General features: G+C 38.5%; 50 protein-coding genes (1 of these 50 only partly in view). 11 read left to right on the top strand and 39 right to left on the bottom strand.

Translation table 11 applies throughout. The annotated features are described in order from the left end of the window. Positions 1–148 precede the first annotated feature (148 nt). From F935_RS14890 to F935_RS14920, 8 genes are all read right to left on the bottom strand, one after another. Positions 149–724, bottom strand: coding sequence for a DUF4126 domain-containing protein (locus tag F935_RS14890; protein ID WP_016139640.1), 576 nt, complete (start codon positions 722–724; stop codon positions 149–151). A gap of 122 nt (positions 725–846) precedes the next feature. Beyond that, on the bottom strand, positions 847–981 hold the full coding sequence (locus F935_RS18925; protein WP_004640417.1) for a zinc ribbon-containing protein: 135 nt from the start codon (positions 979–981) through the stop codon (positions 847–849). 331 nt (positions 982–1,312) lie between these two features. Continuing rightward, positions 1,313–1,579: a hypothetical protein gene (locus tag F935_RS14895; RefSeq protein ID WP_016139641.1), complete on the bottom strand. Its 267-nt coding sequence runs from the start codon at positions 1,577–1,579 to the stop codon at positions 1,313–1,315. Between the two features lie 416 nt (positions 1,580–1,995). Beyond that, positions 1,996–2,715 carry an Abi-alpha family protein gene (locus tag F935_RS14900; RefSeq protein ID WP_016139642.1) on the bottom strand — a complete coding sequence of 240 codons (720 nt, stop codon included), beginning with the start codon at positions 2,713–2,715 and terminating at the stop codon, positions 1,996–1,998. Between the two features lie 125 nt (positions 2,716–2,840). After that, a complete protein-coding gene (gene acnD, locus F935_RS14905) occupies positions 2,841–5,447 on the bottom strand; it encodes a Fe/S-dependent 2-methylisocitrate dehydratase AcnD (protein ID WP_016139643.1) in 2,607 nt (868 codons plus the stop codon). Next, complete coding sequence (prpC, locus tag F935_RS14910) at positions 5,447–6,604, bottom strand: bifunctional 2-methylcitrate synthase/citrate synthase (RefSeq protein ID WP_016139644.1); 1,158 nt, start codon at positions 6,602–6,604, stop codon at positions 5,447–5,449. Before prpC ends, acnD begins: the two co-directional genes overlap by 1 nt. Positions 6,605–6,862: 258 nt before the next feature. Further along, complete coding sequence (prpB, locus tag F935_RS14915; protein WP_003655707.1) at positions 6,863–7,747, bottom strand: methylisocitrate lyase; 885 nt, start codon at positions 7,745–7,747, stop codon at positions 6,863–6,865. After that, positions 7,740–8,450, bottom strand: coding sequence for a GntR family transcriptional regulator (locus F935_RS14920; RefSeq protein WP_016139645.1), 711 nt, complete (start codon positions 8,448–8,450; stop codon positions 7,740–7,742). The genes prpB and F935_RS14920 overlap by 8 nt, the downstream gene beginning before the upstream one ends. A gap of 515 nt (positions 8,451–8,965) precedes the next feature. On the opposite strand from F935_RS14920, the gene F935_RS14925 reads away from it, so the two are divergent. Continuing rightward, positions 8,966–10,180 (top strand): amino acid aminotransferase, encoded by a 1,215-nt coding sequence (locus tag F935_RS14925; RefSeq protein ID WP_016139646.1) that lies wholly within the window; start codon positions 8,966–8,968, stop codon positions 10,178–10,180. Between the two features lie 48 nt (positions 10,181–10,228). Here F935_RS14925 and dld read toward each other — a convergent pair whose 3' ends face one another. From dld to lldP, 4 genes are all read right to left on the bottom strand, one after another. After that, entirely contained in the window at positions 10,229–11,935 is a 1,707-nt protein-coding gene (gene dld, locus F935_RS14930) for a D-lactate dehydrogenase (RefSeq protein ID WP_016139647.1), read from the bottom strand. A gap of 390 nt (positions 11,936–12,325) precedes the next feature. Further along, the gene (gene lldD, locus F935_RS14935) at positions 12,326–13,477 is read right to left on the bottom strand and encodes an FMN-dependent L-lactate dehydrogenase LldD (protein ID WP_016139648.1); all 1,152 of its coding nucleotides are present in this window, start codon (positions 13,475–13,477) and stop codon (positions 12,326–12,328) included. Next, a complete protein-coding gene (lldR, locus tag F935_RS14940; protein WP_016139649.1) occupies positions 13,474–14,226 on the bottom strand; it encodes a transcriptional regulator LldR in 753 nt (250 codons plus the stop codon). Before lldR ends, lldD begins: the two co-directional genes overlap by 4 nt. 19 nt (positions 14,227–14,245) lie before the next feature. Beyond that, the gene (gene lldP / locus F935_RS14945; RefSeq protein WP_171068116.1) at positions 14,246–15,913 is read right to left on the bottom strand and encodes an L-lactate permease; all 1,668 of its coding nucleotides are present in this window, start codon (positions 15,911–15,913) and stop codon (positions 14,246–14,248) included. A 375-nt stretch (positions 15,914–16,288) separates the two neighbouring features. Between lldP and F935_RS14950 the strand changes: the two genes are divergently transcribed. Continuing rightward, positions 16,289–17,659 (top strand): phosphohexomutase domain-containing protein, encoded by a 1,371-nt coding sequence (locus F935_RS14950; protein WP_016139651.1) that lies wholly within the window; start codon positions 16,289–16,291, stop codon positions 17,657–17,659. A gap of 43 nt (positions 17,660–17,702) precedes the next feature. Here the strand turns inward: F935_RS14950 and galE are convergent, their stop codons facing one another. The 18 genes from galE to tviB form a co-directional block, all read right to left on the bottom strand. After that, entirely contained in the window at positions 17,703–18,719 is a 1,017-nt protein-coding gene (gene galE / locus F935_RS14955) for a UDP-glucose 4-epimerase GalE (RefSeq protein ID WP_016139652.1), read from the bottom strand. Then, positions 18,712–20,382: a glucose-6-phosphate isomerase gene (gene pgi, locus F935_RS14960; protein ID WP_016139653.1), complete on the bottom strand. Its 1,671-nt coding sequence runs from the start codon at positions 20,380–20,382 to the stop codon at positions 18,712–18,714. The genes galE and pgi overlap by 8 nt, the downstream gene beginning before the upstream one ends. Beyond that, a complete protein-coding gene (locus tag F935_RS14965; protein WP_016139654.1) occupies positions 20,379–21,641 on the bottom strand; it encodes a nucleotide sugar dehydrogenase in 1,263 nt (420 codons plus the stop codon). The genes pgi and F935_RS14965 overlap by 4 nt, the downstream gene beginning before the upstream one ends. A 116-nt stretch (positions 21,642–21,757) precedes the next feature. Continuing rightward, positions 21,758–22,633, bottom strand: a complete 876-nt coding sequence (galU, locus tag F935_RS14970; RefSeq protein WP_016139655.1) for a UTP--glucose-1-phosphate uridylyltransferase GalU — start codon at positions 22,631–22,633, stop codon at positions 21,758–21,760. A 521-nt stretch (positions 22,634–23,154) separates the two neighbouring features. After that, the gene (locus tag F935_RS14975) at positions 23,155–24,663 is read right to left on the bottom strand and encodes a hypothetical protein (RefSeq protein ID WP_016139656.1); all 1,509 of its coding nucleotides are present in this window, start codon (positions 24,661–24,663) and stop codon (positions 23,155–23,157) included. Positions 24,664–24,900: 237 nt separating this feature from the next. Further along, complete coding sequence (locus F935_RS14980; protein WP_016139657.1) at positions 24,901–26,775, bottom strand: polysaccharide biosynthesis protein; 1,875 nt, start codon at positions 26,773–26,775, stop codon at positions 24,901–24,903. A 140-nt stretch (positions 26,776–26,915) separates the two neighbouring features. Next, a complete protein-coding gene (locus tag F935_RS14985; protein WP_016139658.1) occupies positions 26,916–28,091 on the bottom strand; it encodes a DegT/DnrJ/EryC1/StrS family aminotransferase in 1,176 nt (391 codons plus the stop codon). A 26-nt stretch (positions 28,092–28,117) separates the two neighbouring features. Next, a complete protein-coding gene (locus tag F935_RS14990; protein ID WP_016139659.1) occupies positions 28,118–28,777 on the bottom strand; it encodes a NeuD/PglB/VioB family sugar acetyltransferase in 660 nt (219 codons plus the stop codon). Beyond that, positions 28,774–29,379 (bottom strand): sugar transferase, encoded by a 606-nt coding sequence (locus F935_RS14995; protein WP_016139660.1) that lies wholly within the window; start codon positions 29,377–29,379, stop codon positions 28,774–28,776. The genes F935_RS14990 and F935_RS14995 overlap by 4 nt, the downstream gene beginning before the upstream one ends. After that, positions 29,376–30,617 carry a glycosyltransferase family 4 protein gene (locus F935_RS15000; RefSeq protein ID WP_016139661.1) on the bottom strand — a complete coding sequence of 414 codons (1,242 nt, stop codon included), beginning with the start codon at positions 30,615–30,617 and terminating at the stop codon, positions 29,376–29,378. The genes F935_RS14995 and F935_RS15000 overlap by 4 nt, the downstream gene beginning before the upstream one ends. A gap of 1 nt (position 30,618) precedes the next feature. Next, positions 30,619–31,722 carry a glycosyltransferase family 4 protein gene (locus tag F935_RS15005; RefSeq protein ID WP_016139662.1) on the bottom strand — a complete coding sequence of 368 codons (1,104 nt, stop codon included), beginning with the start codon at positions 31,720–31,722 and terminating at the stop codon, positions 30,619–30,621. 5 nt (positions 31,723–31,727) lie between these two features. Continuing rightward, positions 31,728–33,134 carry an O-antigen polymerase gene (locus F935_RS15010; RefSeq protein WP_016139663.1) on the bottom strand — a complete coding sequence of 469 codons (1,407 nt, stop codon included), beginning with the start codon at positions 33,132–33,134 and terminating at the stop codon, positions 31,728–31,730. Further along, positions 33,131–34,549, bottom strand: coding sequence for an oligosaccharide flippase family protein (locus F935_RS15015; RefSeq protein WP_016139664.1), 1,419 nt, complete (start codon positions 34,547–34,549; stop codon positions 33,131–33,133). Before F935_RS15015 ends, F935_RS15010 begins: the two co-directional genes overlap by 4 nt. Then, complete coding sequence (locus F935_RS15020) at positions 34,546–35,631, bottom strand: glycosyltransferase (RefSeq protein ID WP_016139665.1); 1,086 nt, start codon at positions 35,629–35,631, stop codon at positions 34,546–34,548. Before F935_RS15020 ends, F935_RS15015 begins: the two co-directional genes overlap by 4 nt. A gap of 1 nt (position 35,632) precedes the next feature. After that, complete coding sequence (locus F935_RS15025) at positions 35,633–36,712, bottom strand: DegT/DnrJ/EryC1/StrS family aminotransferase (RefSeq protein ID WP_016139666.1); 1,080 nt, start codon at positions 36,710–36,712, stop codon at positions 35,633–35,635. A 1-nt stretch (position 36,713) separates the two neighbouring features. After that, positions 36,714–37,292, bottom strand: a complete 579-nt coding sequence (gene wbpD, locus F935_RS15030) for a UDP-2-acetamido-3-amino-2,3-dideoxy-D-glucuronate N-acetyltransferase (RefSeq protein WP_016139667.1) — start codon at positions 37,290–37,292, stop codon at positions 36,714–36,716. Beyond that, on the bottom strand, positions 37,289–38,239 hold the full coding sequence (locus tag F935_RS15035) for a Gfo/Idh/MocA family protein (protein WP_016139668.1): 951 nt from the start codon (positions 38,237–38,239) through the stop codon (positions 37,289–37,291). The genes wbpD and F935_RS15035 overlap by 4 nt, the downstream gene beginning before the upstream one ends. 32 nt (positions 38,240–38,271) lie before the next feature. Next, positions 38,272–39,567 carry a Vi polysaccharide biosynthesis UDP-N-acetylglucosamine C-6 dehydrogenase TviB gene (gene tviB, locus F935_RS15040; protein WP_016139669.1) on the bottom strand — a complete coding sequence of 432 codons (1,296 nt, stop codon included), beginning with the start codon at positions 39,565–39,567 and terminating at the stop codon, positions 38,272–38,274. Between the two features lie 376 nt (positions 39,568–39,943). Here tviB and F935_RS15045 point away from each other — a divergent pair, with 376 nt between their 5' ends. From F935_RS15045 to F935_RS15065, 5 genes are all read left to right on the top strand, one after another. Further along, positions 39,944–41,044, top strand: coding sequence for a polysaccharide biosynthesis/export family protein (locus tag F935_RS15045; RefSeq protein ID WP_016139670.1), 1,101 nt, complete (start codon positions 39,944–39,946; stop codon positions 41,042–41,044). 5 nt (positions 41,045–41,049) lie between these two features. Further along, positions 41,050–41,478: a low molecular weight protein-tyrosine-phosphatase gene (locus F935_RS15050; protein ID WP_016139671.1), complete on the top strand. Its 429-nt coding sequence runs from the start codon at positions 41,050–41,052 to the stop codon at positions 41,476–41,478. 18 nt (positions 41,479–41,496) lie between these two features. Beyond that, on the top strand, positions 41,497–43,680 hold the full coding sequence (locus F935_RS15055; protein ID WP_016139672.1) for a polysaccharide biosynthesis tyrosine autokinase: 2,184 nt from the start codon (positions 41,497–41,499) through the stop codon (positions 43,678–43,680). 191 nt (positions 43,681–43,871) lie between these two features. Then, positions 43,872–44,597 (top strand): BamJ family beta-barrel-assembly machinery protein, encoded by a 726-nt coding sequence (locus F935_RS15060; protein ID WP_016139673.1) that lies wholly within the window; start codon positions 43,872–43,874, stop codon positions 44,595–44,597. Between the two features lie 49 nt (positions 44,598–44,646). Then, positions 44,647–45,342: a BamJ family beta-barrel-assembly machinery protein gene (locus F935_RS15065; RefSeq protein WP_016139674.1), complete on the top strand. Its 696-nt coding sequence runs from the start codon at positions 44,647–44,649 to the stop codon at positions 45,340–45,342. A gap of 48 nt (positions 45,343–45,390) precedes the next feature. Here the strand turns inward: F935_RS15065 and murJ are convergent, their stop codons facing one another. Together murJ and ampD are read right to left on the bottom strand one after the other, a co-directional pair. Beyond that, a complete protein-coding gene (murJ, locus tag F935_RS15070; protein WP_171068117.1) occupies positions 45,391–46,941 on the bottom strand; it encodes a murein biosynthesis integral membrane protein MurJ in 1,551 nt (516 codons plus the stop codon). A 72-nt stretch (positions 46,942–47,013) separates the two neighbouring features. After that, on the bottom strand, positions 47,014–47,583 hold the full coding sequence (gene ampD, locus F935_RS15075) for a 1,6-anhydro-N-acetylmuramyl-L-alanine amidase AmpD (protein WP_035366550.1): 570 nt from the start codon (positions 47,581–47,583) through the stop codon (positions 47,014–47,016). Positions 47,584–47,754: 171 nt separating this feature from the next. On the opposite strand from ampD, the gene nadC reads away from it, so the two are divergent. Continuing rightward, the gene (nadC, locus tag F935_RS15080) at positions 47,755–48,600 is read left to right on the top strand and encodes a carboxylating nicotinate-nucleotide diphosphorylase (RefSeq protein WP_016139677.1); all 846 of its coding nucleotides are present in this window, start codon (positions 47,755–47,757) and stop codon (positions 48,598–48,600) included. Here nadC and F935_RS18610 read toward each other — a convergent pair. The 6 genes from F935_RS18610 to F935_RS15100 form a co-directional block, all read right to left on the bottom strand. Then, a complete protein-coding gene (locus F935_RS18610) occupies positions 48,597–48,764 on the bottom strand; it encodes an ABZJ_00068 family colistin stress protein (protein WP_000938939.1) in 168 nt (55 codons plus the stop codon). The genes nadC and F935_RS18610 overlap by 4 nt on opposite strands. A 477-nt stretch (positions 48,765–49,241) precedes the next feature. Beyond that, positions 49,242–51,410: a phosphocholine-specific phospholipase C gene (locus F935_RS15085; RefSeq protein ID WP_016139678.1), complete on the bottom strand. Its 2,169-nt coding sequence runs from the start codon at positions 51,408–51,410 to the stop codon at positions 49,242–49,244. 21 nt (positions 51,411–51,431) lie between these two features. Beyond that, positions 51,432–51,566 carry a hypothetical protein gene (locus F935_RS19150; protein ID WP_265596961.1) on the bottom strand — a complete coding sequence of 45 codons (135 nt, stop codon included), beginning with the start codon at positions 51,564–51,566 and terminating at the stop codon, positions 51,432–51,434. Between the two features lie 133 nt (positions 51,567–51,699). Continuing rightward, the gene (rph, locus tag F935_RS15090) at positions 51,700–52,416 is read right to left on the bottom strand and encodes a ribonuclease PH (RefSeq protein WP_016139679.1); all 717 of its coding nucleotides are present in this window, start codon (positions 52,414–52,416) and stop codon (positions 51,700–51,702) included. Between the two features lie 124 nt (positions 52,417–52,540). Beyond that, positions 52,541–53,704 carry a fatty acid desaturase family protein gene (locus tag F935_RS15095; protein ID WP_016139680.1) on the bottom strand — a complete coding sequence of 388 codons (1,164 nt, stop codon included), beginning with the start codon at positions 53,702–53,704 and terminating at the stop codon, positions 52,541–52,543. A gap of 33 nt (positions 53,705–53,737) precedes the next feature. Next, the gene (locus tag F935_RS15100; protein ID WP_016139681.1) at positions 53,738–54,763 is read right to left on the bottom strand and encodes a ferredoxin reductase; all 1,026 of its coding nucleotides are present in this window, start codon (positions 54,761–54,763) and stop codon (positions 53,738–53,740) included. Positions 54,764–54,936: 173 nt separating this feature from the next. Between F935_RS15100 and F935_RS15105 the strand changes: the two genes are divergently transcribed. Together F935_RS15105 and F935_RS15110 are read left to right on the top strand one after the other, a co-directional pair. After that, positions 54,937–55,575 carry a TetR family transcriptional regulator gene (locus F935_RS15105; protein WP_016139682.1) on the top strand — a complete coding sequence of 213 codons (639 nt, stop codon included), beginning with the start codon at positions 54,937–54,939 and terminating at the stop codon, positions 55,573–55,575. Between the two features lie 137 nt (positions 55,576–55,712). Then, positions 55,713–56,360 (top strand): TetR/AcrR family transcriptional regulator, encoded by a 648-nt coding sequence (locus tag F935_RS15110; RefSeq protein ID WP_016139683.1) that lies wholly within the window; start codon positions 55,713–55,715, stop codon positions 56,358–56,360. Between the two features lie 108 nt (positions 56,361–56,468). On the opposite strand, the gene F935_RS15115 is transcribed toward F935_RS15110, so the two are convergent. After that, entirely contained in the window at positions 56,469–57,086 is a 618-nt protein-coding gene (locus F935_RS15115; protein ID WP_016139684.1) for a thiol:disulfide interchange protein DsbA/DsbL, read from the bottom strand. A gap of 180 nt (positions 57,087–57,266) precedes the next feature. Here F935_RS15115 and ubiG point away from each other — a divergent pair, with 180 nt between their 5' ends. Further along, positions 57,267–57,671, top strand: partial view of a bifunctional 2-polyprenyl-6-hydroxyphenol methylase/3-demethylubiquinol 3-O-methyltransferase UbiG gene (ubiG, locus tag F935_RS15120; RefSeq protein WP_016139685.1) — the 5' portion only. 309 nt of this gene lie beyond the right edge of the window; 405 of the gene's 714 nt are visible here — the first part of the coding sequence; the start codon lies at positions 57,267–57,269; the stop codon falls past the right edge of the window.

Consider the following 57,671-nt stretch of genomic DNA (forward strand, 5'->3'; position numbering starts at 1 on the left):
ATGTTCCGGAACATAAAACAACAATAATAGGTTCATGCATCAGGAGCGTGAGATACGACAGGAGTCATATCTAGCAACCAAATACGAAAAAGCCCAACAGGATGTTGGGCTTTTTTTATGGTCATTTAAAAATGATGTTTGCGCTCACCTATAACGGACTGTGTGCTTGTTCTTGCTTTTTATGACGTATCCAACGTATGGCCCAAATAACAGCAATAACCACCACAATCGCAACCAGCGCAGGAACTAACAAAGCTAAAACCGAAAGTAAGATTGCTCCAATCCACTCCCCTGTAGCGACGACAAAATTTCCTAAGCCACCTGTGGTTGCAGTTGAAACACCGCGCGCAGCGACTGTACTCATTTGCACCACACCTGCCGTACCACCGCCCACAATAATCGCTGCCGCCCAACCTGCGAACTGTGACATTTCACCACTACTCACAGCCATAGTCGTTAACGTACCCGCAATCATGGCCGCAGGAGTCGCGACCGTGTCTAAAGCATTATCGACCCACGGAATATAATAAGCGGCAACTTCACAGACGGTTGCCACAGCTAAAGCCAAGCAAACCGATGGCATGGCCAACCACTCAAAACCTTTTGATGGCTCAAACCATCCCATCATTGTTGCAATACTCATAACCAACAATGGCACAAACACGCGAAAACCGCAGGCAGCGCTCAGCCCCACGCCAATACATAAACCTAAGATAGTTTCCATAACGGTTTCCTTTTCATGCCCATCACGGGTCTTGTTATGTAAGTCTTATTTTTAAATTAACAAAAAGCCCCATCGGGTGACAGGGCTTTTTGTTAAATGCGAACGCAAATATTATTTTATTCTTAACGTTTAAACTCAGTGCAATAGCATTTAGTGCATGGTGGTAAACGATCTGTATTAATTTCTAAAAACACTCTCTGGCCACATTGAGCACAGAAATAGAAACCAGTTCCGGGTTTTTCGCCAGCTGTTACCATGATTGCATTCCTATAATCGTATAGATATTAAACAGGAATATAACCCAGTTAGAGTGATTGTCAATTGTCCATTTCGCCCAATGATGATGGCATAAATGCAAAAAATGTTATTTGTACGATTTATCTTACAAGCTTTTAGGGATTTTGCGGATTGGCGACATCCCTCTTTTTTCCTATGATGAGTTCATACAGGAACAGGATGTTCCGGAACACAAAACAACAATAATAGGTTCATGCACTAGGAGCGTGAGATACGACAGGAGTCATATCTAGCAACCAAATACGAAAAAGCCCGACAGGATGTCGGGCTTTTTTTATACAACAAACTACATTAAACGAAAAATATTCGAATCAAATATACCGAAATAATCATGAGAATAACGGCTGTTAAACCAGTCAGCAAATTGAGTAGTATTTTAGCGACATTTGATAAATTTGATTTATAAATCTTAATATTTATACTATAAGCACTTGCACCAAGAACTCCGCCAATAGCACCTCCAACCAACATAAGTAGGAGTGGCCAAGCACTTAATATATGCGCTTTAACTGGTACCTTCTTCTCAGATTGATTATCTAATTTATTTATTGTTTCCAATTTTCCATCCTTTTTTATATGGACATTTTTAATAAAAACCTATTTTAGATACAACTCTTTAGCAGGCCATCAACTTTCTTTACACAGCACACATAGTAAAACCCCACTTTCAAAATAGTTTACTTTATAATAATTTTCAATCAGTTATAGACTAAATATTAAGCCACTTAGCCTTCTAAAAAGTATTCCTCAATTTCATTTTGTACGATTTATCTTACAAACTTTTAAGGATTTTGCGGATTGGCGACTTACCGCTTTTTTCCTATGATGAGTTCATAGAGGAACAGGATGTTCCGGAACACAAAACAACAATAATAGGTTCATGCATCAGGATCATGAGATACGACAGGAGTCATATCTAGCAACCAAATACGAAAAAGCCCGACAGGATGTCGGGCTTTTTTTTATGTAATAACTTATGTATTCGCTGAATCTATAAGACCAATTCTTTTTAGCATTAACTTTCCAAGGGAAGTAATAAATCTGTGAGAAATCTGCGGCATCCCCTGTTGATCAAATTGAGGCAATCCTGTTTTTTTATCAATTCGATATTTCGATTTAATCAATCCTAGCCTTTCTAAATGCGATTTATAGCTTTCCTGAATATCTCTCTTCTCTAAAATATTATCATCAACACCAATATATGTTCTAACTGGCTCAATAACGTTTTGATGCTTTTGTCGAAATTCTTTATCGCCATTAATTGTCGGCTCTAAAAAGAAACGCAACCAAATCACTTCTTGATCATTAAGCTCACCTAATAATCTTAAAACATACTTACTATCTACATAATTTTTTTCTTCATCTGATATGCCATTTGCTACAACGTTTGCAATATATTCTCTTCTCTCGTTAGAGAGTGATCTGGATGCCTGAACAAATCCCTCTTCAATTAGGTCCACGATTAATTCATTCTGTTTAGCATTTTCTAATAAATTACTATCAATTTTTTGAACTTTTTCATCCAATAATTTTATATATTGTACTAATCTATCCATTCGCTGGTCAGGAATAATAGCTCCTACAACTTCTGAAAGGATAGAACCAAACCCAGGCACTAAACCTATGATAGCCTTATAAGTTGCAACCCTATGGTCTAAAAAATTTGCATCTAAGTTATTATCTTTTTCTATCATGTTATCACCTGAATATATCTATTTCTAATTACTTATGAATTCCAAGGCTTATTAATTCCCATAAAAAACCCCATCATTAAGATAGGGTTGTTTTTAATAAATTTCAATCAGTTATAGACTAAATATCAAGCCACTTGGCCTTCTAAAAAGTCTTGCGCAAAACGCTGTAATACACCGCCCGCTTCATATACAGAAACTTCTTCTTCTGTATCTAAACGGCAAGTCACAGGCACTTCAAGAATCTCTTCTTTACCATCCGCTGTGGCACGTTCAATCACTAAAGTTAAAGTCGAACGTGGCGCGATATTACCAATCACGCTATAAAGCTCAGTACCATCTAGTTTTAAAGTCTTGCGGTTCACACCCGGTTTAAACTCAAGTGGTAACACGCCCATACCCACCAAGTTAGTACGGTGAATACGTTCAAAACCTTCTGCCACAATCGCTTCAACACCTGCAAGGCGTACACCTTTAGCAGCCCAGTCACGGCTTGAACCCTGACCGTAGTCAGCACCCGCAACAATAATTAATGGCTGTTTACGGTTCATGTAGGTTTCAATTGCTTCCCACATACGCATCACTTCGCCTTCTGGCTCTACACGCGCTTTTGAACCTTGCTTAATGGTACCGTCTGAACGAACTACCATTTCGTTATAGAGTTTCGGGTTAGCAAATGTTGCACGTTGTGCAGTCAAATGGTCGCCACGGTGCGTTGCGTATGAGTTAAAGTCTTCTTCTGGTAAGCCCATTTTATGAAGATATTCACCCGCAGCCGAGTCCATCAAAATCGCATTTGAAGGCGACAAATGATCGGTGGTGATGTTGTCACCCAAAATTGCAAGCGGACGCATGTTCGCTAAAGTACGTGGTGCAGCCAACGCCCCTTCCCAATATGGTGGACGGCGGATGTAAGTACTTTGTGGACGCCAGTCATAAAGCGGACTTTCAGCTTCTACGGTTACGCCTAAGTCAAACATTGGAATGTAGACTTTACGGAACTGTTCAGGCTTCACAGCTTCTTTTACTAACGCATCAATTTCAGCATCCGATGGCCAGATGTCTTTGAGATAAATCGGGTTACCTTCTTTGTCATGACCCAAAGCATCTTTTTCGATGTCAAAACGAATCGTACCCGCAATTGCATATGCCACAACTAATGGTGGAGATGCCAAGAACGCCTGTTTTGCATATGGATGGATACGGCCATCGAAGTTACGGTTACCAGACAGTACTGCTGTTGCGTACAAGTCACGATCAATAATTTCTTGTTGAATGACTGGATCTAACGCGCCCGACATACCATTACACGTCGTACAAGCGTAAGCCACAATACCAAAACCAAGTTGCTCTAAGTCTTTTAGAACACCCGCTTCTTCAAGGTAAAGTGCAGCCGCTTTTGAACCTGGTGCAAATGATGATTTCACCCAAGGTTTACGAACTAAACCAAGTTCATTTGCTTTACGTGCCAACAAACCTGCCGCCACAGTGTTACGTGGGTTAGAAGTGTTAGTACATGAAGTAATTGCCGCAATAATGATTGCGCCATCTGGCATTAAGCCATCAGAACGGTTTTCAACAACACCAGCAATACCTTTTTCTTTTAGGTCCGCAGTTGAAACACGTGCATGTGGGTTTGATGGACCAGCAATGTTACGCGTTACTTTTGATAGATCAAAACGAAGTACGCGTGGGTACTCTGCTTTGGTCATGTCAGATGCCCAAAGGCCGATTTCTTTTGCGTACTGTTCAACCAATGCCACTTGAGCATCTTCACGACCTGTTAAGCGTAAGTAGTCGATTGTGTTTTGGTCGATGTAGAACATTGCAGCCGTAGCGCCATATTCTGGTGTCATGTTCGAAATGGTTGCACGGTCGCCCACAGACATGCTGTCAGCACCTTCACCAAAGAACTCAAGATATGCACCCACTACACGCTCTTTACGCAAGAACTCGGTTAAAGCAAGTACGATATCTGTTGCAGTAATGCCTGCTTGACGCTGACCTACAAACTCAACACCAATAATGTCTGGCAGACGCATCCAAGATGCACGGCCTAACATTACGTTTTCAGCTTCTAAGCCACCCACGCCCACAGAAATTACGCCCAGAGCGTCTGTATGTGGCGTGTGTGAGTCTGTACCAACGCAAGTGTCTGGGAATGCTACGCCATCACGTGCCTGAATCACCGGAGACATTTTCTCTAGGTTAATCTGGTGCATAATGCCGTTCCCCGCAGGGATCACATCGACATTTTTAAATGCGGTCTTAGTCCACTCAATAAAGTGGAAACGGTCTTCATTACGACGGTCTTCAACAGCACGGTTTTTTGCAAAAGCGTCTGGGTCAGCACCGCCATATTCCACCGCTAAAGAGTGGTCGACAATAAGCTGAGTCGGCACAACTGGATTGACTTTAGATGGGTCGCCACCTTTGTCTGCAATCGCATCACGTAAGCCTGCAAGGTCAACCAAAGCTGTTTGACCTAGAATGTCATGACACACCACGCGCGCTGGGTACCAAGGAAAGTCCAAGTCCTGACGGCTTTCAATTAACTGTTTTAAATAAGCAGTTAGATTCTCGGCATCGGCACGACGTACCAATTGCTCTGCAAGTATTTTAGAGGTGTAAGGCAGTTTTTCGTATGCGCCTGGCTGAATATCTTCAACGGCTTGACGCACGTCGTAATATTCAAGCTGGGTACCTGCCAGCGGTTTACGGTATTTTGTGTTCATTAACCACGCTCCGCCAATGGTTTAAATTTGAGGTTTTCAGGGCCTGTGTAGTTCGCGCTTGGACGAATGATTTTGCCGTCTTGGCGTTGTTCAATCACGTGCGCTGACCAACCTGCTGTACGTGCAATCACGAACAATGGAGTGAACATTGCAGTTGGAACACCCATTAAGTGATAGCTCACTGCACTGAACCAGTCGAGGTTCGGGAACATGTTTTTCGCATCTTTCATCACTGCTTCTAAGCGCTCAGCAATGAGGTACATTTTGGTGTTCTCTTGCGCTTGTGCCAAGTCGTGTGCAACTTTTTTGATGACTTCGTTACGTGGATCAGCGATTGTATAGACTGGGTGACCAAAACCGATCACAACTTCTTTCTTCTCAACACGGCTACGGATGTCTGCTTCTGCTTCGTCTGCATTGTCGTAACGTTGTTGAATGACGAATGCAACTTCGTTTGCGCCACCGTGCTTAGGTCCACGAAGTGCGCCAATACCGCCAGTAATTGCCGAGTACATGTCAGAGCCTGTACCTGCAACCACGCGTGAAGTAAATGTAGACGCGTTGAACTCATGCTCAGCATACAAAATGAGTGATGTATGCATTGCTTCAATCCACTCTTCAGATGGTTTTTCACCATGAAGTAAATGTAAGAAATGCGCTGCAATTGAGTCATCATCAGTTTCAACTTCAATACGACGACCATTGTTGCTGAAGTGGTACCAATAAAGCAGCATTGAGCCTAGGCTCGCCATTAATTTATCAGCAATATCTTTTGCGCCCGCTTCGTTGTGGTCTTCGTGTTCTGGAGTTAAACAACCAAGAACCGAAACACCTGTACGCATTACATCCATTGGGTGTGCAGACGGAGGAAGTTGTTCAAGTGCAGTTTTAAGTGCTGCTGGTAAGCCACGAAGTGCTTTTAATTTTGCTTTATAGGCTTTGAGTTCAGCTTTGTTTGGTAGTTTGCCATGTACGAGCAAGTGAGCAACTTCTTCAAACTGGCTGCCGACCGCAAGATCAAGAATGTCATAGCCACGATAGTGCAAGTCGTTACCGCTACGTCCTACGGTACACAGTGCTGTGTTTCCTGCAACTTGTCCGCTAAGTGCAACTGATTTTTTTGGTTTGAAGCCTGTTGTTGTTTCATTTGAGCTCATAGAATCATCCTTTATATCAACCAGAATTTGTTGTTTGTTCAATTTTTACTTGGGTAAAAACGCGACAGCGTCTTGCCGAGTTCTCATCCAATTTTTGGATTAACCTGCCGTTCGCCTTACTTTTCACGGATGAAAAGTAAGCAAAAATCCTTGTTGGGCTGACGATATATCCCTATATCGCAGTCCAACGTAGCGGCATCCATGCCGCTCTCACGATAGCCAAGACCATCGTTTCCTCTTCTTTTAAAAGAGGGTTAGTTATTTCTTTTTAGCAAATGCGTTGTCTAAGTAGTCTTCAAACGCATAGTAGTTAATGCGTTCATATAACTCTTTACGCGTTTGCATAATATCAACCACGTTCTTTTGTGTACCTTCTTTACGCAAGGTTTCATACACAGTTTCGGCTGCTTTGTTCATAGCACGGAAAGCAGAAAGCGGATAAAGCGCAAGGCTTACATCGGCAGATGCTAACTCTTCAGTGGTAAACAATGGTGTAGAACCAAACTCGGTAATGTTTGCCAAAATTGGTGCGCCAGTTGTCTGAGCAAATTGCTTGTACATATCAAGCTCAGTAATTGCTTCAGGGAACAACATGTCTGCGCCCGCTTCGATGTAGGCACCCGCACGGTCAATTGCAGCTTGTAAGCCATCTACGGCCAATGCATCGGTACGCGCCATAATCACGAAGCTGTCATCACCACGCGCATCAACCGCAGCTTTAATACGGTCAACCATTTCTTCTTGAGTCACAATGGCCTTGTTCGGACGGTGACCACAACGTTTTGCGCCCACTTGGTCTTCAATGTGCATTGCCGCAGCGCCAAACTTGATCAGTGCTTTTGTAGTACGAGCAATGTTAAATGCAGAAGCACCAAAACCAGTGTCAGCATCGACCAATAATGGAAGATCACATACATCGGTAATACGGCGTACGTCTGTCAATACATCATCAAGGTTACTAATTCCCAAATCAGGTAAGCCTAAAGAACCAGCGGCTACACCACCACCTGATAAGTAAATCGCTTTATAACCTGCACGTTTTGCCAAAAGTGCATGATTGGCGTTGATGGTTCCAACCACTTGTAATGGCTTTTCTTGGGCTACTGCATCGCGAAATAGCTGACCTGCGGATTGTTTAGCCATTGTTATGTTCTCCTTGTGCTTGTAGCAGTGTTTGCTCAATAATTTTGTAAGAAGCATTGATATGTCGATGCATGAGCAGCTCGGCAAGTTCACCATCGCCTTCTGCAATTGCATCTAAAATACGGATGTGTTCGTCCCAAGCTTTGCTCGGTCGATCGGGTGTGTTTGAAAACTGAATTCGGTACATGCGGATGAGATGATAGAGCTCATCGCATAGCATTTTTTCTAGGGTTTTATTGCCACTACTTTTGATAATGCAGTAGTGAAAATCATCCTGCCCTTCTTGCAAGTAATATCCTTTACCTGCTTTAAAGTTTTCATCTTCAGCATGCATACGCAAAACATCGCGTAGCGCCAAAATTTGCTTTTTATCAATATGCTGTGCAGCAAGATTGCAGGCCAAACCTTCTAAAGACGCACGAATTTGGTAAAGCTCTTTGAACTGTTGCAGTGAAAGCGAAACCACTCGTGCTCCCACATGAGCTGTGCGCTCAACCAAACGTTGCCCTTCAAGGCGATGAATCGCTTCACGCAAAGGCCCACGACTAATGCCATAAGTACGTGCCAGCTCAGGCTCAGAAATCTTGCTACCTGCCGGAATTTGACCCAAAACAATCGCCGTCTGTATTTGTTTAAATACATTCTCGGTCAGTGTTCTTCCCTGACTTTGTAATGGCTCTGGTGCGAAGGTCAAATCTTGCATATTGTCGACAATTTTTAATCAATTATGGCTTTTATAGCGGTATGAATGAAAAAAATCAAGGTGATTGTTGACACTTTACAGAACGCATCAGGTCAATTTTTATCGTTAGACCTGACATTTCACCTTATATTTAAAGCATTACATCACCTACACTTTAGTATTTATAAAACAAAGGTTTAATGTAAATTTATCTATCGTTTTATGGCTTTTCTGGTATTAGTTTTTGATAGCTAATTTTTTGTTTCAAACTTTAGTCTACAAGGCCTGTATTACAGCAAGATTGTAGACAATCTATTTAAATGAAATCAGGAGTTATAAATTAGTATCTATTTACCGTAATTTCTTTTACATCTTTTTTATCGTTTCTTCTTGGAAATATCGATATTAGTGAAATTATCAGGTGCTTCACGGTAGCTTTATTGATACATTATTGAACATCGACATAGTTGTGGCGTATTTTTCGAGACAGAAAAAACCGAACACTATGCATATTGTTGAATGAAAGGACTTTTTTGATGTTTCAACATATCCCCCCATACGCAGGCGACCCAATTTTATCTTTAATGGAACAGTTCAATGCTGATACTCGTTCTGAAAAAGTAAACTTGAGTATTGGTCTTTACTATAACGAAGACAGTATTGTTCCTCAGTTAGAGACTATTCTTGAGGCGCAAAAGCGTATTGAGCCTAAGAACGGTAAAACCAAACTTTATTTGCCAATGGAAGGCTTCAAACCTTACCGCGAAGCAATTCAAGCACTTTTATTTGGTGCAAACAGCCCAGCAGTTAAAGCTGGCCGTGCTGTGACGATCCAAACGCTTGGTGGTTCAGGTGCGTTGAAAGTTGGTGCCGACTTCTTAAAAAATTATTTCCCAAATTCAGACGTTTGGGTAAGCCAACCAACTTGGGATAACCACGTTGCGATTTTCAATGGCGCTGGCATCAAAACTCATTTTTACCCATATTTCGACAACGAAACGCGTGGTGTAGATTTTGACGGTATGCTTTCTACACTTAAAACTTTGCCTGAGCAAAGCATTGTGTTATTGCACCCATGCTGCCACAACCCAACGGGTGCTGACTTAAATCCAGCACAATGGGACCAAGTGATTGTAGTATTAAAAGATCGTAACCTTATTCCATTCCTAGACATCGCTTACCAAGGTTTCGGTGACGGTATGGAAGAAGATGCGTATGCAATCCGTGCTTTAGACCAAGCGGGTCTAAACTTCATTGTGAGCAACTCGTTCTCTAAAATCTTCTCTTTATATGGCGAGCGTGTTGGCGGTTTAACTTTCGTTTGTGACGATGCAGAAGCTGCTCAGTGCACATTCGGTCAGTTAAAAGCGACTGTACGTCGTATTTACTCTAGCCCTCCTACAACAGGCGCTTGGTTAGTTGATGAAGTGTTAAATGACGCTGAACTTAACCAACAATGGCAAGGTGAAGTAAAAGAGATGCGTGAGCGTATTATTAAAATGCGTAGCATCTTGAAAGACGAACTCACTAAAGCACTACCAGACCGTGACTTTAGCTACCTTGTAAACCAAAAAGGTATGTTCAGCTACACAGGTCTAACTGCGGAACAAGTTGATATCTTGCGTGAAGAATATGCAATCTACTTAGTACGCAGTGGTCGTATTTGTGTTGCTGGTTTAAACATGAACAATGTTTATACTGTTGCTAAAGCAGTTGCAGAAGTGCTTGCTAAATCAACAGAAGCGGCATAATACAGCTGTTTAAAAAGGCGCTTCGGCGCCTTTTTTTATGTCTCGATATTAAGATTTAGCTTTACCCCAATATTTCAGTTTTGAGGTATGCCCAATTCCCACATTAAAGCTGTTGGTTGGGTCGAGTTTTTGATAAAAGTTCGCTAAGGCAGGTTTGGCAATGTAGAGATGCCCAACATTATGCTCTGCCGGATATTCAGCACGGCGCGCATCGAGTAACTTCCACATTTGATGTTCCATTTCTAACGGGTCATGGCCCTTTTTAAGAATATAATCCTGATGAAAAACATGACAAAAGAAATGCCCATAATAGAGTTTATGGAGGATTTTATTTTCCATCTCGGCTGGCAGTTGCTCTACCCACTCGCGGTCATTACGACGTAACGCAATATCAAGCGCCACAATATCTTCAACTTCACTACGGTGGGTATCACGATAACGAATTGCCGCCCCTGCAATCGCAAAACGGTGTAAGAATGCCTTTCGACCTTCTTCTTCGCTACATATGAAATAGCTACCTGACTGATGCACTGCAAAATATTCTTTTAAAAACTGCTCGGTCTGAGCTTTTGAATTATTTTCGACACGTAGCACTAAATGGTGCTCATAACGATCTCGATATTCGGTCATACGTTTCGGCAAATGACTCGGTAAAAAGAACGTAATCGCCTGTAAAATCTGGTCTGTTAAGCCTTTAATTTTAAATCGCTCTAAGAAACCATCGACTTTATCTTTCATCGCAAAAGCTTTTGGAACATTGCCTGTGCCAAATTTCTCAATAAATAAGAACGTGTCTTTTCCATACTTCTCACCAATTAAATAAGCATCTCGGTGAATATATTCGCCCGCAATCGGCAAGCTTGGTAGTGAAGTCAGTAAATAACGACGAATGGCAGTTAAATCATCGGCATCATTACTACCAATATAAAAGACATTGCTCTCTACTTTTTCATAGGTATCAAGGCGTACCGCAAACACACAGACTTTACCTGCCGAACCCGAGGCTTCAAACAAACGCGAGGGATCCGCATTAAAACGAGCAGGTGTATCTTCATCAACTTGCGTCACATCGTGCGCATAACGATGGTCCGATGCCTGCTTTTCACCATCATCTAAAATATCTACGGCTTGGTATTTCTGCTTCTCTAAACGTGTCAAAATTTCTTCGGGAGTCGAGCCTAAATTCACCCCTAAATGGTTCACCAGCTCTAATTGACCAGCAGCATTCACCTGGGCATATAACGCCAGTTCAGTATACGCAGGACCACGGCGTACCAAAGCACCGCCAGAGTTATTACATACACCACCAAGTACTGATGCCCCAATACAAGATGAACCAATCACTGAATGCGGCTCACGGTCATAGCCTTTTAAAATTTGTTCTAAATTATCTAAAGTCGCACCCGGTAAACAAATCACTTGCTTACCATCATGAATGACTTGTATGCCTTTTAAACGACGCGTACTCATCACTAAAACAGGACGATCATAATCATCACCATACGGGGTTGAACCACCAGTGAGTCCTGTATTCGCCGCCTGCATAATCACAATACAGTCTGCATCAATTGCAGCTTGGAGTACCTGCCATTGCTCTAACAAGGTTCCTGGCACCACCACAGCAAGTACTTTCCCCTCACCAAAACGACGACCTTGACGATACTGACGCGTGCTTTGTTCATCGGTCAAAACATGCGAACGCCCTACAATATTCTGTAAACGTTCGATTACTACTTGAGGAGAAAATGTTTGCATGATGGTTTCCTTTTTGGTCATCCATATCACATTACTTTTTTAAATTTAGAGAAACACGACAGAGTCTTACTGTTTATAAGTAATTAGCTACTTACAGAACCTGTTCGTTGTATCCATTTTTCAAGTTATCTTGCAAAAAAAAGCCTTGTTCATACCACGCAGGCTGTAAGTGACGCTTAGCACCAGCAGCTAATTTCTTAACCCAATTGGCTACGCGTTGGCGGCAGGGATGCCGCCTGTTGAGCAACTGTACAAGGAAGTACGGTTTGCTCAACAAAAGGTTTTTGGTTACTTTTGACCTTTCAAAAGTGACAAATGCCTATACACAAAACATTAGCAAATCACCAAATTGTGAGGCTGTACTTATTGCTTCACTTAAAAAGTTATTTCTTAAAAACCTTGCTTCATCGCTTGTACTAAACAATCCGCATTAATATCCTTAATCGACTTAGCACCCGTGAGCGTCATCGCAACACGCATTTCTTTATCAATCAAATCAAGCAAGTTCGACACACCTTGCCCACCTGCTGCTGCCAAGGCATAAACAAATGCACGGCCAAGTAAAACCGTATCGGCACCAAGCGCCAACATCCGCACCACATCTAGACCATTACGAATGCCTGAGTCAGCCAAAATCGCCAAATCACCTTTCACCGCATCAGCAATTGCAGGCAATGCACGAGCAGACGACATTACGCCATCTAACTGACGACCACCATGGTTTGACACCACAATGCCATCTGCACCAAAACGCACAGCATCTTTGGCATCTTCAGGGTCTAAAATACCCTTAATCACCATTGGGCCATCCCAAAACTCACGAATCCACTCAAGGTCTTTCCATGAAATCGATGGGTCAAAGTTCGAGCCTAACCAGCCAATATAGTCTTCAAGCCCAGTCGGTTTACCTAAATATTTAGAGATATTTCCCAAGTCGTGCGGACGGCCCATTAGACCGACATTCCACGACCAATGTGGATGGAACATAGACTGCATATAACGACGCATTGCAGCATTTGGTCCACTCATTCCCGAATGAGCATCACGGTAACGTGCACCCGGCACAGGCATATCTACAGTAAACACAAGTGTTGAGCAGCCCGCCGCTTTTGCACGTTCCAAAGCATTACGCATAAACCCACGGTCACGTAATACATAAAGCTGGAACCACATAGGGCGATTAATTGCAGGTGCAACTTCTTCAATCGGACATACCGAAACCGTTGAAAGCGTAAATGGAATGCCCTTTTTGTCGGCTGCCATCGCGGCCTGCACTTCGCCACGGCGTGCATACATGCCTGTTAAACCTACAGGAGCTAATGCAACTGGCATCGACAATGTTTCATTAAACAGTTTTGTCTCAAGGCTTAAAGCTGACATGTCATTGAGTACACGTTGACGCAATTCAATTTCTGACAAATCTTGTACGTTACGCTTTAAGGTATGTTCCGAATATGCGCCACCATCAATGTAGTGAAATAAAAATGGAGGTAAGCGACGTTGTGCCGCAGCACGATAATCATTGCCAGAAGAAATAATCATTTTGAATCAACTCTATTTAAACGGTTCGCACGTTTCTGACGAGCTTCGTCTTCATTCAGAGAACGTACATGATTAATTACAAATTCAATATGACCGCAGACAGCTTGGCGCGCGGCCTCAGGATCTTTACGATCGATCGCATCCATGACCTGAAAATGCTGCTCACTCAGCAAGTCACTATTTATTGGATCGTTATAAACTTTTTTACGTCCCAACAAGACGTTGTATTGCAACAAATCAAACAAGCTACGCATCATCTGAATCAGTACAACATTATGAGATGCTTCTGCAATCGCTAAGTGAAACTCAGCATCTGCCACCGCAGCTTGTGCTGAGTCACCCGCATTTTGATGGCGACTAATTTCATTAAAATAATGACAGATTTTGGCGCGATCTTCAGGTGTTGAGCGCAATGCGGCATACCATGCCGTGCCACCTTCAAGTAATAACCGCGCCTCTTGCACATCAAAACGGTACAGCGGATCTTCTTCAATCAGGTTACTAATGGGGTTCACAATCAGTTGCTGTGGCCACTGTTCAGGTAACTGCTGAATATAAGTCCCATCGCCACGGCGGCTACTGAGTACACCTTGACTATTGAGCTGTTGAATCGCTTCACGTAAAGATGGACGAGAAACTCCTAAGCTTGTTGCAAGCTGGCGTTCGGCAGGCAAACGGTCACCTTTTTTCATGTGACGCTCTTCAATTAATGCCTGCAATTTCATGACCACTTGATCGGAGATTCTCATCGCGTTTCCTTCACTGGAGTTATGGAATCATCCACGGAACCAGATAAGCCTGAACCGTAATAATGATGCCAACAAAGATAGTGAATATGATGCTATGTTTTACCGTGAAACGGAACAAGTCAGACTCTTTTCCAACTAAGCCTACTGCGGCACAAGCAATCGCAATGGACTGTGGAGAAATCATCTTACCCGTCACACCGCCACTGGTATTCGCTGCTACAAGTAATACTTCCGGAATACCAATCTGCTGAGCTGTGGTCGCCTGTAATGCCGAGAACAAGGCATTTGAAGATGTATCTGAACCTGTAAGGAACACACCAAGCCAACCCAAAAACGGTGAGAAGAAAGTAAAAGCATGTCCCGTATGCGATAGAGCCAAAGCTAAAGTTGCAGATAAACCTGAATAGTTCGCAATAAAAGCAAATGCCAACACCATACCAATTGAGTAAATCGGTGTTTTTAACTCATTAAGTGTTTCACCAAAGGTTGTTACGGCCTCACTTGCTTTCATTTTTAAGAAAATAGCAGTGATGATTGCAGCAATAAAAATTGCAGTACCTGTAGCAGAGAACCAGTCAAACTTATAAATCGCTTCGTATGGTTTCATCTCTGACACAATTGGCGGCATTTTCTCGACCAATTTATGCAAGTAAGGCACTTCAATTTTGAAAATTAAATGTTCCAGAGCCCCATCTTTTGCAAACAATGCTTTAAACGGCTTAACACTCCAGATGGTTACCATCACCGTTAAGATTGCAAATGGAGACCACGCCTTAGCAATTTTTCCAATACTATAACGTTGAACCGTTGTAGGCTGCTGAACCAAAGTTTGACCAGCTTCAGGTTCAAAACGGAAAATATGTTTTGGTTTCCAAAACCGGAACAACACAGTCAGGCTGACCAATGAAGCAATTGCTGCGGTAATATCCGGTAATTCAGGACCAATAAAGTTAGATGTAAGATATTGGGCAATCGCAAAAGCGCCACCACCCACCAATACAGCAGGCCAAGTTTCCTTAACACCACGCCAGCCGTCCATAATCGCCATAATCCAGAACAACACAATCAGCGTTAAGAATGGCAACTGACGCCCCACCATCTGGCTAATTTCCATGGTATCTACACCAGAAACCTGCCCCGCCACAATAATTGGAATACCCATTGCACCAAAAGCAACTGGCGCTGTATTTACAATCAAACATAAACCAGCTGCGTAAAGTGGCTTAAACCCTAAACCAACAAGGAGTGCAGCGGTAATTGCCACAGGAGCACCAAAACCCGCTGCTCCTTCAAGGAAAGTACCAAAGGCAAAACCAACCAATAACATTTGTAGGCGCTGGTCTTCGGTAATTGATAAAATACTTGAGCGAATAACCTCAAACTGGCCTGTTTTTACCGAAATTTTATATAGAAAAACTGCCCCAATAATAATCCATGAAATTGGCCATAGACCGTAGAAAAAACCATAAATGATAGAAGCAAAGGCCATTTGACCCGGCATTTGATAGAAAAATAATGCTATCAACAGCGCAATAATGACTGTGCCTGTACCCGCAATACTGCCTTTTAAACGAAAAACAGCCAATGCCAAAAAGAAGAAAATAATCGGGATTAATGCAACTGCACTGGACAGCCAAATATTATTTAAAGGGTCATAAAGTTGTTGCCACATATTGAGCATTGTCATCTCCTTGAAATGCCGGGGCGAATTTTTGTACCTTAAATTCTTAAACATTTAACACAATTGGTATGACCAATTAAAAATTAAGTGCAAATGTTATTCCTTAAACCACAGACCGCATCATAAACACACATATTAGCAAGATCAATCACTAAATAATCACCATAATTGGTATTACCAATAGTGTTAAGTAAAATCAAGCTCTTTCTAATTTAGAAATTTTCTTATTAGACTAAAGTCGTAAAAAAACGTTCTTATAAATTTAAATATCATCGACAGAAATGAAGCGTAAAACTTGAATATAAAAACTATAAACATAACCATTTATTGAGAAATGTATAATAATGCTCAAAACTCAAATCATTTGTATTGAACTGAATAATGACTACTTTAACGTGTTTTAAAGCCTATGATATCCGGGGCAAACTCGGCACCGAATTGAATGAAGAAATCGCCTATAAAATTGGCCGTGCTTACGGACAGATCTATAAACCAAAAACTGTGGTAGTCGGTTGTGATATTCGTCTAAGCAGTGAAGCTCTAAAACAAGCGACCATTCGCGGGTTAAATGAAGCGGGTGTGAATGTTCTTGATTTGGGCATGACGGGTACCGAAGAAGTTTACTTCGCCGCTTTCCATTTAGATGTACAAGGTGGTATCGAAGTTACCGCTAGTCATAACCCAATGGACTATAACGGCATGAAATTAGTTCGAGAAAATGCTCGTCCAATTAGTGCAGAGACGGGTTTAAAAGAGATTAAGGCTTTAGCAGAAACCAATCACTTTGAAGAAGTTAGCCAAAAAGGTACAACTCAAACCTATAACATTTTGCCCGAGTTCGTTGATCACTTAATTACCTATATTGAACCAGCAAAAATCCGTCCCCTTAAATTGGTGGTAAACGCAGGTAATGGGGCTGCGGGTCACGTGATTGATGCTATTGAAGAAAAATTTAAAGCGCTTAATGTACCAGTTGAGTTTATTAAAATTCACCATGAAGCAGATGGTACTTTCCCAAATGGCATCCCTAATCCAATTTTAATTGAAAACCGTGATAGTACCCGAAATGCTGTAATTGAGCATAAAGCAGATATGGGAATTGCATGGGATGGCGACTTTGACCGCTGTTTCTTATTTGATGAAAAGGGTCAATTCATTGAGGGCTACTATATTGTTGGCCTCTTAGCTCAAGCTTTCTTGATTAAACAACCTGGCGAAAAAATTGTTCATGATCCACGTTTAGTCTGGAACACATTTGATATCGTAGATGAATACAAAGGTGTTGCCGTCCAGTCAAAATCTGGTCATGCATTCATTAAAGACGTGATGCGTGAACACAATGCAGTATATGGTGGCGAAATGAGTGCTCATCATTATTTCCGTGATTTCGCTTATTGCGACAGCGGCATGATTCCTTGGTTACTTACCATTGCCCTACTTTCTGAAACTGGCCAATCTCTATCAATGCTCGTGGAAAATATGATTACCAAGTTTCCTTGTAGTGGTGAAATCAACTTTAAAGTGGCCAATACACAGACCACTATTCAAAAGATTTTTGATTTTTATGCCGAGCAAAATCCACAAATTGACCGTACCGATGGTGTAAGTCTAGACTTTGGTGCATGGCGTTTTAATGTACGCGCTTCAAACACAGAGCCTTTACTACGTCTCAACATTGAAAGCCGCGCAGATCGCCAAGCTCAGCCAATGCAACATTATGTAGATGAGTTGACTGGTTTAATTCAGAACTAATTCATAATAAAAAAGGAGCTATAAGCTCCTTTTTTATTGCTATTTAATTATATCCATTAGGATTCTGCTTCTGCCAATTCCAGCTATCAGCAAGCATATCTTCTAAGCCATATTGAGGCTGCCAACCTAACTCAGCAACTGCACGGCTATTGTCTGCAAAAGATGTTGCAACATCGCCAGCTCGACGTGCTACAAATTCAAAAGCTACAGGTATGCCATTAACTTGTTCAAATGTGTCTTTAACTTGCAAAACAGATGAACCATTGCCTGTACCGATATTCCATGCTCGGCAACCTTTCGACTGTAAACGGTTATTTAAAGCACACAAATGTGCATTCGCTAAGTCAACCACATGAATATAATCACGTACACCAGTACCATCCACCGTGTCATAGTCATGACCATAAATAGATAATTTCTCACGGCGACCAACAGCAACTTGAGTCACATACGGCATTAAATTATTTGGAATACCTTGCGGATCTTCACCAATACGCCCACTCTTATGTGCACCTACTGGATTAAAATAACGAAGCAATGCAATTGACCACTGTGGATTAGACGCCGACAACTTCTGCAATAATTGCTCAACAATCAACTTAGTATGACCATAGTTGTTACTTGGCATACCTGTTGGCATATCTTCGTTTAGTGGAGAAGTATTGGCTTCATCATATACAGCAGCAGACGAACTAAACACTAGTGTATAAACTTTAGCCTTTACCATCGATTTAACCAGTTGAATGCTACCTGCAATATTATTATCAAAATAAATGAGCGGTTTTTCTTGGCTTTCACCAACCGCTTTTAAACCTGCGAAGTGAATAACAGCATCAATTGAATGGGTCTGAAAAACACGATCAAGTTCATCTGCATTACGGATATCGCCCTGCACAAAAGCTAAACTTTTTTGGGTGATACCTTGAACTCTATTTAAAGACTCTTCTGAACTATTTGAAAGATTATCAAAAACAACGACCTCATGCCCTGCATCTAATAACTCGATACAAGTATGGGAACCTATATAACCTGCGCCACCAGTGACTAGAATCTTAGCCATCTACCTTTCCTAACAATATTTTAATTAATCCACACGTCGAGGCATCAAGTTTTGAAAAATCATTTTGAATACCATTTAAAATCGGAAGTAACTGATCAGCAATCTGTTTACCTTTCTCAACACCCCATTGATCAAACGGGTTAATATTCCAAATTACAGACTGAACAAATACTTTATGTTCATATAAAGCGATCAGCATTCCTAAATTATACGGGTTTAGCTCATTTAATAATAATGTAGAACTTGGTTGATTACCTTCATATTGCTTATAAATTGGTAAATTCTCTAATTCGGTCGGGTCTAAAGCGTCATTACCAAAGGCTAATAATCTTGATTGCGCTAAACAGTTTGAAAGTGCAAGATGATGTTGTTCAACGAGAGCTTCAGCATTTTCCACATAGGTAAAATGATCTGCATTATAACGTTGTATTGGCGCAATAAAATCGCAGCTTACTGCTTGAGAACCTTGATGTAACAACTGATAGAAAGCATGCTGTGCATTAGGTCCAACCTCGCCCCATATAATAGGGCAAGTATCAAGCTCAACTTTTAGGCCATTGCGCTGTACTGACTTCCCATTGGATTCCATTTCTAACTGTTGCAGATAAGCCGCAAAATATTTTAATCGCCCATCATAGGGTAATACTGCATGGGTCTGAATATTTAAAAAGTTATTATTCCAGATTCCTAATAATGCCATCAAAACCGGAATGTTTTGATCAAAACTCGTATTTTGAAAATGCTCATCGACGGCATGAGCTCCTGCTAAAAGTTGCTGGAAGCCTTCCACACCAATCGTCAAAGCAATAGGTAAACCGATACAAGACCACAGAGAATAACGCCCACCTACCCAGTCCCACAGTAATAACTGGTTTTCAGGCGCGATTCCCCATTCTGACATTTTGTCAGCTTTTGTAGATATACCAATAAAGTGACTTTTTAATACACGAGCATGTGTTCCTAACGCTTTTTCAAGCCACTGACGAACTGTTTGAGCATTTGATAAAGTATCAATCGTACCAAAAGATTTAGATGAAATAATAAATAAAGTTGTTTCAGGACGAAGTTGATGGAGCAACTCAGATAACTGACTACCATCCATAGTCGAAACAAAATGAATATTTAAGGGCTTAGCTGTTTTTACCTTAAAATCAGATAAAGCATGCGTGACCATTTGTGGTCCTAAATCAGAACCACCCACCCCAATATTAACAACGTCTTGAATCACTTCACCAGTTGAACCCCGATATTGCCCTGCATGGATTTTTTCCACTAAGGTATACATGCGTTGTAACTGGCTATGAACTAGTTCTGTTAAATCTGCAAACTTCGGATAGTCAACAGGTAAACGCAATGCCCAGTGCATTGCTTCACGTTGCTCAGTACAATTAATTTTATTCTGTGAAAAAAGGCGATTAATCCATTCGGTTAAGCTTTTAGTCTTCGCAAGAGCTACTAATTGTCCCAAGATATCTTTGGTTAAGCGGTGCTTACTATAATCAAAAAATAATTGATCAAATTTTACAGAATAATTTTGAAAACGATCTGGCTCTAAAGCAAACAACTCTTTTATATGTAATTTTGAGTTTTTTTCACTTAAATTTTCAAGATGACCTAAAGGTGAGACTAATTCCTTTGGAAATTGCTCAATTGATTTACTCATAAGCGACCAACTCCTTCATAAGCAAAACCTTTCGCCTTTACATACGCAGGATCATAAATATTACGTCCATCTAAAATTAAAGGATGCTTCATTAACTGTTGTAGTTGCTTAAAGTCAGGACTCCAATATTGCTTCCACGCCGTGACTAGACATAGCGCATGAGCATCTCGTACCGCCTCATATTGATCAGTACATAAAATTAAATCTTCACGATGCCCATAAGTTGCAGCTATTTCATCTAAGGCTTGAGGGTCATGCAGACGTACTATTACACCCTGTGCCCATAATGCGGCTAATAAAATATGAATCGGTGAATTATGTACATTCGAAGTATTTTCTTTAAAAGAAGCACCCCAAATCGCAACTGTTTTGCCATTTAGACTACAGTGATAATAATTCCATAACTTACGAAATAAAATTTCTTTCTGTTGTTCATTAATTGCCCAAACCTGTTCCAAAAGTCGACTTTTTGTTCCAGTTTCAGAGACAGTACTCGAAAGTGTTAAAATATCATGCGAAAAGTTCTCACCACCAAATCCTACACCCGGCGATAAATATGCAGCACCAATACGTGTGTCAGCAGCAATACCATGCTTTACATTCGCAATATCAATACCTAACTTTTCGGCGACCATAGCCAAATCATTCATATAACTAATGCGGGTAGCCAACATGCCTGAAATACTCAGTTTGGTGAACTCAGCATCTAAAATCGGCATAAATAAATATTGATAACTAAATTGGAAAAAAGGACGCAATAACTCTTGCATGGTTTCACTTGCATCTCTAGATTCCACACCAACAATGACATGTTTTACATTCAATACACTATTGATGGCATTACCTTCTTGAATCACATCAGGAAAATAAACCCACTCATCTTTTGGCAAATGCTGTTTTAATTTCTCTGTACCATGCAAACCAAAAGTAGAGCCATTAATCATTAATCGCGGATGAACAATAGGTCGTTCACTCAGTTTCTCTACTGTTTTTAATGCAAGTTCAATTTGTGTTGGGCTAAAACAAAATAAATAAACTTCAATATCTAAAGGAATCTCAGAAAAAGGGCTCTCTTTTAAGAAACCCGCTTTTCGCTGCTTATTTAAATAATTATTTACGTCTTGGTCTTGATACGAAAGTACAGAAATATTTTCTTCACAGGTGACACTTGTACACCAGTAAATTTGATTACCATATTCAGCTAATAACGCTGCCATCACGCCGGCATGTAACGTTGTTCCAAATACTGCGATTTTCATTGCACACCTGATTTTTCGTATTTTATAGATTTCTCTTCCCTTTACAGGAAGAGAATATACTGCTCAGCTACTATATTCAGTAGTTTTTACAAATGCTTAAGCAGAACTACAAAACTTTATAATTTAAGTTCTTGAATCAGCTGTTTAAATTCCAATCCTAACTTAGGGTGTGCAACACCATAGTGTAGTACAGCTTTCAAATAGCCAAGCTTGCTGCCACAGTCAAAAGTTTGGCCTTGCATACGATAGGCTTCAACGGTATCGGTTTCTTGAAGCATCGCAATAGCATCAGTTAACTGAATTTCATTGCCCGCGCCTTTCGGAGTATTTTCCAAAAGCTGCATAATCTTAGCGGGTAAAATATAACGCCCCACCACAGATAAATTAGACGGTGCAGAACCTATAGCAGGCTTTTCGATAATTCCCTGCATAGCAATACTTTCACCCTCATCCGGGTTCTGCTTTACATCAACAATTCCATATTGATCTACAAGATGGTCTGGTACTGCCTCAACCATGATTTGAGCAGCTTGACTTGATTCATAGCGTGAAATCATACGCGATAAATCATTTTTTCCTGAGTTGTCTTGCACCAAGACATCTGGCAATAACACAGCAAAATCATCTTGCCCAACAATACTTTTTGCACATAAAACGGCATGCCCCAAACCCAAAGGTTGCGGTTGTCTTACACTTACAACACTTACATGAGAAGGAATGATCTGCGTAATTTCTTCAAGTAAATCGAACTTTTTCTTTTGCTCTAGAGTCGTTTCTAGTTCAAAGTTTCGATCAAAATAATTTTCAATTGATGCCTTAGATGAATGAGTTACCAAAATAATTTGTTCAATTCCAGCCTCGACAGCTTCACGCACTACATATTCAATTGCAGGGCGATCAACCACTGTAACCATTTCTTTGGGAATTGACTTACTTGCTGGTAAAAAACGTGTACCTAATCCAGCTACCGGTAAAACTGCCTTTTTGATCATAAGAATTAAATAATTTGTGGATGATTAAAAGTTATGTTGAGTATAGTTAAATTACACCTTTAATCTCTAGTTCCAATTTAACATTATCCCATAATAATAAAATTACCTCAGGAGAATGGGCACATTTAGCTATCATTTTTTGTGCAAGGACTTTCTTGATGACTTCGTTTTTAATGCGCTATCCAGATGCTGGTATTGATCTGTGTTGTATTACTCTTTTGCTATAGTCATATCTGGCTACTAGCGTTGTTGAATGAGTTGATATGAAATTTAACTATCAAATTCGATGGGTGCTATCTTTGTATAAGATTAATGTATAAAACCCTCTTTAAACCTTCAATCGATGCCTACTTATTTATTAATCGGCATTATCAGAAGATAAAAAATAGAGTGTACTAGATAATTAATTTTCCAATTAAATAAAAATGACAAACTATTCCAGAGATAGGCTGTCTTTTATATCTAAGAATATATTAATAATAATTTCAAATATTCTGCACTTACAACACTACACCAATACTTTATTTTGATACAACTAAAGTTGGGAAAAAATTAAGAGCATTTATTTTATATGCTGGTGAATCTGGTAAATAACCAACATAATATTTATTCATGAATTTTTGGTCTTGAGTATTAGTAGAATATATCAAATTATATATAGTTTCACCAAGTTGTAAAAGTAAGGGATCATCTCCCCCCCATACAACATAACCACCAGATAAATAAGAATTGCTCAAACCATAAGGAGAAACACCCTCATCACAAGTCTTTCCTCCTTTATGATACCCTACTCTATACCACCCATTAGCCCCATTATAATAATTCGAAAATAGTGGATATTGCTTATCTTGATTCCAAACATTTGATTTTAATTGGTTAATAAATCCAACCTTATCAGCATCGGATGGTAAAATGCTACTAATATTACTACCATACACTTTTTTGATTGCTATACGATTTCTATCCAAGGCAAAGAATAAATTAGTTAACCTACGTGCATGGCTAAAATCCCAACCAAGATTTAGTTGTTTTTTGATATTACCTAAATTAACTACAGCCATAGTTTTTTCGGAATTATTAGGGTCACAAGTCACTGGCACTTCTAGACTAGAATAGCCTGCATATTTATTATCATTAATAGAATTCCAAAAACCTCGATCAAGATCATTAATACTAATTTTTTTACTATTATATAGGATTGGATTTTTACTTACTCTAGCTTTCATTAAAGAAGCTAGTGCTGAAAAATAGTTTTTTTGTTGGACAAAATTGCTCTGATTACCGAAAATCTTTATAAGATAATCTGGATGTCTATCTACGATACCTGCGATATTACTAAAAATTACGATCTGCCATAAGTCTTTATCTGTAAACATATTAGAAGACCCATTATGTATATCATTTGGTACTGCTGTTATTCTTTTAGAAATATTTGGAAGCGTATTCGTAGACCACTCACTTAATCGATTTGCAGATATTTTTGCCGTTTGCAAAACAAACTGCTGAGCATGAGACTCCTTTGGATAAACTCGATCTAGCTCATTAGCCACTTCAGAAGCAAAACCTAAAAACTGTGCACTACTTAACTGAACTTCTTTTCCTAGTAAATTTCCGTTTTGACAACGAGTGCCTCCACGGCATACCCAGACAACAGCCTGTTCCCCTATTTGAGGTAAAGGTTCTAACTTTTTATAGGTCATCTGGATAATATCGGCAAATTCTCGAATTCTATCTGGATAATTACAACGGACGGCTAAATCAAATAAATTATTAAATAAAATTTGTGTGTCATAAAGCGCATAGGTATCGCCTTGCTTTATGAGGCGAGTATTTAATATATCTGTGATACGTTTTTTCCCATAACTATCCCATAAACTCCAAGATTGTTGATCATGCAGCCCACCGCAACTATTGGCGGTATTGACCGTATCTGCATGAGTAATATTTGTAGTTATATTTAATACGAATAGAGTAGCCACCAAAAATTTTAGAGTAGATGAAAAATAAGTTCTTTTTCTTACTATTTTCATGACAGCGTCTCTTTTTTATAGGTAATAAACAAATATAAAATTAGGGAAGGAAACATCATTTCCTAATTTATTGCAGTCTATTGGCCTTTTATCATACAAAAAAGCAAGCTGAATTCTAATAACTAAATTAAATTTACAGCTTGCTATATCTGAATTTAGATTAAATTTTACTTATCTCAAAGAGATGTTAGATCTCAAAGCTTAAACTTAGATTAAACTACTTACCACAAAGTGCTCTTAGTTCACTCTAACTTCACTGCTACGTTTGTAGCCGTCTACATAATGTTCAAGCTGGGTTAAAGCCCAGTCCACATCATGATCGATTGCTGTCATTTGATTGATTTTACCAAAGACACACTCAATTTCTTGTAATGAAAAGTGTTTCTCAAACGAACGTAAGATCCGCGTATGTTCAGTATATTCAGTATTATCCTGATCAATAAGCAGTTCTTCATAAAGTTTTTCACCAGGACGCAAACCACTATAGGCAATTTCAATATCACCGTCCAATGACCCTGTTTCTTTCACTTTTAAACCGCTGAGCTTAATCATTTGGCGTGCCAAATCTTGAATTCGGACCGGCTCCCCCATATCAAGCAAGAATACATCGCCACCGGAACCTAATGCACCCGCTTGGATCACCAACTGAGAAGCTTCAGGAATGGTCATAAAATAACGAGTTACATCAGGATGCGTCACTGTTATTGGACCACCTTTCGCGATCTGCTGTTTAAATAATGGAACCACAGAACCAGAAGATCCCAATACATTACCAAAACGGACAATACTGATTTGCGTAGCAGGTTTGGTTTCAGCTACCGCCTGACAATAGAGCTCGGCCATACGTTTTGAGGCACCCATGACATTGGTTGGTCTCACCGCTTTATCGGTTGAGATCAGAACAAAGGTTTCAACCCCTTTTTTCACTGCCGCATTTAAACTATTTGCTGTGCCAATCGCATTATTTTTTAGTCCTGCGATTGGATTACATTCTACCAAAGGCACATGCTTATAAGCTGCAGCATGATAAACCGTTTGTATATGATATTGTTCAATAATACGCTCCAGTTTTTGCTGATCCTGCACAGTTCCCAAGATTGGAATAATTTCACATACTGCTGTTTGTCTTAACTCTTTATCAATATCATATAAGGCGAATTCTGTGAGCTCATACAACACCAACATTTTTGGTTGATTCTTGATAATTTGACGGCATAATTCTGAACCAATTGAACCGCCTGCACCTGTTACCATCACGATTTTATTCTGAATATTTTTAGCAATTAAATGAGCAACTGGCGGAACGGGGTCACGCCCCAATAAATCAATAATATCAACTTCTTGTATATCTGAGACCTGAATTTCACCATCCACTAGACGAGTCAAACCAGGTAATTCAGTAATTTTTAAGCGGGCAATTTCAAACTGCTGAATGATTTCGGTTTTACGAACTCGCCCCACAGAAGGCAGTGCCAGCAAAATTTCATCAATACGATCTTTGCTAAAACGTTGTAATGCCTTTTCAACAGAATAAACTTTTAAACCACCAATCATATGGTCTTGCAAAGAACTATTATCATCAATGAAGAAAACAGGTAAATGGTTGTCAGAACGATAAAGCACAGCTGCAATTTGCTGGCCGGCATCACCGGCACCATAAATTGCGATACGCTTTCTTTCTTCGCCTGTGAGTAATGTAGTCTTTACAATAAAACGAATGAATGCACGGCTACACCAAACCCAACTAAACATTAAGAAACCAAACATCAATGGAATTGAAGTTGGAACAAAGGCTGCTGAGAATGCATTTAGGCCATATAAAACAACCACCATCAGGGCAACAGCAAGCGCTAATTTTGCAATAAAGGCTTCATTAAAAGTACGGACAATAAAGCGATATACCCCTGTTAGCATTAAACTTAAAATAGCAACGATAGTAACGATCGCTACTCCATAGTTAATACCTGGGATAACTTCAGCACCTAAATCAAACAATCGAATGGCGTAACATAGCCACAAAATAATAGGAAAAGCAAAAAGGTCTACAAGAACCAAAAAACATTGTTTGGCAAGTCTTGGGGCAGACGCAAACTGATAAATAATCTTTTTCACAATACTCTTCTAATCGTTCTAGTAACCGTGCGATATTTATACTCATTTCTGATATAACTAGAAATAAAATTTACGCAGCGGTTACATAACTTTAAATCAGATCATAATTCAAAAGAAAGCTATACGAATAGCTTCACATTTTATGATTGTATAGCTCTACAAACAGCATTAATTGCACTAATTGTTTTTTCTATACTATCTTGGCTTAGAGTCGGATGTACCAAGAACATCAGGCTTGTTTCACCTAATTTCTGTGCATTTTCTAAACGTTTTTCTGGACGCCATGGGGTACCATCGAAAGCATGCTCTAAATAAACTTCTGAACAGGAGCCACTAAAACAAGGCACCTCTTGGGTATTAATTTCTTGCATTATACGATCACGTGACCAACCTTCTGGTAACATCTCTAAATTCACTTGTACATAACATTTATAATACGCATGAACATAATCCTCTGAAGGGATATGAACGTTAAAGTAAGGAGAGTTTTCAAACGCTTTTAAAATCTTTTCTGCATTTTCAGTACGCTTTTCTGTCCATTCAGTCATACGTGTTAACTGAATTCGACCAATAACTGCTTGCATTTCCATCATGCGCCAGTTAGTACCAAATGAGTCATGCAACCAGCGGAAACCTGGAGGGTGTTGCTTATTATAAATACTATCGTAGCTTTTACCATGGTCTTTATATGACCACATTTTTTTCCAAAGTGTCTCATCATTTGTGGTGACCATACCACCCTCACCACCAGTTGTCATAATCTTATCTTGGCAAAAAGACCAAGCAGAAATATGACCGATTGACCCTGCAGCTTTACCTTTATATTTTGCACCATGAGCCTGTGCGCAATCTTCAATAACATAGATGCCACGCTCAGCAGCAAGTTGCATAATCGAATCCATATCGCACATCCAACCTGCTAAATGCACACAAATAATGGCTTTAGTATTTGGTGTAATGACAGCTTCAATCGTACGTCGTGAAATATTCTGAGAATCTAATTCTACATCGGCAAAAACAGGATTAGCACCCGCCGTTACAATAGAACTTGCTGAAGCAAGAAAAGTACGAGACGTCACAATAATATCATCACCTGCACCAATATCTAAAGCTTTTAATGCAACATCGAGCGCCACAGTTCCATTTGCCAAAGCGACCGCATATTTTGTACCAGAAAACTCGGCAAATTCTTTTTCAAAAATTCTACATTCTTGACCGGTCCAATAGTTTACTTTATTTGATAGTAATACATTTTTGACTGCGTCAGCTTCTTCTGTTGTAAAACTTGGCCATGGTTCAAATGCAGTATTTAACATTTTGATTTCCTAATAAAAAATATTTCTTACTTACTTTCTAAAATTCTGGCAGGGTTACCTACAACGGTTACACCTGCTGGTACACTTTTAGTCACAACTGCACCCATACCAACAATAGCACCTTTACCAATCACTAAGGGCCTATCAGGTGTACCTTGTTTTATGAATGCCCCAGCACCAATGTATGCATGATCTTCAATATGAATGTTGCCATTGCACTTAACACCTGGTGCAAAAGTTACATAGTCGCCAATCACACAGTCATGCTCAACATAGCTGTATAAATTAGCATGAAAACATTTACCAATTTTTATGTTTGATGTAATTGAAACGAAAGGACTTAAGGCAGCACCTTCACTGATTTCAACATTATCCATGATTACTGTGTTATCAGCTTGTACGGACCAAAGTGTAATACCATCGTCAACCAACTGATTTGCAATTTTTTCACGAATCTGACTATTAGCAATCGCAATTAATACATACTTATTAGAACATTCTATTGTTTTAAAAGATTGATAGTTTAAAGCTGTATGCCCATTTACTATCTTTTCTTCTTGTAAACTGTCATCAATAAAATAAATTTCAGCTGCAATACCATGACGTTGAAGTTGTTGTCTTGCAACAGGCATCAAACTACGGCCACAGCCTGAAGCACCATAAATAGCATAGACTTGGTTATTCATTTATCTGCTTCCGACTTTGAACCTGTAAACTTCGTCATAGTTGCCTCGCCAGCTTCATTAATATCATCTTTAGCGATTACTTTTTTAACGGTTTGTAGCATAATTTTAAAATCTAACCAAAGCGATCTGTTTTCAACGTACCACGTATCAAGTTTAAACTTTTCTTCCCAACCAATTGCATTACGCCCATTAACCTGAGCATGACCAGTCATTCCTGGACGTACCTCATGTCGCTTTGCTTGTTCTTTATTATAAAGTGGTAAATACTCCATCAGCAAAGGCCGTGGACCTACAATACTCATATCACCTTTGATTACATTCCAAAGCTCAGGCATTTCATCAAGGCTGGTAGAACGAAGTATTTTACCAAATGGCGTTAGACGCTCATTATCAGGGAGGGGATTACCTTGCGCGTCTGTTGCATCTTTCATGGTTCGAAATTTAATCATTTCAAACGGTTTACCATGTAAACCCGGGCGAACCTGACGAAACAATACTGGCGAACCTAAGTTTTTTTTCACCTTATATGCAACATAGAAATATAAAGGTGAAAGCAGAGTTAATGCTATAGCAGCAATAATGATATCGACCAACCGTTTCATAAGTTATCCTTAAAAACAATATTTTCGAGTTTTTCTGCAATCATGGCATATTCAAGGTTTTGTAATACAAACTGTTTACCATTGGCACCTAGCTGTTGCCGCTGCTCTGCAGTGAGCGCATATAATTGTTCTACCGCTCCTACAATTGCTTGAGGATCTTCTGCTTCAATTGTAATTCCCGCTTGCGCTTGCTGAACTATATCACCCTTACCAGAAAAGGCATGAATAATTGGTTTACCTGCATATAGGTATTCAGGTAATTTATTGGGCGCTATACCAAAACGGTAAAGTGGATTTTTCTGCCAACCTATATAACAAACATCAAATTGCTCAAGCATTGACTGAATTTGCTTCTTTGGAATCGCATCAATAAAAGTAATATTCTGTAAGCCCAGAGAATTAACTTTTTGTATTAAATTATCTTTTTCCTTTCCCGAACCTACAAGGACAAAATGTAAATGTGGATTAGTTGATAGCATCTGTGCTGCTTCAATAAGATCATCTATAGCATTAGCAACACCAATTGTTCCTGTGTAACCAATGATAAATTTATTTTGAGGTAATTGAGCAACCGTTTCTGTACTTAGAGTTTGTTTTTGAGACACTTCATCTAAAGGCACCCCATTAGGGATCCAGTGAAACTTACTACTGTCTAAACCTCGACTTTGCATATGTTCAATAGCATTATATAAATTTGAAAATACGTAATCAGCTTTTCTATAAGCCCTGTCTTCAATCCATTGCATAAATTTTATGAATGGATGGCTTGGAGAATGGCCTCCTAATTCCATTAATGTTAGAGGCCAAATATCCCGCACTTCAAAGATAAAAGGAGTATTAAATTTATTAGCTAAATATTTAGCCCCCAAATAACCAATAAGTGAAGGAGAAGAATATAAAATTACATCAGGTTTTACTGGAATTACATTTGCCAAAGTACGCAAGAGCCATGAAAACTTAAACCAGTTTAATACACGTTGTTTGCTATGTGCTTCTTCGTACTCTGGTAAATTCACCCATACAAATGAGAAATTAGGAATAATCTCCTCAATGAGATACCGTTCCTCAAATTTTTTCGGATTACGAAGTAAATGACTATAACGCCCAGCAATCACATAAACTTGATGACCCTTTTTAGCTAACTCTTGCGCCAAATAATAATGTCGACCACCCATTGCTGTTTCAGGAGTTGAGCTATATTGGTTAATAAACCAAAATGTTTTTTTATTTTCCATCATTTCAAATATCCAAAATACTTGAATAGAAATTCAAAAGTTTATTTTCTTCAATGCTCCAATTATACTTTTCTAAAACTGCAGCTCGCCCCTGTTCTCCAAGGACTCTAGCCTTATCAGGGTTATTTATAAAATAATCTATGGCCTTAGCAATTTCATGAGGTTTTAAAGGATCAATACAAATCCCACATTGTGCATCATTTACAATAAAGCGCCATAAAGGAAAGTCTGAAGCAATTACTGGTATTCCTGCACACATATATTCAAACATTTTTACAGGCAATGAATCTAAATAACTTCGTGTTGGATGTAAAACAACTAAGCCCGCAACAGATGAAGCTAAAGTATTCTTTATTTCATTTCGGCCTACATAGCCTAGAAAGTTAACTTTTTCCCATCCTTGCATTTCCATTACAGATTGCTCTAAATTTTTATCTGAAAAGTCTCCAGCAAGTACCAGTTTGGCTTCACTTTGTGTTGAATTAACTGCCTGAACCATTTCAACAATTCCACGCACATCTGCTAAACCACCGATATAACAAACTTGATTTCCTTTTAAAGCATTTGTAGGGATTGAGCTAAACTCTTCTAATTTTGGGTAATTATTAATATCAATTGTATTTTTATTAATTTTAAGGAATTTATCTCGAATAAATGGGGTTGCTGCCACAATCCCATCTAATTTAGCACAAGCATATTTCTCATAAGCTTTAACTAAAAAAGCGATGATCTTTTTAGATACGAGATTCAAATAATGTTTCGACATAATCTGATTAGGCAAATCTTCATGTGCATCAAAAAAAACTTTTTTCCCTAGTTTCTTTAGTTTTAAACCGATTGGAATAAGCTCAGGATCGTGGAGATGATAAATTTTTGCATCTAAAGCAAGCGCTTTTTCGAATACAGCATTAGGAGCATTAAGCATACGGTTCTTTCGCCCATTAAACTTACCAACATCCAGAATTTTTACTAAATTTTTGACTTCATCTCCTTTGCCATCGGCAACTACCAAATAAGTTTCATAACTTTTAGCAAGAGAACAACATTGTTTAACAAAAATACGCGTATCAAAACGAGGATGTGCAGATGTTAAATGTGCAATTTTCATAATAGCTACTTTTTAATCAAATTAAAGGTTAATCTTAGGCAAAACCAAATTACAATCAAAGGTCCAGCACCCCAAAGGAAGTTGACCATCATCGTCGAATCAACCTTAGGGTACATAAATACAAATCGTGCCAAAAAAATAGAGTAAATCATTATTACTAATGGATTTTTTGAATCTAAAACCGTCATATATATATATGAAAAAACACCACCAACAAGAAATATGATTGCAGGCCCTGCAAAAATAAAATTAGCATACGCCTCACCTATAGCCCCTGGTGTTGGTGCACCTGAGGTACTAGGAATATAGAGCTCCTTAATAAGTAATCCAATTGAATGAGGTTCATAACCAAATTGTGTGCCTATCGTATTTCTAAAGGTATCTAAATAAGATTTTCCTAGTAACATATTAGAACTATCAAATGTTTTAAAAACTATTACTAGCTGCTGTAAATCAGTGATATTACCATCACCAATAATAGTACCTATGAAACTTTTCTCTGATAAATCAAGATCAACACCCATAAAATACTGATTACTTAATATCCTTAAAAAGTAAACAACAAATCCCAAGCTCATTAATGAAAAAAGAAAAATTATAATTTTTCTTCTTTTTTCAGGGAAACAAAAATAGTAGAAAATCATTTGGGCCATTACATAAGTAAAAGCTAAAGTAATACGACCTGTAGATAAACCTATAACTAAACCAATAAAACTGAACAACACAAAATAGAAACTAACTTTATTGTTTTTAACAACTGATGCAATTAACCATAAAAAAACCCCAGCGTAATATAAATGATATGGCAGAGTTGATAGTTGAGCATCCTCAATAAGATGCCTAAAAGCTTGAAAATACAGTAGCATAGGGATAACACCTCCTGCTAATGTATAACTCATCCATACCCAATAAGCCAAACCAATGGTTATAAGAAGAAAACAAATGGGTTTATATAAAATCAATAAACTATCATAATAAGAGCCGCTCCATGTTCCTCTTAGAACAACATTTTTTTTCTTATAAAAAATACTAAACCCAAATACAAAAAACAAGTAACAAACTACTGCATATAAAATAGAATAAAATAAATACAACTCAGCTTCAAGTCGACTTAAGTTCAAATAAGATAAAAACTTTCCAAAATCACCATCACTAAAAGCATAATAGAATGAACCAAATACATATCCTAAATACATAAATGAAAATATACTTAATGGATTAATAAGTATATTTTTTCCGTAAGCTATATTTGCAAAAATAATTATTACAAATAAAAAGGAAGCTACTAACGATATAAATGGTGTTGTTGCATAAAATTCTGAAACAAACCCACCTATAATAAAAATAAGGGCAATAGGAAAAATAAGAAACAATAATATTTTATCATTTGAATAGTTAACTATATTTCTCATAACACCCTCATATATGAAGAAATATTTCTAAAAATATTTCTAAAAACATCAAAAAACATCAAAATACTAAATATCAGAAACAATAATGCTGTGAGAATAAGATAAATATAATTCAAACTCATTAAAGAAATTAAAAGTGAAAATACTACCGAAAGCAAACTATGTAAGTATAATTTATATCTTTTAAAGTCCTTCCAAATTCGACTAGAAACTTCAGTTCTAAGAACGAAATAAATCCAAAATGAAATAGCCAAAGATATGGCTGCCCCTATAGCACCATAGCTTTTAACAAGAAACCATAATAGAATTATATTGGAAAGCAAACCAACAACACTTACAAATATAGATATAATTGTTTTTCTTTTAACTAATATTCCTATAGCTGTAGATTCAGATAAAGTATAAAGTAGAGGCTGTAAAACACACAACAAAATTATATGTCCAATTTCATTATATGTATTTGGTAAGAATTTTGGAATTAGTGGCATACAGATACAGACAGCAAATAATATAAATGAAATTACTAATGCAATAAACTGACTTACACGCTCCACTTCGTTAACTGGATCGCCTTCTTTAATTAATTTATAAATTGTTGGAACCCATATTGTATTAAAAATGGTTGTTAAGACACTAAAACCTGCTGCTATACTAACAGCAACACTAAAAAGTCCAACCTCTAATAATGTGGAGTAGTTTAATAAAAATATACGAGAACATGCTTGCATTAACCAAAAGACCAACCCACTGACAACTAGTGGAAATCCAAAAATAAGCATTTTTTTCAATAGCTTATAATCAAAATTTACTTTTAAAAGATCAATCAAATCACCTTTAATATATACACAAAAAATTATCAATACTAAAAATAATGAAATAGCCTGAATTGTAATTAATTTATTAAAATCGAATTTATTGGATCCTAAAAAAAATAAACCCAAAACAGCTATAAGAAGAAATATTTTTGGAAAAATTTGGCTTATCGAATAGATCAAACCTTTTTCTTGCATTCTAATATTCAACGTGACATATCTAAGCAGCATAGTCAAAATCACACAGACTATTGTCATAGAAGACAAATAATATGATGATATTTTATATGCATTTTGTGAAATAGAATCTATACTAAAAATTATAAACAACGTGGCAATAAGTATACTAAATAAAACTGAAGTTAGAATTGAGGTTTTAAATACAACAGCCTTATTCTCAACTTCATGATATTCTCTTACATATGCTTGATCTAAGCCTAATGTGAGCAAAATACAAGAAAAGCTCAGCACAATTTGTAAAATACTAAATCGGCCAATATCTTCTACTGTAAACATCCAAGTTAATACGGGTATGGTCAAAATGCCTAGCAATGCTGCCCCGATCGGACCAAGACTAAAGTGTAATATTTTTTTTATATTCATTTTAAGACTATTTCATAGAGTTTCTTAAATTTATTTACTATTGCTTGGGCTGAATAATCACTATTTAACGACAAGCCTTCTAATTCAAGTTGATTATTTAAGATTTTCTGCTCCAAATTATTCAAACTAGATTCAGAATAATCCTCTAAGACAAAACCTGAATTTTGCTCTACAAAATTTTTATATGGTTTTATATTACTTAATATGGGAAAACTTCCTCTTAAAAATGGTTCAATCACGCCTCCTCCTAAAGCATCCGAAATAGGGATAGATACATGATATTTTGTTTGACTATAAAGAACGTATAACTCATTTGTATTTAGCAATCTATTAATAAAAATTATTTTATCCTCATCTGCTCCTAATTTATCTTTAAAATTTTTAACATCTTCCTCAGATGAGAAGCCACGCAAAACAACAATTTTCAATTCTTTAATATTCGAGAGCTTTTTAATAACTTTTACAACATTATCTGGATCATATACTTTTGATAGACCCCGAGGAAAAACTATCAAATGATTATCCTGTTCAATACTATATTCCTTTTTCAACATAGCTTGAATCAATTGATAATTAGTATCTGAAGGCTTTTCTACAGGAAACCCCCAATAAAAAACATTAATTTTATTTTTAATATATTTTCCATGTTTTTTTACAAGCTCCTCTAATATATGATTAGAAGAGGTATGCATCAAATTTGCTTTTTTTATAACTATAGCATTAATTAGCTTAAACATCTCTCTCTTTAAAAGTGAGCCTTTATTCGGCGCTAACATAACGTCAGAACCCCATAATCCTACTATTAATGGCTTTTTCTGGAATATAGCCATAATCCCATAGTGATTAATAATATGGGCGTGAACTATATCAGGATTTAGTTTTTTTACTAATTTATTAACTTTGTAAAATTTAAAATAATCAATAAAACTATTAATTTCACCTAAACTAATTACTTTTTTTTCTAAATCAGTTTCCACATTAAAGCTTGCAACCCAAACCTCACATTCACTATATTTTTCTAAAGCTTTAGATAAACGCTGAACAATAGGTGAAGAATAGGGTGCAAGCATTAATATTTTCATTTTATTTCCAACAATTTACAACTTTAACAATTTTTACTTCATCTAAGTAAGGATGCATAGGCAAACTCATAACTCTTTCAGCAATCGCATCACCGACAGGCAACTTCACACTTACATCGGCCACAGCAGGTTGTTTGTTTAAAGGGATCGGATAATGCACCGCTGTTGGAATACCTTGTGCTTTTAGTTTTTCTTGAACTTCTGTACGGTTATCAACCTGAATCGTATATTGTGCCCAAGCACTCGTATTATGCGATTCAAGATATGGTGTAGTATTAATACCGGCTTGACTGAATAACTGATTATAAATTTCAGCTACTTTTTGACGTGCTTGCATTTCATCATCCAAAATTTCTAATTTTGGTAATAAAATAGCTGCTTGCAAGGTATCTAAACGGCTATTTACACCCACCCGAATATGATGATAACGCTTATCTTGACCATGACGCGCAATCTGACGAATTACTTTAGCAAGCTCATCATCATTGGTAAAAATAGCACCGCCATCTCCATAGCAACCTAATGGCTTACTTGGGAAAAAGCTAGTACAGGCAACCGTACTTAGGTTACAGCTTTTACGGCCCTTATAGGTTGCACCAAAACTTTGCGCAGCATCCTCAATCACAGGAATACCATACTTTGATGCAATCGCATTGATTGCATCAAAGTCAGCACATTGACCATATAAACTCACAGGAATAATGGCTTTGGTCCGAGGAGTAATTGCTGCTTCTAATTTTTCAACGTCTAAATTATAAGTTTTCGGATTTACATCAACGTAGACAGGTTTTGCACCTAATAGTGCAACTGTTTCCGCTGTCGCAATATAGGTAAAGCCTGGCGTAATTACTTCATCACCTGGACCAATACCAAATGCCATTTGCGCAATTTGCAAGGCATCTGTTCCATTGGCACAAGTAATACAATGTCTAGCCCCCACATAGGCAGCAAGCTTTTCTTCCAACTCAATTACTTCTGGGCCTAAAATGTACTGACCATGTGTCAATACATTTTGAATGCCAGCATCAATTTTATCTTTAATTCGATTTTGCTGTGTTTTTAAATCAATAAAGTCAATCATATTAACCCTGCTTTGTCAGTGTCGTTCCATCTAGTTTATAAACTGCCCCTGTATGAGAACAGATAGCTTGAGCTTGGCCTTGTAAAGGGAGGTCAAGCTGCTCACCAAACTCACTCATCCAGCCGATTTGTTTAGCAGGTACACCGACCATTAGCGCATAAGCAGATACATCTTTATTAACTACAGCACCAGCACCAACAAAAGCATACGCCCCGATAGTAACACCACAAACAATCGTACAATTTGCGCCTAGTGTGGCACCTTTTTTTACGAAAGTATCACGATATTGATCTTTACGCTCTATCAAAGAACGTGGGTTATACACATTCGTAAAGACCATGCTTGGGCCACAAAATACGCCTTCTTCCAAAAATACATTATCGTAAACAGATACATTATTTTGGACTTTACAGTGGTCACCAATCACAACTCGGTTACCAACAAATACATTTTGACCTAAAGATACGCCTTTACCAATTTTGGCTCCGCCGCAGACATGAACAAAATGCCAAACACGCGAATCATCACCAATTTGTGCGCCATCATCAACTATGGCAGTTTCATGTTGATAAAAGCTCATGCTTTTTTCACCTTTGCCAATAGTGGATGTGGGTTTTCTGGGTTTTCAACAATCGGAGAAACACGAATCACTTCAACCGTTTCAATAGCTGCGCGGTTTTCTTCAACTCCGTAACCTTTACCTTCCAACACACGTTGATAACTCTGTGTATGCAAATCGGTAAAACCACCTGAGAATTCAAGCTCTTCATTCTCAATAGTAATACTGCGATAGGTCAGTTTTTCACCTTGTACCGCATTTTCTGGAAGGTTATTCGCATCAATTGACAAGAACCAACGTACACGTGCACGCTCATATTCCAAATAACCAGAAGCAGTTTTTTCATCACGGAAATGCACTTCATTTTTAATAATTTTGCCAAAAATAAAGTGCAACATGTCATAGAAATGCACACCGATATTCGTTGCTACCCCACCTGACTTTTGGTCCAGCCCTTTCCATGATTTTAAATACCATTTACCACGGGAAGTTAAATAAGTAAGGTCCACATCAAATACTTTATCTGCTGGCGCAGCTTGGACTTTATCACGCAATGCAATAATTGAAGGATGTAAACGTAATTGTAAAATTGAGTTTACTTTGGCACCGTATTCTTTTTCATATTCAGAAAGCATGTTTAAGTCTTCTGAATTCAGTACCAACGGTTTTTCACAAATGACTTCAATGCCATTTTTCAAAGCATATTTCATATGTGGTGCGTGTAGATAGTTTGGTGAGCAAATCGCTACGTAGTCTAGCTTTTCACCTTTTAGCTTTTGATCCTCTACATAGGCTTCAAACTCTTCAAACTCGGTAAAAAATTCTGCTTCAGGGAAATGACTATCCATAATACCGACCGAGTCATTCACATCCATGGCAACAGCTAAAGTATTACCTGTTTCTTTAATAGCTTTTAAATGACGTGGTGCGATATATCCAGCTGCACCAATAAGAGCAAATTTCTTCATGTTTTAAACTTCAATTTAATAATAAGATAAAATTAGAGACGGAATACAGTAAAGCCAGCATCTGACATTTCAGTGCGGTCAAAAAGACTTTTAACATCAGCTAACACAGGTTTTTCACCCTTCATATAACTGTGTAATTCGCTTGCTGAAAGTGATCGAAACTCATTGTGACCTACCGCAACAATGACGCTATCTACAAGGTTTTGAGCATCAACTCTTCCAAGCTCTATGCCATATTCATGTCTAACTTCATCCGCATCCGCCCATGGGTCTGCCACTACAACCTGCGCTCCCCAGAACTCTAACTCTTTAATGAGATCTGCTACTTTACTATTACGAATATCAGGACAATTTTCTTTAAAAGTTACTCCGAGTACACCAACTTTCGCACGAGGCACGTCAATACCATTTTGAAGCATTAGCTTAATCGTGTTACGAGCAACATAACGTGCCATATTATCGTTGATACGACGACCAGCAAGAATCACTTGTGGATGATAGCCAACTTCTTCTGCTTTATGAGTCAAATAATATGGATCAACACCAATACAGTGCCCACCTACTAAACCTGGACGGAACGGTAAGAAGTTCCATTTACTACCAGCGGCTTCCAAAACGTCTAAAGTATCAATACCAATTCGATCAAAAATAACAGAGAGCTCATTTACTAAAGCAATATTTAAATCACGTTGCGTGTTCTCAATAACTTTAGCAGCCTCTGCAACTTTAATGCTAGAAGCTTTATGAGTTCCCGCAGTAATAATGCTTGCATACACTGCATCTACAGTATTTGCCACTTCAGGAGTACTACCACTGGTAATCTTTTTAATTTTAGTTAATGTATTAATTTTATCGCCTGGGTTAATACGTTCAGGACTATAACCTGCAAAAAAATCTTCGTTAAATTTTAGGCCAGAGATTTTTTCTAAAATAGGAATACATACTTCTTCAGTCGCACCTGGGTATACCGTAGATTCATATACAACGATATCGCCTTTCTTTAAAGCTTGTCCTACAGTTTCACTCGCTTTTTTTAAGGGGGTTAAATCTGGTCGATTGACCTGATCAACAGGAGTTGGAACAGTTACAATAAAAAAATTACTTTGTTCTAAATCATCTAAATTTGCACTAAAACTTAAGTTTTGTGATTGTTGCAACTCTTCAGGTGTAACTTCTAGAGTATGGTCTTGGCCACTTTTCAATTCATCAATACGTTTTTGATTAATATCAAATCCAATTACCGGCCCTTTTTTCCCAAACTCAACCGCCAATGGCAAGCCTACATAACCTAAACCTATAATCGCTATTCTTAAATCGGCAAGTTGCATAAAAGTTAGCCTTATTCCTTACAAATTGTATATATTAAATAATGATACATATTGACCAAATATAGTCGTGCGTAACTATATCAGTTTTTTTTTATTAACCGTAATTCAATTGTATAAAAGTGTTTACAGATCTTAGGTTCTTTTTAGATAATCTAACTTATTCTTTCCATCTAATTTCCAGTTCAGTAGAAGTTAACTAATAACATGGTAAAGTGTGTTGATATAAATTAAACATACAAAGCTCTACTCTTTTTCTATGTTTTTTATTTTTTTTTCAGCTAGAATCGGACCATCTGTGTCTAACATAAGCATTTAATGCTATACGATTAACGATACAGACAGTATCAATTAAAGATAAATAGACAAAGGGTTTCTTGTGAAGTATTGTCAGTTTTTTTCTGTTCTTGCTTTAAGTTTAAGTGCTGCTAGCTGTGCAGTTACTTCCGGTTTACAAACTTACGATATTCCAAATGAGGGCGTTTATAGAACCGACCTAGGAACTACCGTTAATGTTGTAAAAATTTCTCAAGAAACACTACCAGCAATACAACCAGCTCAGGTTGACTATCAACGTGACTATGCAGCCCTCTTTAAAAATCAGCAACCGATTTACCGCTTAAGCCCAGGAGATGTGCTCTCAATTCAGCTTTGGGCTTACCCTGAAATTACGCCTCCTGTAAACAACGTTAATAATGAACAATCTGTTCAGGCAAATGGTTATCCAATTGACCAGAGTGGTTACATTCAATTCCCGTTAGTAGGTCGCTACAAGGCTTCTGGTAAAACTTTGGCTCAAGTTAACCGTGAGTTACGTAGTCATTTAGCCCGTTTCTTAAAAAATCCGGATGTTACGGTTCGTGTATTATCCTATGAAGGTCAGCGTTTTTCGGTACAAGGCAGTGTAATAAAAGGCGGACAGTTTTATTTAAGTGATCAGCCTGTGAGTGTATATACAGCTTTAGGACTTGCTGGTGGTGTGAGTGATAGAGGCGATAATACTTACATTCAGCTTATTCGTAATAGTCGAACCTATAATTTAAATACAATCGATTTAGAAAAGGCGGGTTATTCATTACATAAACTACTAGTTCAACCCAATGACACGATTTATGTGAGTACACGCGAAAACCAGAAAATTTATATCATGGGTGAGTCAGGTAAAAACCAAGCCTTAGCAATGCGTGATCAAGGCATGACTTTAACCGACGCATTGGGTGAAAGCTTAGGAATTAACCCAATTTCGGCGAGTGCAAGCCGCATTTATGTAGTACGTACCAACCCTAATGACCATACAACAGAAATTTATCATTTAAACTTAATGAGCATTGGTGACTTTGGCTTAGCCAATCAATTTAAATTACGTAGTAATGATATTGTCTATGTAGATGCGACTGGCTTGACTCGCTGGCAACGTGTGGTTAACCAGATTATTCCTTTCTCAAATGCTTTATATAACATAGACCGTTTGGGGCAATAATTATTATGCAATTTAAAAACATTTTAGTGGTCTGTATTGGAAATATCTGCCGCAGCCCTATGGCAGAATATTTCTTAAAACAACAATACCCCGCATTAAATATTGAATCTGCTGGCATTTCAGGACTTGTAGGTCATCAAGCAGACAATAAAGCTCAACTTTGTATGCAACGTTGGGGGATTGATATGCAGCCTCATATTGCAAGAAAGTTAAATGCTGAACATATTAAAAAAGCTGACCTTATTTTGGTCATGAGTCAAAACCAGCAAAAACATATTGAGCAAACTTGGCCCTTTGCAAAAGGTAAAACTTATCGCTTGGGTCATTGGCAGAATAGAAATGTGCCTGATCCCTACCAGCACGACCAAGCTATTTTTGATGAAACCTGTCAGCTCATTCAACAATGTATTGCTGACTGGAAACCTTATATTTAACGCCAAGATTTTAAGCTTATGAACCAAAATACGAATACCGAAGATACAATTGATTTAAAAGAATTGTTTTTTTCACTCATTGCGCAGTGGAAGCTTATCGCTCTATGCGTTATTTTAAGTCTTGTATGTGCTCTACTCTACTTACGTATCACCCCTAATACTTACTCTGTTGATGCACTAGTTCAAGTAGAAGACAGTAAAGGTGCATCTGCAGCATTATTGGGTGATCTATCTAACATGATGGAACAAAAGTCACCAGCTCAAGCTGAAATCGAAATTTTACAGTCTCGTTTAGTTTTAGGTTCTGTCATTAAAGAATTACATCTAAATATACAGATTTCTAGTACAGAGAATACTTTTAGCCATCGCTTATTAAGCGATACTGAATATAAAACTGAATATAATAAAAAATCAGTCATCTTTAAGGATGGTCTCAAAAGTTTTGAAATTCGTACACTAGAAATTCCAGCGTATTATCTGGATAAAACCTTACATCTTAACTTTGATAAACAATCTTTACGTTTAACTGACCCAACAACTGAAGAAGTAGTATTAAATGTCCCTTTGAATCAGTTAAACCAAGTTGCAGGGCCGTATGGTTCTTGGAAAATTGCAATCTTCACAAAAGATCAGTTTGATACAACTTATAATATCAGGAACTTATCTTTACCTGCTGCAGTGAATGCAATAAGTTCAAATTACTCCGTTGCAGAACAAGGGAAGCTTACAGGAGTTTTAGGCTTAACCTACCAAGGACAAGACAAAGAGCATATTACTAAAGTTTTAAATGCAATTTTAGCAACTTATAGTGCACAAAATATTGAACGTCGCTCTGCAGAGTCTGCTCAAACCTTAAAGTTTTTGGATGAACAATTACCAGATCTAAAAAAGCAACTTGATGATGCTGAACGTCAATTTAACAAATTCCGTCAGCAATATAACACTGTTGATGTGAATAAAGAGTCCGAACTATATTTAACTCAGAGTATTACTTTAGAAACTAAAAAAGCTGAACTTGAACAAAAACAAGCTGAAATGGCTGCAAAATATACTGCTGAACATCCAGCAATGCGCGAAATTAATGGACAGCTGAGTGCCATTAATAAACAAATCGGTGAGTTAAATAGCACATTAAAACAACTACCAGATGTACAACGTCAATATTTGCAATTGTACCGTGAAGTTGAAGTAAAGACTCAGCTTTATACAGCTTTATTAAACTCTTACCAGCAGCTTCGAATTGCAAAAGCAGGTGAAATTGGTAATGTACGTATTGTTGATACTGCTGTTGAACCTGTCGAGCCAATTAAACCTAAAAAATTACAAATTTTAATTTTATCTATTTTCTTAGGCGGTTTTATTGGTACTTTAATTGCCTTATTACGTAATATGCTACGTACAGGGATTAAGGATTCTGGCCAAATTGAAAATGAATTAGATTTACCTGTATATGCGACAGTACCACGCTCCCCAATTCAAGAAAGTCGTGTTAAGATTTTAAAGAAGAAGAAAAGTATTCCTATTCTTGCTGTTAAAAATAGTGATGATATTGCAATCGAGAGCTTACGGAGTATCCGTACTGCGATTCACTTTGCATTAGCAAATGCAAAAAATAATATTATTATGATTGCGGGCCCTTCTCCAGAAGTGGGTAAATCATTTATTTCGACCAACCTTGCAACAATTTTTGCGCAAGGAGATAAACGAATCTTGCTTATCGATGCAGATATGCGCCGTGGTTATATGCACAAATACTTTGATATTGATGTCAAGCCAGGCCTTTCTGAGTTATTGAGTGGTCAAGCTGACCTACAAAAAGTATTGCACAAAACTCAAGTGGCTAACCTCGATATCATTACTCGTGGTAAGAGCCCATCAAATCCTTCAGAAATTTTAAGCTCTAATCAATTTAAAGAGTTACTTGAACAGCTACAAAGTCAATATGACCACATCATTATTGATACTCCACCAGTGTTGGCAGTAACTGATGGTATTATTATTTCGCAATACACTGGTGTGAACTTAATTGTTGCTCGTTATGCTAAGTCACAAATGAAAGAGCTTGAATTAACACTTAATCGCTTTGAACAAGCGGGTGTTAAAGTCAACGGCTTTATTCTCAATGACATTCAACGTGCTAGTGCTGGTTATGGTTACGGCTATAACTACGCCTATGCTTATAAAGCACAAAAAGAAGATTAAGTGTAAAGTGATAAAAAAAAACCGGATCAAATGATCCGGTTTTTTATTTAAGATTTTTTAAGTATATCCCTACTAAAACTAACTAAAATATATAAAAAACCACTCGTTTTTTTTCTTAAACATTCTATGCTTAAGCATGCTAAGATCAAAAGCAGCCTTTTAGACTCAAATGATTATTTTTGGAACTTTTTATGAGTAAAGCCTTACCCATTGCTGTCGCTGTAGTTTTAGGCGGTGCTGCACTTGTACCAGTATATTATGCAAGCCAACATCCGACCACAGAAGTCGGAAGCAAGGCAAATAAAAATGCCTCTCCAATTGAAAAAATCAGTTATGTTCTTGGGTATGAAGTTGCTCAGCAAACTCCACCTGAACTAGATACAAAAGCATTTGTGAAAGGTATTCATGATGCTCGTAGTAAGCAGCCAAGTGCTTATACTCAAGAAGAGTTAAAAGCTGCTGTAACCGCTTATGAAAAAGAATTGCAGCAAAAAATGCAGCAACAAAATAAACCGGAACAAGCTGCTGGTGCTACTTCTGAATCTGCAGATGCGCAGTTCCTTGCCGAAAATAAAACAAAAGCTGGTGTAAAAACAACAGCTTCTGGTTTGCAATATATCATTACTAAAGAAGGTGCTGGCAAACAGCCAACAGCCCAATCAGTTGTTAAAGTACATTATGAAGGTCGTTTAATTAACGGTCAGGTTTTTGATAGTTCTTATAAACGCGGTCAGCCAGTTGAGTTCCCTCTTAATCAAGTTATTCCAGGCTGGACTGAGGGACTTCAATTAATGAAAGAAGGCGGTAAAGCGACTTTCTTCATTCCATCAAATCTTGCCTATGGTCCTCAGGAAGTTCCTGGCATTCCAGCAAACAGTACACTGATTTTTGATGTAGAACTTATTTCAGTGAAATAAAAACATTCAGGAGAGTAGAACACTACTCTCCTTTTTTTTGGAAAACGGCATGAAAAAAATCGGTTTAATTATTGCAGCATCAACAATGAGTTTATCTGTTTTTGCTGCAACTCCTATAACGAATAAAAGTCCAGCAAAAGAACAATTTAGTTATAGTTATGGCTATTTAATGGGTCGTAATAATACGGATGCGCTAACAGATCTGAATCTTGATATTTTTTACCAAGGTCTCCAAGAAGGCGCTCAAAGTAAAACAGCACGCTTAACTGATGAAGAAATGGCGAAAGCGATTAATGACTATAAGAAAACATTAGAAGCCAAACAACTCGTCGAATTTCAAAAAACAGGTCAACTAAACGCTCAAGCAGGCGCGGCATTTCTTGCTGACAATGCAAAAAAATCTGGTGTGATAACGACTAAATCTGGTCTCCAATACCAAGTGTTAAAAGAAGGTAATGGACAAAAACCGAAAGCTACCTCTCGCGTTAAAGTGAATTATGAAGGACGTTTACTAGACGGGACTGTATTTGATAGTTCTATTGCTCGTAATCATCCAGTTGAGTTTCAGCTCAGCCAAGTCATTGCAGGCTGGACAGAAGGTCTACAAACCATGAAAGAAGGCGGAAAAACCCGTTTCTTTATACCTGCGAATCTTGCTTATGGCGAAGTCGGGGCTGGTGACACGATTGGTCCAAATAGTACTTTAATTTTTGATATTGAATTATTGCAAGTTTTACCAAAATAAATTCATGAGATATAAAAAAGCGATCATTTAAGATCGCTTTTTTATTTTTTAGTGTTTTAAGTCTCTAGGACGAAAACCTGTAACAACTAGAGCCACCAGATAAGCGACTACGCCCACTACACACAATCCAACCACTTCGGCAATGCGTAACCACTGTGAAAGCTCACCGTTATACCAATTTAACGCAAACCAGAGCGCTGCAATCATGGTAAGATTTGCCAAACCATATTGAAGCCCTAATTTTTTCCAATGCGAATCAAATCGGAAAATATTACGTTTATGTAAATAGAAGTAGAGTAGACCCGCATTTACTAAAGCCGAGCCAGAAGATGCCAATGCAAGTGCCATATGCTCTGCATGCCAATCAATCAGCTTAAAGAAACCAATAAATATAACGTTCAAAATAGCATTGGCTGCGACCGACATTAAACCGACACGTACAGGGGTTTTAGTATCTTGCTGTGCATAGAAGCCAGGTGCAAAGACTTTAATCAACATAAACGAAATCACACCCGCACTCATACATTGCAGTGCAAGCGCTGTCATTTGTGTATCACGTAGGTCAAACTCGCCACGCTGGAATAATGCCTGAATAATTGGAGTAGAAAGCATAAATAAGGCAATACTTGCTGGTAAGCCAACTAATACAATAATTTTTGCAGCCCAGTCGATCATACCGCGGAACTTTGCTTGATCTTGTTCTGCATGACGGGCAGAAAGTGAAGGTAAAATCACTGTACCAATTGCAACGCCAATTAAACCTAACGGCAACTCAGTCATGCGCTCTGCACTATAGAGCCAAGACACTGAACCATCTTGCATGAAAGAAGCCCAAATCGTATTTAATAATAGGTTAATCTGGGTAACAGATACCCCAAATAATGCTGGAAGCATTAATTTTAAAATACGCTCTACACCTTCGTGTTTAAAATCAACTTTAGGTGGGATCAGCAAGTTTTTACGCCATAATTCAGGAATCTGCAAAGCTAACTGCAACACTCCTGCTACTACCACTGACCAGCCTAATGCTTTGATTGGTTCAGCCATATACGGCGTAAGCCACCATGCACCTGCGATCATCGCGACATTCAGCAATACTGGTGAAAAAGCTGGTGAAGCAAATGAACCATAACTATTTAAAATACTGCTAGCGAAGGCAGTGAGTGACATAAATAATAAATAAGGGATGGTCAGACGGAACATGCTGACTGCTAAATCGAACTTTTCAGGATCGCTATGGAAACCCGGTGCATACATATAAATGATTGCAGGTGCCAAAACCATAGCCACAAAAGTCAGTAGGGTCATGACTGTTAACAAACAACCAAATACCCGACTAATCAAGATCTGCACTTCAGCGTGTGCCCGGCCTGTTTTATATTCAGTTAATACTGGAATAAAGGCCTGAGAAAAGGCACCTTCGGCAAATAATCGTCGAAAGAAATTGGGAATACGAAAAGCGACGACGAAGGTATCAAAATCTTTACCCGCACCAAACACGTTGAGCAATACGACATCACGCACTAAACCTAACACTCGTGACAACATCGTCATTGCACTGACAATAAAAGTCGATCGCCACAATGCCATCGTACTCACCTACAGCTATATTCGAAAGACGCTATTGTAATGAAACTAGAAAATCTTTTCGTTGTGAAATGATGAATGAACTCAACTTTTTTTCTGAGCCAACAATTGTCTAAAATACTGCCATTTAAAATAAGGTCCCGGATCAGTTTTTCGGCCAGGCGCAACGTCTGAATGCCCTGCAATATGGTTTTTAATTTCGGGATAAGCCTGACGAATAGCCTTAACCACATCGGTTAATACTTCGTATTGTACTTCGTCAAATAGTAAATCATCACTTCCTTCAAGCTCGATACCAATTGAATAATCATTGCATTCTACTTTGGCTAAATAGCTCGAACGTCCTGCATGCCAAGCTCTTTCGTTAAAATTAACAAACTGCAGGACTTCCCCACTACGTAAAATCAGCAAATGCGTAGAAACTTGCATGCCTTCAATGGTCTGGAAATAAGGATGAACTGACCAATCCAACTTATTTTGAAAAAATTGCTCAATATACCCGCCTCCAAATTGAGACGGCGGCAAGCTAATATTATGAACCACAATCATTTGAATTTCGGTACCAGTCGGACGCTGGTTAAAATTTGGAGAAGGGATTTGTCTCGCCCCTTTTAATTGTCCATCTATAACTTCATACGGTTTGATTTGCTTCATTGAGATGCCAATAAATTGCTTGCCCATTGTTTTAGTTTAAAGCAGTTATCTACTTTTCAAACTAGTAAATGCGATTGTTTATCACGATTAATCTCATAAAACAGCTTATTTTTAAAGTCGACGGTGCTAATATATCGCAAGTTTTAGGGTCATCTACAAAATGGAAACCGTATGAGCATACCTCAGTCTTTGCTTGAACAATCAATTCAAATCAATATTCAACAAGCATTACAAGAAGATATTGGGGACGGTGACATTACCGCTATGCTCACCCCTGAAGATGAGCAGGCAACTGCAACCATCATTAGCCGTGAAGATATGGTTTTAGCTGGCCAACCTTGGGTAAATGCACTCATCTCAGCTTATGACAATACTGTACAGGTAACTTGGTTAAAACAAGAAGGTGACCGTGTTGCCGCAAATGAAGCCTTTTTAAAACTTGCAGGCTCTGCACGTAGCTTACTTACTGTAGAGCGCCCTGCTTTAAACTTTATTCAAACTTTGTCTGCTGTTGCAACAAAAACTGCTGAATATGTTCAACATCTTGAAGGTTTAAATACAAAACTTCTCGATACGCGTAAAACCTTACCAGGCTTACGTATTGCACAGAAATATGCTGTGGCTATTGGTGGCGGACAGAACCATCGTCTCGGTTTATTTGATGCGTTCTTAATTAAAGAAAATCACATTATGGCGGCGGGTGGTATTGCTCAGGCAATTGAAAAAGCACATCAAATTGCACCGGGTAAACCTGTTGAAGTCGAAGTTGAAACTTGGGATGAGCTAAATCAAGCGCTTGAAGCTGGTGCAGACATTGTTATGCTCGACAACTTCAGTCAACAACAAATGATTGATGCCGTAAAACATGTTGCAGGCCGTTGTAAACTCGAAGCTTCTGGCAATATCACCATTGAAAACTTACGCGAAGTTGCCACTACTGGTGTTGACTACATTTCTATGGGCGTGCTGACTAAAGACGTTAGAGCTGTTGATTTATCAATGCGTTTTAATGCTTAAATAAAATCTGCGTCGTTATTCGTATTTTTTTGCGACTTGGTCATGTCTGCTGCTTGTGTTTTTTGCCATGCTGACTGAGTCGCTTGTGCCCCACTATCTCGTGGGTCGGCAGCCATTAAAACAAATGTAACTACTGCTAATAATACAATAAAACCTTGTAGCATAAATTTTCCCCATTACTTTAAAAAATTCAGGGTTCCAAAGTAAAAGATAAATATGACGAGGCTTAGGAGATTCTGTTACAAAAGGTAAGTCTTTATTTTTATTATTCATCTATAGAGCAGAATGTGACATTTAAAATTTTATAGAATGGTTAAACCTAATATTTATGACAGTCACATGTGCCATCCTTTAGTTATATTTCCTAAATTTAACTTGTGCTAGATGTCATCTACAACCTGAGCAAGACAAAGCGATTATAGCTTTGTCGCAGCGCAAGAATGTTATTAAGCCTGCCGTTGCCCTTCGGTACGTAATAAAGATTAATTAATCTTTATTACGTACCTTACTTTGGGCGAAACCAAAGTAACAAATTAGCTACTTCCACTAGATGAATAAACGATAAGACGCCGTCGTGATAGCTAATTTAAAATAATGATTAACCTAAGACTTTAGCTTAATCATTCATCCATTACAGCAACTTAAGACTCAACATAACCCATATACGGATCAGAAATTGAATCTTCTTGGGTTTCTATACGACCCGCAAAACGGCGGCTAAACGTCGAATCATCAGTTAAGGTCACAGTGAAGTCATACCAACCACCAAATTCAGACATATCCCAAACTAGTTCTTTTTCAGAACTATTTGTTTCTATAGTCCATGTCTTGTTTGCAAGATAAGCATTTGCTTTGATTGTGAGCTTGACTGACTTATTACCATCGTGACGCACTTTTAAATACAAATTCGCATCACACTCTTCCACACAAACTCTAATTTCTGGCAATGCTTGAGTCTGGTTCGTTTGGCTCAAATCTCCTTTAAATGCACGGTGAAAACCATTTGGACCGAGTACCCATAAATCGTACTGTCCATTTATAACATTCCACACATCATCAAGCTGTTTACCCATCTCAACCATATAACGACGAGGAGCTACTGTAAGATCTAATCGGTTATACACATGAAAAACAGCTGCTTGTTTACCCGTATTTGAGAACATCAGCTTTACAGTCTTTTGTGCTGCATCAACTTTGGCACTGGTGTGCAAAATATAAGGTAAAGCACGCGATGGTCTAATTCCCATTTCCTGCTGAGGAAATTGTTGCTGACTCGGAACAGGAACTTGTGGTAATAAAGCTTGAGCAACACGAATCGCATCGGCTTCAGCTTTTGTTTTCTTACCTACTAACTCATTTACAGGCAAGAGGTTCGGTGTTTTAAAATCAAAAGCTGTCATTAAATCACCACACACAGCACGGCGGTATGGGCTGATATTCGGTTCTTGCACACCAAAACGCTTTTCTAAGAACTGTAAAATAGAGGTATGGTCAAAGACTTGTGAATTCACCCAGCCACCACGGCTCCACGGAGAAATCACATACATTGGAACGCGTACACCCGGCCCATACACTCGCCCATCTGTTGGGGGTTGAGACTTTGAAGTCGCTACTGCTGGATGGTTAAAGTATTCATAAGATACTTGCTGATCACTTAATGTCGTTTTTCCATATACAACGCCTTTGATATCTTTAGACGGCGCACTTGGTGAAGGAATATGGTCAAAGAAACCATCATTCTCATCAAAATTCACCAATAAAACGGTTTGGCTCCACAGATCAGGATTTTTAGTTAATGCATTTAATACTTCCTGCATATACCAAGCACCTTGTACAGGACTAGATGGTCCTGGGTGTTCGCTATAGGTCGCAGGAGCGACTAACCAACTCACTTGCGGCAATTTACCTTGTGCAATATCAGCTTTAAAGGTTCCTAAAAAACCACCATCCGGCATTGTGTTAGCAATACCCTTATAAAGCGGCTGTGTTGCATCGATTTTTTCATCGTATGCAGGGCATGTCGGCGTGTCGTTACTGACAGGTTGACCAGATTGTTCGTTTGCACGGCGATATTGTTTAAAGCCTGCAAGTGGGTTATCGGTGAAGTTATCCGGCATGTTTTGATAAACTTTCCATGTCACGCCCGCCTGTTGTAAACGCTCAGGATAAGTCGTCCATTCATAACCTTCTGTTGATGGCCCAATCCCATCAAATTCATTTACTACACTAGCCACACCTGCACCTGTAGGGCCATTGGTTCCCGTCCAGATAAATTTACGGTTCGGGTTAGTCCCTGCATGCATGGCACAGTGGTAAGCATCACAAATCGTAAAAGCATTGGCTAAGGCAAACTGATATTCGACTTCTTGTTTTTTGTAGTAGCCCATCGACTGCGGTTTTTTATAAGCCACCCAGTCGCTCATGCGACCATTGTCCCAAGCTGCTTGACCATCAGACCATGAGTGAGGAGTTCCTGAAACACGCTGAGCATTCCCTAAACGACTGTCGAGATGGTACGGCAATACTTTATTTTTCTTAGCATCGTATTGCTCCCAAACCTTTCGACTTTCTGTCATTGGAATAGTAAAGCGGTCACCGAAACCACGCACGCCTTTTAGTGTTCCGAAATAATTATCGAATGAGCGGTTTTCCTGAGTCAAAATCACGATGTGTTTAACATCTTGAATAGTCCCATTTTCAACCTTAGCATCGATTGCAAGGGCTTTTTGAATACTCAGCGGGAAACTCGCCAAAGCAGCTGTTCCAAACATGGTTTTTGTAGAATTTAAAAGAAATTCGCGACGATTCATTAGTTCTATCCTAAGTTCTTATTATGGTGCACAGTGCATTTTGCAATTACTGGTTGGCGGTGTTGTTGGCGATGAATTATCTGAGTCGTTATCACCGTTACAAGCACTGAGCATGAGTGCTAAAGAAGTAATTAATAGAAGTGAAAGTTTTCGCATTGGTTTTTTCCAAACGGTTTAAATGCGAACTACTAATAAAGTGAAAAAGTGACAGCCAAGTGATGTTTTTATGTCGATTTGATGAAGGCATAAAAAAACGCATCCGAAAATGCGTTTTTTAGACAGCGTAAAATTACCAGCCTAGAGCTTCTTGTTGCTTTTTAATCAGCTCGGCAATTCCCTTTTCAGCCATTTCTAACATGTCATTGCTTTGTGCACGAGTAAATGGTTTATCTTCAGCTGTACCTTGAATTTCAATAAATTCGCCAGCTTGTGTCATCACCACGTTTAAGTCAGTTTGACAGTTTGAATCTTCTTCATAGCACAGATCAAGTAATACTTCGTCTTGATAAATACCAACAGAGATTGCTGCCACTAAACTTTTTAGTGGATCTTGTTTAATTTTTTTGTTGCTGAGCAATACATTCATCGCATCAACCAAAGCAACAGCTGCACCAGTGATGGCTGCTGTTCGTGTCCCGCCATCGGCTTGAATCACATCACAGTCAACTGTAATCGTGTTCTCACCCAATTTTTTCAAATCCACCATGGCACGTAAGCTACGACCAATCAGACGTTGGATTTCCTGTGTACGGCCCGACTGTTTACCACGAGCTGCTTCACGGTCACTACGGGTATGAGTTGAGCGCGGTAACATGCCATATTCAGCAGTAACCCAGCCCTGTCCTTTTCCTTTTAAAAATCGTGGAACCGAATTATCGATACTTGCAGTACACAATACTTTGGTATGACCAAACTCAACCAGAACTGAACCTTCTGCGTAACGGGTATAGTTACGTGTGATTTTTACTTCACGTAACTGGTCTAATGCTCTTTGGTCAATACGCATAATGATTCCTTAAAACAATGGCACAAATATAATTGCACCGTAGTATATCTCAATTACACGTACTTTCCCTTTTACTTATTGGTAAAGAGCATCGCTTGATGACTCAAACAATGCTCTATCTTTATTAAGCAGCTTTGCCAAACATGCCTTTCACTGCCTCAACAAAGGTTCGCTTGGTCGCCACCAAACGATCAACCACATTGTCAGGCAAAGAGTGAACAGCCAGACGTTTATACACACTCACAATCTGAGATCCAAAGGGTGCGGTATTGTACTGTTGACCAAACTCTGCACAAACTTCACGTACTTTAGGTGCCATCTCTTGATAGCGGTTAGCAGGCACCTCAGGAAACAAGTGATGTTCGATTTGATGACTCAAGTTACCACTCAAGAAATGCATAATTTTACCGCCAGTAAAGTTTGCTGAACCACGAATCTGACGCAAGTACCACTCTGCTTTGGTTTCATTATCAATATTATCAGTGATAATTTCAGAGTCTTCTGTGAAATGACCACAATAAATCACGGTCGATGCCCAGTAGTTACGAATCAAGTTAGCAAAAAAGTTACCAGCCAATACTGGCAAGAACATTGGTCCTGCAATGAGTGGGAACAGCACATAATCTTTACCAAATTGACGTACCATTTTTTTACGTAGATTTTTAGATTCTACATACACTTCTTTCCAAGTTTTAGTGCCATCAAACAACACTTTTTCCATCTCGAGACGTTGCAAAGCCAGTAGCCATTCAAAACCCGTTGACAATACAAAACCCATTGGCACGTTGAATAAAAAACGGGGTTCCCACTTTTGCTCACGGCTCATGCGCATCACACCATAGCCGCTAATATCATGATCCATGCCAAACACATTGGTATAGGTATGATGCTTATAGTTATGGGTATATTTCCAGTCTTCACCAGTACACACCGTATCCCAGTCATAGGTTGCGCCGTTAAGCGTCGGGTCATTTAACCAGTCAAACTGACCATGCATCACATTATGACCAAGTTCCATGTTTTCAACGATTTTAGACACGCCGAGCATAGCCGTACCCAACAACCATACTGGTGGAATCCAACCACCAAACATCAACATGCCACGTGATGCAATTTCGGTGTAGCGTACAAAATTACGTACTTTATAAATATATTTTGAATCTTGTTCACCGAGATCTTTCATCACGTCAAGACGAATTTCTTCAATACGGCGACCAAAAGCTTCTGTTTGCTCTGGGGTTAAATGTGCCGATTTTGATGTTGCTTTAAGTTCTACTGCCATATTCATAATGGTATCCTCAAATCTCTTTTATGCTTGTTTTTATAGATCAATCGTGACTGGGCTTAATGCCTGGTTCACACATAACTTAATTGCACGATTGGGTTGATCGTCAATTTCACCTGTTAATATATTCTGGGTGACACCACTGACTTTAGTACACGTACATTGGTTGCATACACCCATACGACAACCATGCTGTGGACGTAAGCCAGCTTGCTCTGCACTGCTTAATAACGTTGTGGTGGCAAGAAAGTTTTGTTGTGAACGACGAAATACGATGGGTTGTGCTTCATTAGACTGTTCGATTTGAACAGGCATGAAAAACTCTTGATGAAGCTGCGACTGAGCACTTTGCTGCGCATAAATTTCATTTGCCTGTTGCATCATGCCGTGGTGTCCACACACATACGTTGCAGTCTGCGCGTAATCAGGAACCAACTTTTGCAATAGGTCTTCAGTTAAATGCTGCTTTTGCTCAGCGGTATTAAAAAAATGATATTGAAGTTCTGGATGCTTTTCTGCCAAAGCTTTTAATTCAGCATGAAAAATTTCAGCACGATTAAAATAAATGACATGAATCTGTTCAAGCTGTTGTTTCAAAGCTTGCTGCAAAAGTGAATAAATTGCAGTAATACCACTACCTGACGCAATTAAAATCGCAGGTTGTTGGCCTTGGTGCAAAGTAAAATCACCTTGTGGCTGTGAAATCTCAATGCACTCTCCGACATGTAATCGTTGAGCTGCACTAGACACCAAGCCTTGTACTTTAATACCTAAAGAGATTTCACCTTGAGGAGTTACTTCAATAATTGAATAACTGCGCTGTTGGTAAACTCCATCTATAAGGAGCGTTAATAAAATACTTTGCCCAGCACGTACCTGATCGAAATTAAAATTACGATTCGGTTTAAGCTTGATAAGCACCATATCGGTATGTAGAGACTGAACTGCGATAACTTCTGCAAGTACGCGTTTCCAAGCCCAAGTCACGTTAATTTTCTGCAAAACAAAATCAACGAAATCTTCTCGAACCAAATGTGGCTGATAACTAAGTGTTGCGTTCATACGTTCCTCTTTTGTATCTGGCTATTTATTTGAGTGAACACATGTTCGTATAGTGAACATATGTACACTATATTTATAACTGTTCACTCAGTCAACACTTGTTCACTATTTTTTTTATGAAAGTTTGCTCTTTTTTGTTAGACTCTGGCTCACGGTTTAAATAGGCTCTTTTAATGTCGATACGGGATGAACGAAAACAGCAAAGTCGTCAGGCACTCCTCGATGCAGCCTTGCTTCTAAGCACGTCTGGGCGTTCGTTCAGTAGTATCAGTTTGCGTGAAGTTGCACGTGAAGTTGGTTTGGTACCGACAGCGTTCTATCGTCATTTTCAAGACATGGATGAACTCGGCAAGGAACTGGTTGACCAAGTCGCACTACACTTAAAAAGTGTTTTGCATCAACTAGGTCAAAGTTATTTACAACATAAATCGACCAAAACTCAGACCAGCATTGAGCTATTTGTTCAGGCGGTAAATCATAGCCCTAAGCAGTGGCAATTTATGATTTCCGAGCGTTGGGGCGGTTCAGAAACAGTTCGTGCAGCCATTGCTAGAGAAATCGAATTCCTGATTGAAGATCTAACAACTGATCTCACTAAACTCGAAAATTTTAAACATATTCAACAACCTCAGGACTTAAATGTCCTATCCACTATTTTGACCAACATGTCATTTACATGGGCAATGACGTGGCTCAACCTATCTAAACAATATCAAAGTGATCAGCTCAAACAGCAACAAAGCGCCTTTATTGAAAATGCCTCTACACAAGTTCGCTTACTGTTTAGAGGGATTGCAAACTGGGAACGGTAGAAGCGGCAAATGACAAAAAACAGGTTATGTGGTAATACGTAAAGAGAGAAAGAAAAAGGCTAAAAATTTCGAGAAAAGTCTTTTTCTTTTTACAGGAAGTAAATTATTAGTTAGGCCAAACTGGTGTGGGAATACCTATGAATCTTGATCGTCATACACAGTTTTTGATGCGCAAAGAAAAAATTCTAAGCGTGGCAGAAAAGTTGTTACTAGAAAACAATCAGGAAATTACTCTAGATGAGTTAGTGGCCGAGCTAGATATTGCTAAGGGCACACTTTATAAGCATTTTAGAAGCAAAAATGAGCTTCTACTTGAGCTCATTATTCAAAATGAAAAGCAAATTTTAGAAATTTCTAAAAAATATAATACAGATTTCAAAGAATATGCCCCTCATTACATGCTTCATCATTTGCTTACGCCAGGAAAAACCATTTTATTGCATCAACTTGAAGAAAGTCTGACAATGACAGAATCTAAGTTGAAGCATCTTTTCGAAGAGCTTTATGAAATCCGCCAACAGCGTATTTTAGCTATTAAAGATATTACAGAAAATTATTTAAAATCACTAAATTATGACATGTCGATTCGTGATTATTTGTCTTATATCTGGTCACTGACTTATGGCGCATCACTGCTTTTAAATTCTACCTATTACCAGCGCTCTATTGGTTCTCGCCAAAAATTAATTAATTTATATATTAATCAGGCATTATCGCTGCCAACTCAAACTGTTAATTTTGATGTTTTAAATTTTCAAATTGAAGATGAAAATAAGCAAAATTAATTGAAAGATTTCGTGATCATTAACAAAAAATTGAACATCGATATAAATTTTAATTAAATAAAAATGGGCTTCATTTGAAGCCCATTTTTGAAGTAAAGCCTAAACAACTTATTTTGCTTTACGTTCTTTCTCAATTAAATAATTAAGAACTTGAGTAACTTTACCATCTTCACCCTGTACAACATATTTACCATTAACGACAACCGCAGGAACACCTGTTAATTGGTACTGTTGAGCAAGTTTATTTGACTCGGCAACTTTTGCAGTCACAGCAAATGAGTTGTAAGTGCTATTAAATTTCTGTTCAGGCACGCCATAACGAGTAAAGAACTTCGCAGCAGAAGCCTGATCAAAAATTTGCTGACCATTCACCTGAATCGCATGGAACAACGGTAAATGCGTGCGTTTACGTACACCTAATGCCTCAGATGTATAATAGGTACGCGCCCCTTGTTCCCACATTTTATTCATTGCAGCAGGTGTACGTACAAAACGCACATCGTTAGGAATCTGTTTTAACCACGTTTGCATATGCGGTTCAAGTTTAAAACAGTGCGGACATCCATACCAAAAGAACTCTCGAACTTCGATTTTCCCCGGAACTTCCACTTTGCCTGGATTGGCAATCACGGTGTAGTCTTTACCAGCAACAAAATCTGCTGCCATTGCACCACCCGATACGGCCATAATTGCTGCGCTTAAACCACCCAAAACCAATTTTTTCATTGCTACAGCTTTTCCTCTAAGTTGTTATGCATTAGCTTATGCTCTAAATATAAAACAAATATGCTAAATTCGTTTTGCTTCTGTGAAGTTTTTTATTGGGTTTATCGCTTTTTTCCCAATAATCGCTACACTAACGGCGAACTATATCCAAAAAGATAACCCAAGTTTAGAGGTAGCACCATGTCGCAATTGAATGTTGATTTACAAGAAATCGCAAAGTTTGAAGCACTTGCTGCCAAATGGTGGGATCAACATTCTGAATTTCGCCCACTTCATCAAATTAATCCACTCCGTTTAAACTGGATTGATGAGCGTGTAGGCGGCCTTGCTGGTAAAAAAGTACTTGATGTCGGTTGTGGTGGCGGTATTTTGGCAGAGAGCATGGCACGTCGTGGCGCAGATGTACTTGGTATTGATATGGGTGAAGCACCGCTAGCTGTTGGTCGTTTGCATGCTCAGCAAGACAATGTTCAAAATATTGAATATCGCCAAATTCCTGTAGAAGAATTAGCACAAGAACAAGCTGGTCAATACGATGTGGTAACTTGCATGGAAATGATGGAACACGTTCCAGATCCAGCATCT

Source organism: Acinetobacter calcoaceticus ANC 3811, from assembly GCF_000399665.1.
In the GTDB taxonomy this organism is placed as follows: domain Bacteria; phylum Pseudomonadota; class Gammaproteobacteria; order Pseudomonadales; family Moraxellaceae; genus Acinetobacter; species Acinetobacter calcoaceticus_B.

Coding starts and splice junctions, on each gene's coding strand:
- dld (WP_016139647.1), bottom strand. CDS start 11,935: ATGCAAACATTTTCTCCTCAAGTAGTAATCGAACGTTTACAGAATATT.
- F935_RS14925 (WP_016139646.1), top strand. CDS start 8,966: ATGTTTCAACATATCCCCCCATACGCAGGCGACCCAATTTTATCTTTA.
- F935_RS14985 (WP_016139658.1), bottom strand. CDS start 28,091: ATGTTAAATACTGCATTTGAACCATGGCCAAGTTTTACAACAGAAGAA.
- F935_RS15055 (WP_016139672.1), top strand. CDS start 41,497: ATGAACCAAAATACGAATACCGAAGATACAATTGATTTAAAAGAATTG.
- F935_RS15085 (WP_016139678.1), bottom strand. CDS start 51,410: ATGAATCGTCGCGAATTTCTTTTAAATTCTACAAAAACCATGTTTGGA.
- F935_RS15065 (WP_016139674.1), top strand. CDS start 44,647: ATGAAAAAAATCGGTTTAATTATTGCAGCATCAACAATGAGTTTATCT.
- F935_RS15115 (WP_016139684.1), bottom strand. CDS start 57,086: ATGAAAAAATTGGTTTTGGGTGGTTTAAGCGCAGCAATTATGGCCGTA.
- F935_RS15035 (WP_016139668.1), bottom strand. CDS start 38,239: ATGAAGAAATTTGCTCTTATTGGTGCAGCTGGATATATCGCACCACGT.
- prpB (WP_003655707.1), bottom strand. CDS start 7,747: ATGGCTAAACAATCCGCAGGTCAGCTATTTCGCGATGCAGTAGCCCAA.
- lldD (WP_016139648.1), bottom strand. CDS start 13,477: ATGATTATTTCTTCTGGCAATGATTATCGTGCTGCGGCACAACGTCGC.
- F935_RS19150 (WP_265596961.1), bottom strand. CDS start 51,566: ATGCGAAAACTTTCACTTCTATTAATTACTTCTTTAGCACTCATGCTC.
- F935_RS15015 (WP_016139664.1), bottom strand. CDS start 34,549: ATGAATATAAAAAAAATATTACACTTTAGTCTTGGTCCGATCGGGGCA.
- wbpD (WP_016139667.1), bottom strand. CDS start 37,292: ATGAGCTTTTATCAACATGAAACTGCCATAGTTGATGATGGCGCACAA.
- F935_RS15110 (WP_016139683.1), top strand. CDS start 55,713: ATGAATCTTGATCGTCATACACAGTTTTTGATGCGCAAAGAAAAAATT.
- F935_RS18925 (WP_004640417.1), bottom strand. CDS start 981: ATGGTAACAGCTGGCGAAAAACCCGGAACTGGTTTCTATTTCTGTGCT.
- tviB (WP_016139669.1), bottom strand. CDS start 39,567: ATGCAACTTGCCGATTTAAGAATAGCGATTATAGGTTTAGGTTATGTA.
- F935_RS15025 (WP_016139666.1), bottom strand. CDS start 36,712: ATGATTGACTTTATTGATTTAAAAACACAGCAAAATCGAATTAAAGAT.
- acnD (WP_016139643.1), bottom strand. CDS start 5,447: ATGAACACAAAATACCGTAAACCGCTGGCAGGTACCCAGCTTGAATAT.
- prpC (WP_016139644.1), bottom strand. CDS start 6,604: ATGAGCTCAAATGAAACAACAACAGGCTTCAAACCAAAAAAATCAGTT.
- F935_RS18610 (WP_000938939.1), bottom strand. CDS start 48,764: ATGCTACAAGGTTTTATTGTATTATTAGCAGTAGTTACATTTGTTTTA.
- F935_RS15105 (WP_016139682.1), top strand. CDS start 54,937: ATGTCGATACGGGATGAACGAAAACAGCAAAGTCGTCAGGCACTCCTC.
- rph (WP_016139679.1), bottom strand. CDS start 52,416: ATGCGTATTGACCAAAGAGCATTAGACCAGTTACGTGAAGTAAAAATC.
- galE (WP_016139652.1), bottom strand. CDS start 18,719: ATGGCTAAGATTCTAGTCACTGGTGGCGCAGGTTATATAGGTTCCCAT.
- ampD (WP_035366550.1), bottom strand. CDS start 47,583: ATGAAGCAAATCAAACCGTATGAAGTTATAGATGGACAATTAAAAGGG.
- F935_RS15020 (WP_016139665.1), bottom strand. CDS start 35,631: ATGAAAATATTAATGCTTGCACCCTATTCTTCACCTATTGTTCAGCGT.
- F935_RS14995 (WP_016139660.1), bottom strand. CDS start 29,379: ATGAAACGGTTGGTCGATATCATTATTGCTGCTATAGCATTAACTCTG.
- F935_RS14920 (WP_016139645.1), bottom strand. CDS start 8,450: ATGCAAGATTTGACCTTCGCACCAGAGCCATTACAAAGTCAGGGAAGA.
- F935_RS14965 (WP_016139654.1), bottom strand. CDS start 21,641: ATGAAAATCGCAGTATTTGGAACAACGTTACATGCCGGCGTGATGGCA.
- F935_RS15010 (WP_016139663.1), bottom strand. CDS start 33,134: ATGAGAAATATAGTTAACTATTCAAATGATAAAATATTATTGTTTCTT.
- F935_RS15095 (WP_016139680.1), bottom strand. CDS start 53,704: ATGAATATGGCAGTAGAACTTAAAGCAACATCAAAATCGGCACATTTA.
- nadC (WP_016139677.1), top strand. CDS start 47,755: ATGAGCATACCTCAGTCTTTGCTTGAACAATCAATTCAAATCAATATT.
- F935_RS14890 (WP_016139640.1), bottom strand. CDS start 724: ATGGAAACTATCTTAGGTTTATGTATTGGCGTGGGGCTGAGCGCTGCC.
- F935_RS14900 (WP_016139642.1), bottom strand. CDS start 2,715: ATGATAGAAAAAGATAATAACTTAGATGCAAATTTTTTAGACCATAGG.
- F935_RS14990 (WP_016139659.1), bottom strand. CDS start 28,777: ATGAATAACCAAGTCTATGCTATTTATGGTGCTTCAGGCTGTGGCCGT.
- lldR (WP_016139649.1), bottom strand. CDS start 14,226: ATGAGAATCTCCGATCAAGTGGTCATGAAATTGCAGGCATTAATTGAA.
- galU (WP_016139655.1), bottom strand. CDS start 22,633: ATGATCAAAAAGGCAGTTTTACCGGTAGCTGGATTAGGTACACGTTTT.
- pgi (WP_016139653.1), bottom strand. CDS start 20,382: ATGAGTAAATCAATTGAGCAATTTCCAAAGGAATTAGTCTCACCTTTA.
- F935_RS15100 (WP_016139681.1), bottom strand. CDS start 54,763: ATGAACGCAACACTTAGTTATCAGCCACATTTGGTTCGAGAAGATTTC.
- lldP (WP_171068116.1), bottom strand. CDS start 15,913: ATGACAATGCTCAATATGTGGCAACAACTTTATGACCCTTTAAATAAT.
- F935_RS14975 (WP_016139656.1), bottom strand. CDS start 24,663: ATGAAAATAGTAAGAAAAAGAACTTATTTTTCATCTACTCTAAAATTT.
- F935_RS14950 (WP_016139651.1), top strand. CDS start 16,289: ATGACTACTTTAACGTGTTTTAAAGCCTATGATATCCGGGGCAAACTC.
- F935_RS15060 (WP_016139673.1), top strand. CDS start 43,872: ATGAGTAAAGCCTTACCCATTGCTGTCGCTGTAGTTTTAGGCGGTGCT.
- F935_RS15005 (WP_016139662.1), bottom strand. CDS start 31,722: ATGAAAATTGCACATTTAACATCTGCACATCCTCGTTTTGATACGCGT.
- F935_RS15050 (WP_016139671.1), top strand. CDS start 41,050: ATGCAATTTAAAAACATTTTAGTGGTCTGTATTGGAAATATCTGCCGC.
- F935_RS15000 (WP_016139661.1), bottom strand. CDS start 30,617: ATGATGGAAAATAAAAAAACATTTTGGTTTATTAACCAATATAGCTCA.